Raw genomic sequence first — 57,671 nt, 5'->3', positions numbered from 1 at the left:
ATTTGGTGGTGTAAAAGGCCGTACCGAATTACCTGATTATGTTGAACGATATTTAGCGGGTGAATTCAAATTAAGTGATTTTATTACCCATACAATGCCATTAGAAGATATAAACGAATCGTTTGATTTAATGCATAAAGGCGAGAGTATCCGCACGGTTATTCATTTTGGCAAATAATTTAGCGCCAGCTTTAGCCGGTTAAAAATTTTAGTAACAACGAGCAAGATGAATAAGGAATACACATGACAACTGAACAGTTGATCGAAAATGTTAGTGCAAATAAGGTATTTGCTGGCTGGCACAAACAATATCGCCATCAATCACATGCCTTAAATTGCGCCATGCAGTTTGCCATTTACTTACCGCCGCAGGTTTCTAATGGTGAAAAAGTACCCGTTTTATATTGGTTGTCAGGGCTAACTTGTACCGATGAAAACTTTATGCAAAAAGCAGGTGCTTTTCGCATAGCCGCTGAATTAGGCATAGCCATTGTTGCACCAGATACAAGTCCGCGCGGTGAGAATGTTGCAGATGATGACAATTATGATTTAGGACAAGGCGCAGGCTTTTACGTAAATGCCACACAAGCTCCCTGGAATCGTCATTTTCAAATGTATGATTACGTTGTGAATGAATTACCGGCGATCGTTGAAGCCTCTTTTCCGGTCACCAATAAACGGGCAATCAGTGGTCATTCAATGGGAGGCCACGGCGCCCTAACCATTGCTATGTTAAACCCCGAACGCTATTGTTCAATGTCAGCATTTAGTCCTATTTGCAACCCAATTAACGCACCTTGGGGGAAAAAAGCCTTTACCGCTTACTTAGGCAAAGACCAATCAACTTGGAAAAAACATGATGCGAGTGAATTAATGCGACAAGCCACTCGCTTTGTGCCAGCAAAAGTTGATCAAGGGGCTGCCGATGATTTTTTAACCGAACAACTTAAACCAGAAACGTTAGAGGCTGCGGCAATCGTCAACAATTATCCGCTAGAATTAGTGCTGCATGACGGTTACGACCACAGTTACTACTTTATCGCTTCGATGATAGAAGAACATCTACGTTTTCACGCTGCATACCTACAAAAATAAGCTAAAGCCGCCGTTTAGTTCAAAATTAACGGCGGTTGAAATGCCTTATTTTCGTTTAGTTTCACGCATTACTTCATTCATCAAAGCGAATAAATCGTCGCTAGTACTGTTAAGTGTATTTACGAATCGATTTAGTTTTCTTTATCTTTTAACTCAGAATTTTTTAACCACTTTTTCTTTAGCCATTTCCAACCATAAACGAATGGTAGAAACAGAATAAACCAGAACTTTTTAGCAAAAATAACTGCCGCAGCGAGTACTCCCGCTTTTGCTGCAGCTTTGCCAGTGGCAAGCTTATAAACTAATGCACCAACACCAGCAGCCGCTATGCCATCTTGCCCTGGAATATAATCTGCGTAGCGAAAGCCTTCACTATAATAATAATTTTCAAGTATTGGCTTAAGTGCAACTTCAGAGCTAGTAAATTGATCGGGTGAGCCTATCCACAATATTTCTGTATATCCTTCGCGCCCAAGCTTTAATGCTTTAGCATTAATAAAACCATTATTCTCTGAATCATGACCCGAAATAGCCCAATATACCGTGTTATTTTCCTTGTCTAAAAAAGGCTCTTGCGCCCATGCGTCAACAAAAATATCTAAATACCCATCACCACGCAGTTTATTAGTTTCAATAGTGCCTTCTTTAATCTCCTCTAACATCTGATCTTTATCAATATTATCAGCCCAATCATCTTGAGTTAAATAGCCAATTTTATTGATGGTATAGATCACTTGAGAATCAGCTTCTGGGCCTTGTATTCTAAGAATTGCTGCATCAGGTTGATAGTTTTTGTGTCCTTGCGTAATAAACATATATTTACTAGCTTCCTCTCCAATAACTAAAAAGTCATTTTCAGTGGTGGTCACTGTCGCTTGATCATTAGCTATTGAATAGGATCTAGGTTCTTGCTGCCAGTTAAGGGCTTGTAGTTTGGCAATGATCTCTTCTTGATTAGCGCTTGCCTGCACTACGTAAATAGAAAGTAAAAATGTAAGTATTTTCATAACAATCCTTTGTTTATGTTATTTGTTTATAATATTGAACGAAGCGAATATAGCCAACGGTAAATTTTGTCCTTGTTTAATTTTTTGTTATGTTTTGATTACCCCATTCGCTTAACTTCAGATGAAATTTTAACTTTAACGGGTATTTTATTAAGGTTAGTTTCAGAAGGCTTATACTGTTGCTTTGGCATTTTATCTAGCAGTTTTTGAGTCATCCACCCATCAGGAATAGAGTTGATTAGTTCTTTACTAACTTCAGTACCGTTGGAGTCAATAGTAATAAAGTAAGACGCTTTTCCTGCTCCTTTTGGCAACCAGTCAGGGCGACCAGATAACATTATGACTTTGGAAGAGTCATATTTCCAATATTGACTTAATTCAGAGGAATCGATCTCTACAGTTTCTCCAATAAAGGTTGGGCCTTTCGTGGCGCTACATCCAACTAACCAAACCGTAAGTAAAATTACTAATAAAATAAATTTATCCATAAAACTCATCCTTGACTCAATATTGATTTTGAAACATAACGCTTCAATAAGCGGTACATAACAGTTGATTAAAATAAACGACGCAGGAGTAAAAGCCAACTTGTTATAAAGCTATTGATACGTACTACCGTTATGCTTTAACCAGCCGCCAACATGACGACCTTTGGGATCATGATGAGTCCAATGAACTACACCGCCTTTTTTATTCCATTCATATTCACCGTAAAATTGAACCTGATCGCCTTTAGATATTGAATTTATTCTAGGGGCAAGATCAATGTTATGGGTAATTAGAACCGTTTGCCCAGAAGACAACTTTAAAATGAATTTTTGGTGACGTGAGCCTTTATTGTCATCGTTAAGTATGCGAACGACTATACCACTTCCTTTAACTTGCACATCGCTTTGATGATTTTCATATGCTGATTTTATTGAAGCTGCTTGAACTAGACTTATCGATTGTAATAGAACGAAGACTACAAATATTGATGTAAATAATTTACGCATATGCCAAACCTTCCGTAGCTTTATAACGCCGCCAACACAGGCCGAGCGGTAGCGAGGTCCAGCCCAATGAGCCTTTTTGCATCGAGCGATTGTGCTTGGCCTTGTTATGCATTTTTATTTATGAGCAATAGGCTTATCTGTAAAGAGATAATCTTTCAGCTCTTTATCAAAACGAGGATCTTTCCTTCTAATCCATTCAAGCACCATTGCTGCATGTTCTTTCTCTTCATCACGATTATGAGCAAGGATTGCTTTTAACTCCTCGTCTTTACACGCATCTACTCGTTGATTGTACCAATCTACTGCTTCGAGCTCTTCCATCAATGATGTGATAGCTCTATGCATATCTCTTGTTTCATTTGAGAGTTCTTCTATCGGCTCGTGATAACCTTCATTTGACATATTTAATCCTCTTTTGATGGATGATTGAATTTGCATAACAGTATATTATGTAGGCGTCTCAATAATACTCGCCTATCTCCATATTTCTAAGCTAACAGAAATTCATAAGAATTCAATTTGTTAATTGAAAAGTCCACAAATTAATTGCCTGATGAAGGATATTACTGAGGCTTCTTAATTTTAAACCAAAATTTTCAACTCATTTGTGACGCGGGTTCAAGCTCATTGCAGCCGTAAAAATAGTCGTTTAGCTTTCCTTGATTCTAATTTTTAATTATTAGGGGCTATGTAAGCGATACCTGTCTTTATGTCAGCTATACTTGACACCTATTAACTGTAATGTAATACTTACCTTACATTATGTCATGAACTGGTGACATGGTTAGATAGTTGATTAACGATAGCAAGGTAAAGACCGGAGATTAAAATGAGTAATGAATTAGATAAAAAAGAAAAGATGTTCCTAATTAAATTTATGATACATATAGCAATGTTTCTTGCAGTTTTAGGATTGTCAGTGGTATTAAATGAGACTAACGATTTGTCTATATACAGCACAGGATTTCTCGCTATGACTCCTGTGGTGCCAGTGATATTTTTATTACGATTGGTCATAAATCATTATCGGTCATTGGATGAGTATATCCAGAGCGTAATGGGTGAAAGTTTGCTTTGGGCTGTAGGTGTTGTTGGCTGTGTGGCAATGGCTTATGGGTTGCTGGCAGAAATGGTTGAGGTGCCAAGCTTTAGCCCCGCCTTTATGTTACCAGCAATCGCTGTTATCTTTGGTATAGCACAGATTATTCTGCTAGAAGGCGATAGTCATGAAGAATAGGCTAAGGGTACTTCGCGCAGAAAAAGGCTGGTCTCAAGCAGACCTTGCGGAAAAACTAGGAGTGTCGCGTCAAGCAATCAATGCAATTGAAACGGGCAAGCACGACCCCTCTTTAACTCTTGCTTTTGCCCTTGCGGATGCTTTTGGACAACGCATTGAAGAATTGTTTTTGCCCAAAGGGTAAATATTAAACAATATGCCTTCTTTTGGCGAACTGTCGTCGTTATTCTGTGCGAATAATGCATGTCTGCTTTGTCGGAGAACTTGTCGTTAGATAAGCCAAGGCTAATGTCAGCAATCGTATCAAAGTGAATGTTAGGTGGGCTGATTCTCATTCAGTGATTGGTAATATCACGCATTATGCGAGGTCACACAACCCAATACCACACACTTATTATTATTAAATTGAGTAAATTTAAAAAAATTAGAGTAAAGGCTTTACTTTTATAGAGCAGTTGCTCTATACTACGTTTGTTCCTAGCGAACGCCTGTTGTAATAATTTGATATTCTAGCTTTCCCCAAAGCTACACAGCCGAAGATTTTATCTTCGGCTTTTTTTTTGCCCAAAATTCCTCTTCATAATTAACAAGCGTTAAACGATTAAATAGATTGTAAAAAATTTATATTGTGTTGATCAAAACGAGACAAGGTTGGGAACACTTGAGCAACTTCAGCATCGGTTAAACCAAACCATTTTGCAAATTGCGCTCCGTATTCTTCACTTGAAGTGGTAGGGATCATTCGTCCATCTCCCAAATCATTTTGGCTATTTAAAGCAAGCTCTGGCATTTCACCATAAAGTTTACCGCCATTAACTGCGCCGCCCATGACTAACTGATGTCCTCCCCACCCGTGATCCGTTCCATCGCCATTACTGGTTAACGTTCTACCAAAGTCAGAAGCCGTGAATGTAGTAACAAACTCAGATAAACCAAGTTCGTTTATCGCCTCATTAAAACGATGTAAAGCAAGGCTTAAGGTATTTAATAACCTAGGGTGATCTAACAACTGGCGATCATGGGAATCCCAACCGCCAAAGCCAATGAAAAATACCTGTCGATTCATCCCTAATGCTTCTCTAGCTGCGATCAATTTGGTGGTCATCTCTAATTCTTGCGATAATGAATCTGCCTCAAAAGTCGTTGATAATATCGGTAAACTGTCTAGCGCTTGGTTTACCTGTAATGCATTGGTACGTGCTGTAGACATGATCTTTTTATAAGAATTACCTAGCACATGATTATCAAGGGCGATAAGTTGGTCAAATAACGCTATTCGCTGACTGTTCCAATTATGTTGGGGATTTAACGCTTCAAACATTGGTGCGCCATCAGCAGTCATCGAATAGGGTTGTACAATATTGCCCGTTTGCATGACATTATTGCCTGCCAATGAAATATTCATCGACAAACTATTGGATGAAGTGTCAGTGAGTAAGTCGGCCATTCGGCCTGCCCAACCTGATAATTCATTAATATTGGAACCAGCAGTTTCCCATAATTTTTGTTGATCGTTATGTGAAAATAATTGTGGAGGTAATAACGCGCTGCCATTTTCTATATTTGCTTTGCTCGTCGGCTCAACTAAAGGACCAACATTATTAATAAATGCCAAACGACCTTGGTGAAATAATTCACTGATCGGACTCATATAATCGGGAACACCCAATGCATAAGGTAATAACGAGCTAGTGGAAAGCGGAATTAAGCTTTCTTGGGCAATCGCGAGGTTTTGTCTTACGCCAGCATAGGTTTGATAGTCACTATTTTCAGTGGGAATTAACATGTTATACGAGTCATTACCGCCATATAAAAATATGCACACTAAGGCTTTATACCCTTCTAGTGGCGTAGCTTTAGCTGATGCATTAATCATAGCTAATTGTTGCCCAACTGCTGAGTAACTTGATAATCCAATCCCTGAAGCGAGTATCGATTTTAAAAAATGACGTTTATTCATGGTCTGTTTCCTTGTCGTTATCGCTGAATGGCATATTGTGGCGCAGACATTATAAGAAAAACGATATTTGCAATTTTGCTTTCAATATCTTGTTGATCATTTTCTTCAAATGCATTCACTAATAACGTGATAGCTTGCTCATTTAACGCTCCCGCTGTTAACACAATGTTTAAATGTTCGAGTAAAGCTTGGGCACCTTCTTGCTCTGCAAGGGTAACTTCAGGGGTAAAATCTAAATAAAGTTCGTCTTCTTCAGAAATATCAGTATTTTCAATATCGCCAGAAAAATGCCGCCATAAACCATACCAAGCAAAAAAATTAATGGTATTGGTCATGGTTGATTCTGTGGCAATTTGAAGTTCAGGCGCAACCAAACCGTAACTTGAATTTAATTCGATAGGACTATAATCGGGTCGGTAAAAATTAAACACCGACGGTGAGGCTAATGGGGCTTGACCGAAAAAATAATCTGGCCAACTAAAATCAATGCGATCACTTAGATACGTTAGATCGAAGGCACGCCACATATGTGTTGCACGAATAATGGGCTCTCGCACTTTTCCAAAGGTTTGCTCGGCTGTTTCGTGTCCGGATCTCGCTTCTTCGTCTAATAATATCGCTTTTACGACCGCGGCTAAATCACCTCGTTCGCCATAGCCGTTATCAATAAATACACTCGCGATTCTTGCGACATAAGCTGGCGTTGGGTTACTGGTGATCAGTTTTTGAATTAATTGTTTAGCAATAAAAGGGGGAACATTACTATGATTTGCTAGGGCATCAAGGGCATCAGACAAGTCTTTTTCCGGTGTTTGATTGGCAGGTAGCAACACGCCAGAAAATAATGGCTTTGCTTCTGTGTCATGAAAGCTAGTGACTGCATCCATGGGGTCAATTAAATTAAAATTTTGCCACCATCGATACCAAGTGCTTTCTGTGGTGCCGTTAAAATTCCAACCCGTAAAAACATGTGCAAAGCCTTTAATTACCGCTTGATCATAAGTAGGAATAGGCTGGCCTGAATTATCAAGTTTTTCGCTACCGTCGATATTCAGTTCAACTAAACCCACTGAAAATAATTGCATTACCTCTCGAGCATAGTTTTCATCCGGGCGTATATTACGTTCAATGTCAGGCTTTTCATTACCTAACATACTTAAATACACGCCCATTGCAGGAGACAAAGTGATTTCTTCAAGTAAATGCCGATACGAACTAAAAGCATTTTTTACTAAGATATCGTAATAATTCGCCAATGCTTGTGGTGAATCAAACAGCACACCATTGTATTCTGAAACAACAAATATTTCGCTTAATGCAAAGGCTACGCGTTGTCGTAATTGATCTTCTCCGTATAAGGTATTTTGCCACCATGCAGAAATACGATAGGTTCGCCAAAAATCTTCATTTTCAATAAATGGCTCAACTAAAGGGTAATGTAAGCTAGGGGTTAAGCTAAGTTGCTCATCAAGCCATGCTTCATCTCCACGAGCTATTAAGTACTCAATATCTTTTATTGTGGCACCAAAAGTAGCTTGATTAAGTAAGCGTGCTGCTTGAATTTTTTGCTGGTATGGATCAACAGGCTCAGGCGTTGGCGGGTTTGTCGTGGTCGGTGGATTATCGGCAACAGGAGGTGTTGTCGTTGTATTGTTTGCAGAGTCTCCGCCACAAGCAACTAACAAAACAATTGAAAACAATAATATGGATGATCTCACCATCACGAAATCCAGTTAAAGAAGTGCAACCCGTTCAATTTTTAGCCTAGGCAGCCTTATAGGCTAAGTCAAATAGATTGGCGATAATCTTATCTGTTTATCCATTTTTCAATAAATAAACCGCTTCACAGCAATACCATCCAAAAAAGTTAGCACCGTTAGACCAAACGAATAAAATCGCTCATCACTAGTGTCGTTATAATATTTCGCACTAATAAAGACAAAAAAACACAACAAACGAATGCAAATGATATTAGTTATCATTTGCATTACTTGTTTTCTTTCGCTAAAATCTCCTTCTCTTTTACACGTTCTCAAAAATAGAAAAATCAACGACATGAAAATAGACACTCAAAAAAATAGATTAGCCTTAGGTGCACAAGCTGTTGCAGCGGCACTCGCTATTGGCAGTACGTCAATTCATGCAGCGGAAAATACCGATGCTTGTGAAAAAAACTCAACGGCTAGCTGTCATCCAAAAAAAATTAATCAATCAGACGAAGCAATAGAACGCATTGCTGTGCACGGCGTTAAAAGTTCGGTTTATTTACACGAATCGTCAGGAGACATACGTCGAGTAGCTGACTTAGTGGATACCCCACAAGTAATTACCGTTTTAACGCAAGACCAAATTTTAGAAGCCGGTAAAACTGACCTGAAAGATATTTTGGCTGCTCAAGCAGGTGTTACGTTAGGTACAGGTGAAAATGGTAACGCTTTTGGCGACCGTTATATTATTCGTGGGCACGAAGCTCGTAGTGATATATTTGTTGACGGTTTACGCGATCCCGGTATGACAACGCGTGAAAGTTTTGCTACTGAACGTGTTGAAATAACCAAAGGGCCAAGCTCAACATTCGCAGGTCGCGGCTCATCAGGTGGTGCAGTAAATAGTGTCACTAAAAAAGCATCGGTTGCCTATAATTTAGGGCGTGTTGAAGCAGGTTTAGGTACTGATGAGTTTTCTCGTATTACGGTCGATTATAATTTACCGCTTTCAGATATATCTGCGATCCGTATCAATGCATTAAAATCAGATAAAGACAAACCAGGCCGCGAAGGCATATCAAGTGAAAGAACTGGTTTACAAGTATCTGGCGTGTATTTGCCGACTTCAAAGTTATCGTTTACTGTCGATGGCTATTTCTTAGATGCTACCGACGTGCCTGATTTAGGTAGTTATTTCGATAGCGCTACTCGTAAACCTGTTGCTGATATTCCTGTTTATGCTCAAGAGTCTGACTTTTTATCTTCTGAAGTTAAAACCCTGACATTACGCACTGAATATGAAGTGAATGATTATGTCACTTTATATAATGCAACTCGTATTGGTGAAACAGAAAATGGCTATATAACTACCGGCGCAAGAGGTACTGTAAGAGCAGACTCAGATCCTGATGCACCGGGTGCTGCGACAGTCAGTTTAAGTACTCATCAAGGTAACCAAAATGTTGATTATAAGAGCAGTCAATTTAATTTATTTTTAAATACTGATTTATTGGGCTTTGAAAACAACTTTGTATTTGGTCTTGAGTTTACCGATGAAAATGTAGAAAACGGTGTTTACGATATTACCTACAACAACCCAACAAACTGTGTAACTTCAGGCCGAAGAGGTGATACTAATAGCTACTGTATTATCGACGCTTCAGGAGGCACCGTTGATAATATTAGTCAATTAATGGGTAGAACTTTTGTTGATGACTATGATGACGCTTCAATGAATATTGAAACGATTTCTGCATATATGATGGACACTGTGCATTTAACTGAGCAACTCGATCTTTATTATGGCATTCGAGTAGATAACTTTGATTATAGTAACGACACAATAAGAGGTGGCACAGTAACGGCATATGAATATTCTGACACTATGTATAATGGTAATATAGGTATAATTTATGACTTGTCAGACAATGTTAATATCTACGCTAACTACAGCACAGCAACTAACATCAATGGTGGTGAATCTGACTTAGGTGCTAGCTGCGGTTATGGTGGTGTATGTGGTACCGCAACTCAAGTACCTGATTCCGATCCTGAGCGTGTTGAAAACTTAGAGTTAGGCACGAAGTTTATGGCGTTCGATGATAAGTTCATGTTTACAGCCTCTATTTTCCAAATTACCAAAAGTGATGTAATGGAAAGTGTTGGTGAAGATGACTACGCCGCACTTGGCACACTAAATACGGGCGAAAACAAAGTTAAAGGTATTGAGGTGGGTTTTGTTGGTGATATTACAGACGCATTAAGTGTGCAATTTTCTGCCACATCAATGGATGCTGAAGTTATTGATTCAATTAACGAAAATAACATAGGCTTAACCTTAAGTAACTTTGCAGAAGACAGTGTCTATTTCCAAGTTAGATATGAAATTAATGACGCGTTAGTTATTGGTGGAGATTATGCTTATCAAAGTGAAATGTACGCTGGCCAGCCAGATACAGCCGCGGGTTATGACAGTGAAAATAATCGTTACAGTATTGTGGTGCCTGATTACCAAGTCGTGAATTTATTTGCGAATTATTATGCAACAGATGCATTAACTTTTAGATTAAACATTGGTAACGCATTTGACGAAACCTATTACACTGCCGCTTATCGCAGTGGTGCATTTATGTATTTAGGTAATGCTAATAATACTAAGCTTACAGCAACTTACGAGTTTTAATGACTCATAAAAATAGGGTATAGCAATGATTGTTATCGAAAAAATATTATCAGAAGAAGAAGTGACCTATTATCGTCAACAGCTTTCCAATGCGCCTTGGGGTGATGGTAGTGAAACGGCAATGGGCATGGCTGCTTCGGTAAAAAATAACAATCAAGCCGATGCAAATAATGAAAACGTCAACCAATTAGCGAACCAATTACTGGCTCGAATTGGTGAAACGCCAAAAATTGTTTCGGCGGCTTTACCCGACAAAATTTTTCCTCCCTGTTTTAATCGTTATAGTGAAACAGAGGAGTATGGTTATCATGTCGACTCCGCGATTATGCGTATTCCAAATTCCGCGCAAGTGTTACGAAGCGATTTGTCGATGACAACTTTTTTAAGTGATCCTGAATCATATGACGGCGGTGAGTTAATCATTTCAACGGAATTTGGCCAACAACAAATCAAGTTACCAGCAGGATATGCTGTGCTTTACCCGTCAAGTAGTTTGCATAAGGTAACCGCCGTTACCCGTGGCCAAAGAATGGCAGCGATCACTTGGATGCAAAGCATGATTTCAGAAACGAGTATTCGACAAAACTTATATCAGTTAGATCAAACGATTCAAAATTTAATTAAAGAAAACAACACATCACGAGCAGAACTAGATAATTTACATAACGTTTACCATAACCTAATCCGTCAATTTGCAAAGTTGTAATGTCATAATCAAGGTGTATGATCGGACTTTAACTGAATAAAGTGATACCTCACTTTTGTTTTGATAACTGTTTAACTTTACCGAACCTATGAATACCTATTTTGACATCTTCAAACAATTCTTACTGCTAGGCGTTATCAGTTTTGGCGGACCTGCTGCTCATATTGGTTATTTTCACCATAAATTTGTGCATAAATTACAGTGGATTTCACAAGAAAAATACGGCCAAATCGTAGCACTGAGCCAATTTTTACCCGGTCCGGGGTCAAGTCAAGTTGGTTTTGCCTTGGGCTATCACAAAGCAGGCATTGTTGGCGCTTTTATCGCTTTCATAGCTTTCACACTTCCTTCAGTTATATTAATGATAGCGCTTGCTCAGTTAAGTAACCAACTCACTGATAACAGTTATTTTTATGGTATTACTCATGGTTTAAAATTACTTGCTGTTGTTGTAGTCACTGATGCCGTAGTGACCATGTTTCGCAGTTTTTGCCGATCGAAATTGACCAAAAGCTTAGCGGTATTCACTGCGATTACATTATTGGTATTTTCAAATTTATTGATGCAATTGGCCGTGTTAGTGATAGCAGGCGTGATTGGCATAAAATATTTAACCCATTCAGCGTTAGAAAGCCATTCGGTAAAATCAACATTTTCTTGGTGGCCATTCGTTCTCTTTATAGCGCTATTAATCCTGTTGAGCGCCTTAGCTTCACAATCAGTTCATTGGCAACTTGCGGCTGATTTTTATCAAGCTGGCAGTATGGTTTTTGGCGGCGGACATGTGGTTTTACCCTTATTACAAAATTTATTGGACGGACAGCTTACAACCGATACTTTTTTAACAGGATACGCTGCCGCACAAGCTGTACCAGGCCCAATGTTTACTTTAGCGACTTTTCTGGGGTTTCATCTATCACCTGACGCGCCTTATACCGGAGCCATTATTGCTACCTTTAGCATTTTCTTACCAGGGTTTTTATTAATGTTAACCCTGTTAAAGCATTGGCAGAATTTAGCGCAATCGCCTAAATTGATGGGGGCGATGCAAGGCATTAATGCCGCCGTAGTTGGTCTATTGGCAAGCGCGCTGTATTTTCCTGTCTTTACGTCATCAGTTCTCAATGCGCTTGACATGGCCGTTGTAGTATTGGGTTTTTATTGTTTAAAACAATTAAAGGTGCCAATTGTCGGGCTCGTTATTGGCTTTAGTTTGCTAGGGTTATTATTAAATTTAGCTTAGCTGAATTACTGATTATAAATATTGCCGGTATTTATGGCGAGGTAAGGCTAAATAATGCTTACACTTACCTCGATCTACTTATTCGCTCGCCGGCGTTGATAACCAATCACAAATGATTTTGTTAGCTTGCTCGGCCCCTGTTCTTTTCAATGACGAGAATGCCTGCACTTTAATATCAGCATTTAAAGGTGCTAGATTTTTCTTCACTTTCAAAACTTCGGCGCTGGCTTTACCTTGCGATAATTTATCTGATTTAGTTAATAACGCCAAAACAGGCAAATTGCTTTCGGCCGCCCATTCAATTAAGTTTCGGTCTAAATCTTTTAACGGATGACGAATATCCATTAACACAACCAGTCCTTTTAAACTGTCACGTTTTTCTAGATATTCACCTAGTGCTTTTTGCCACTTCTTTTTCATTTCTAAGGGCACTTTTGCAAAACCATAACCCGGTAAATCGACCAGTCGTTGCGTGTCGCTTACTTCAAAAACGTTAATTAATTGTGTACGACCGGGTGTTTTACTGGTGCGTGCTAAACTTTTTTGATTCGTTAAGGTATTTAATGCACTAGATTTACCTGCATTTGAACGGCCAGCAAAGGCTACTTCAATGCCTGTGTCTTCAGGGAGTCGGCGGATATCGGGCGCACTAATAGTAAAAGTAGCTTTAGAAAGGTGGACAGCAGCGTTAGACAAAATAACTTCCAGAACAAAATATTTAAAAAGTAATTATATCTCTTTTTATAAAATAATAATTAAAACCTTGCATTTTTTAATGTTTTTTTTCTTCATTCGCTTAATTATTATCAGCTTTCGTGTAAAATGCCGCGGTAAATTTACTCATTTAAGCAATGCTTGGCTACAATTAATCAAGTCATTAACACAGAGAGTCCCTTATGAAAAAAGTCTTTTTCTCAATTATCATCGGATTAAGTATGTTAGCGCATGCTAATGCGTTTGAAGGCGATGCCAAAGCCGGTAAAACTAAAGCAGCCACATGTGCGGGTTGTCATGGTACTAATGGTATTGGAATTATGGGTTCTTATCCGAATATTGCAGGACAACATGCGGATTACATCGTTAAACAATTGAAAGCATTTAAGGCAGGGACGGATCGAAGTGATCCTGTCATGTCGCCAATGGCTGCCGCGTTATCTGAGCAAGACATGGCAGACGTTGCTGCTTATTTTGCCAGTTTCGGTCGCGATGGCTCTGCACCAGCTGGCGCAGAAACAGCTGCAACAGATAATGACGCGGCAGCAACGCCCGCACAAGTAACAAGAGCACCCGCAAAGGCAGCATACGTTGCAAATGCAGCCTCAGGAAAGGCCTTGTATGAACATGGCGATACTACTCGAGGAATAACAGCCTGTATCGACTGTCATGGTAAAGAAGGCAATAGCCAAGTATTAATTAACCCTAATTTATCTGCACAACATCCTGAATATATTGAAAAGCAATTAAAAGCGTTTAAAGCAGAAACTCGTCATAATGCCTCTATGAACCAAATTTCAGGTAACTTATCTGACGAAGATATTGCTAATTTAGGCGCTTACTTTAAAGACCCTGCTGCCGTGGGCGAAGTAAAAGCTTCAGCCGCCAAAGTGGTCGTAAAGTCATTTACTGGCGATGTAGCTGAAGGAAAAATAAAATCGGCGACTTGTGCTGCCTGTCATGGTGCTGACGGTAATGCATTGGTGGCTATGTACCCATCTTTAGCGGGACAGAGTGAAGCCTACTTAGTAAAACAAATTACTGACTTTAAAACAGGTACTCGTCAAGATCCGGTTATGGCGGGTATGGTTGCCGCGTTATCAGCCGATGACATTCAAAATATTTCAGCTTATTTTGCTTCACAAACGTTAAACCCAGCCATTGCTGAATCAAACGAGCGAGGCAAAAGTTTATACCTAAGCGGTAATGCCAAAGCCGGTATCACAGCATGTGTTGCTTGTCATTCAATCAGTGGTAAAGGCATGGACAAAGCGGGTTTTCCTGCGGTTGCCGGTCAAAGTGCAACGTACTTAAAGTCTCAACTTGAGAAATTCCGCACGAAAGCACGTACCAACGATACAAACAGTATGATGCAAAATATTGCCTTAAAGTTAACTAAGAAAGATATTGAAGCTGTGGCAAACTATATGGCTTCATTAAAATAATTTTATTTTCAGCTTTAGCGCGATTGATGTTAGTAATGTAATTAACTAATTCGTGCTTCTTCGATAAAAAGCAGCGTAATGGCTGCTTTTTTATTGAGTTAAATTCATCATTTTATTGGCGAATGTCTTCCAATCTCTTACACTAAAATTAATCTCCATTATAAATACACGTTTTTTGAGTACTTTAAACAATAAAAATGAACTAATTGCTTGTAAACATTGTGACTCTTTGGCATCTGTACCGATACTAAACTCGGGTGAATCGGCTTTATGCCCTTGCTGTGGACGAACACTTTACTCTCGAAAAGTAGACTCGGTTAATCGAACATTAGCAGTATCACTAGCAGGATTAATGTTATTGGTGCCTGCCTTCACTACGCCTATTATTGGCGTTAGTGTTGCGGGTAAATATAACGATGCCACCTTAATTGATTGCATTATGTTAATGATCAATGCAGATTTTTATATTATCGCTTTTTGTGTTTTTCTGTTTGCAATCGCGATTCCTAGTATCAGAATTTTTTCAGCTTTTTATCTTTCATACAAAATAAAATGTAAGCAACTAGGTCCGTCATTACTGACTTTTTATCGCTCGTATCATCTTTTTGATAGTTGGACTATGGTGCATGTGTTTTTTCTTGGCGTGATAGTTTCTATGTATAAACTCATTACTCTAGATGAATTAAGTGTTGGTAGCGGCTTGATCAGCTTATTGTTATTACTCTTTTGTTCAACCTTAATTAGTATCACTTTAGATCAACGACTAATTTGGGATTTATTGGAGGAAGAACTTGAATCACAAAGCTAAAGCCTTAGGACTTGGCAGTTGCCCTTGTTGCCAAAAAATCAACAAAATGACCGCGAAAAGGCAGCGCTGTATTCGGTGTCATCAAGTATTTAGTCAACGTAAAGAATTTAGCGTGCAATACACATTGGCTTGGACTCTCGCCGCTATCGTCATGTTTATTCCAGCAAATGTTTACCCTATGATGGTATTTTATACGTTAGGTAAACCAGAACAGTCGACCATTATCGAAGGTATAGCTTCATTTATACAACAAGGACTATATCCTATTGCTTTTATTATTTTTCTTGCTAGTTTTATCATACCGTTAGGCAAAATAATTGGCTTACTGATTTTACTTTATAATACAAAAAACTATTCAAAAATCTCAAAAAGAAAACAAACACAGATGTACCATTTAATTGCCTCATTAGGTCCGTGGTCTATGCTTGACGTGTTTGTTGTTGTGGTAATGGCAGCTGTCGTAAATTTTGGTTTTTTTACCTCTATTGAAGCAGGGGTAGGTATTACATACTTTACCTTAATGGTTATTTTCACTATTTTTGCCGCTGAAAGCTTCGACCCTAGGTTATTGTGGGATATAGAAAGAAGGAAAAACCATGACAGATAAGCAAGTCGACACACACCCGGCTGCCTATATAACAAGAAAAAAAGGCATCTCTGCCATTTGGATTGTGCCTATTATCGCGTTAATTTTTGGCGCATGGTTAATTATTAAAACGGTGTCGGAACGGGGCACATTTATTACGGTTCAATTTGACAATGCCAGCGGAATTGTCGTTGGCAAAACCGAAGTGCGTTATAAAGGTTTACCGACAGGTATCGTTACTGGGCTTGAAGTCTCTGAAGATTTAAAAAGTGTCATTGTTGAAATTGAAATGGTGGCCAGTGCTAAACACATGTTAACCGACAAAACGCTATTTTGGGCGGTAGCGGCGGATATTTCCTTTCAAGGAATTTCTGGGTTGGAAACTATTTTATCTGGTAATTACATTAATATTCAGCCGGATTTTGAAGGGAAAGGAGAAGCCCAAAAGCAGTTTATTGCACTCAGTGAGCCACCAAGGCTCAGTGATACGACACCAGGTTTACATATTAATTTACAAGCCGATAAACTTGGCTCTATTGGACGAAATTCACCGGTTAGTTATAAGCAGATTAGCGTTGGTCATGTTTCTGGCTATCATTTTGATAATCAAACGAACAAAGTAAATATAAGCGTTTTTATTGAACCAGAGTACGCACATTTAGTGAAAGAAAATTCACGCTTTTGGAATGCCAGTGGCTTTGAGGTGTCTGGTTCAATCACTTCTGGGATGCAAGTTAAAACAGAATCTTTAGCGTCGATAGTGGCAGGTGGAATTGCATTTTCTGATGCAAAATTCGTTACACCGTTACCCCAAGCCAAAAATGGCCAGAACTACCCTTTATTTTCAAGTTTTCAAACCGCAGAAATGGGTCATGAAATCATATTAACCCTGCCGTGGGATGCGAATATAGAACAAGACGCTAGTATTGTTTATCAAGGATTAACCCTTGGTTATATCGAGTCTTTCTCTACGATAGATCCACAGACACGAACCATTACTGCTTTAGCAAAAATTAATCCCAGAGCAACGCCCTATTTAACGGATCAAACCCAGTTTTATGTGGTCTCGCCCAAATTAAGCTTAGATGGCAATAGCCCTATAAATGGCTTTATTAAAGGCGCTCATATTGGTTTACAACCGTCTTTGAAAGGTCAGCCTCAACATCAATTTATAGTGTTAAATAAAAAACCACCCTATAGCTACGATGAACCAGGGCTGCATTTGGTATTACAAGCCAGTCATATCAATTCGTTGTCAGTCGGCACGGGTATTTTTTATAATCAGCAAAAAGTTGGTTCAGTACAGGCGATTGAAAATAAAGCAGGTAATACATTTGATGTACATATTTATATTCAAGAAAAGTTTCAATCTCTGATCAATAGCAAAAGTCATTTTTGGCATATTAGTGGCGTAAAAGTAAAAGGCGGCATCCAGCAATTTGAAGTACAAGCCAACTCACTTCAATCTATTTTAACCGGAGGAATCGCATTTGACATGCCGGACACTTCCGAGAATATTGCTGTGCATAACGGTGACAAATTTACGTTATTTAATAACCAAGAAACCGCAACGCAACGCGCTACTTTTCAATTGAAAACACACTCAGCAAAAGGCTTAACTACCCAAACCCGAATAATGTATAAAGGTGAAGTTGTTGGTTCCATTCATCAAATACAACGCCAAAAAAATCAAGTTACGTTAACAGCAGGTTTATTTTCAGAGTTTGACTTTTTATTAAAAGAACAATCTCAGTTTTGGTTAGTTAAGTCAGAGCTTTCGCTGAGTGGCTTAAGTGATACCAATGCTTTATTTGGTGGAAACTATATTAATGTCAATGCGGGTTTAGGGGAAAACAGTCAAACTTTTGAATTAGCCCTTACACCTCCAATAAAGCATATAAGCGCTACAGGGTTGCAACTGGCTTTACATACACAGAATGGCTCAGCGGTTCATCCTGGTAGCCCGATCAGTTATCGTGGAATGTATATTGGTGAAATCGACCATGTTTCTTTTGCTCCAAATGCAAAAGGCTTGATAATAAACATCACTATCGATGAACAATATCGGCATTTAATTTCACCTTTTAGCCGTTTTTACAACGCTAGTGGCTTAACAGTAACAGGTGGGTTGACTAATTTTACCGTTAAAACTGAATCTGCTGATACGCTAATACGTGGTGGCATTAGTCTTTATAATCCAGCAATCATCCCAGAAGATGATCGTGTACAAGAAGGTGCAAGCTTTACTTTATTTGATCATGTTCAACACGCAGAGATGGCAAGCACTGCGATTAAAATACATTTTAATGATGCAGCAGGCTTAACGGAAAATTTAGCCATAAAATACCAAGGACAAGACATAGGTTTGGTTACTCGTGTTGAACTAGACCAAAAAAATTATGGCGCTACTGCCTATGCACTGTTAAATGATAAAGGTAAAAAGTTTGCTAGAGAAGGCAGCCAGTTTTGGTTAGCCAATACCGCAATTAATTTATCTGGAGAAAATGATGTTAATGCCATTTTAGAAGGATATTATATTAGTGTACTACCCGGAGATGGTAAGCAATCACAAACCTTTCAAGCACCTGATTTTGAACCTATAGTGACTCAATTACCTTATGGTTTAAACCTCAAATTAACCGCCAACGCTCTTGGTTCAATTCGTGTTGGCAATCCTATTTTGTATCGACAAGTAAAAGTAGGCAAAGTCATTGGAGTTGGGTTATCTTCGACGGCAGATAAAGTGAATGTTTATATTAATATTGCACAACGATATCGTACACTTGTTACTACGCAAAGTAAGTTTTGGAATACCAGCGGAGTGAAAATAGATGCTGGATTATTTTCGGGCGTAAATATTGACTCTGAATCTGTTGAAACATTATTAACTGGGGGCATTGCATTCGCGACTCCAGAATCAACAAGCGATAAAAATAACTTACCCATTATGCAACACCATGAATTTACACTTCATAATAAACGACAAAAACATTGGCTCAATTGGGCCCCAAAAATATTATTAAAATAGCGTCAAAAATATAATAAAAAAAAGAGATCACATGGAATCGACAACGAACACTGGGTATGAAACCCCCATTCACTTAAGCCCTGTTGAACATAACAACCGTATTCAAGTCATGGATTTATTGAGGGGTTTTGCCATCATAGGTATTTTATTTATGAATATCGAATGGTTCAACCGACCCATTAATTATTTTTTAAGCTTTGACTTGCAGCTAACGGGTTTAGATTGGGCGGCAAGTTGGCTAGTAAAAGTCTTTATAGAAGGCAAATTCTATCGAATATTTTCCCTGTTATTTGGCATGGGGTTTGCCGTGATGCTGTTAAAAGCACAGGCAGCCAATAAGCCGTTTGGCGCTTGGTTTAGTAGACGAATGTTAGTGTTATTTACCCTTGGCATCTGTCATTTGATTTTTTTATGGAATGGCGACATTCTTCATGATTATGCTGTTGGCGGCATGTTATTGCTAGGCGTAGTGTTTTTACTTCGCACAAAACGTTTTGCCAAACGTAACCACCCTAACACGTATTTAAAAATAGCATTATGGATCATGGCCGTGCCATTGTTTATCGCCATCGCCGTTTCGCTATTTTTTGGTATCACTCGCACTCATCAAATCATGACGCAAGATTGGCGTGAACAAACAACGGTTATAGAACAATCGGAAGTTCAACTGGAATCCATCAAGGAACAAGCAAAAAGACACGCGTTATCAGCCCCAGAGTTAGACACGTCAACACCAATTGAGGAAAACTCAAAGACAGAACAACAAGAGCCTAATTATGAAGATTTAACACCGGAAGAAAAAATCGCTCATCAAATAGAGAGTCGTGTTGACCATAAATTAGAGATGGAACAAAAGCATAATGCTGAAACCGAGGCATATACTCAATCGAAGTATACCGTTGCCACGCAATTTCGAATAAAACAAGCGATGTTTTCGTTAAAAATCACCCCCGTGATGGCGATATTTATCTGTTTACCTTTATTTTTAATTGGTTATTGGTTAGTCGCTAGTGAGCGGATAACTAAACCTGAGTCTCATCAGAATTTCTTTAATATTTTATGTTGGGGCGGTTTGATTATTGGCGTTATTGTCAATATCTCTGGTACATATATAGTGCTTCATCCTGCAACTCAAGGCGCGATAGAATTAGAAGTGATCGGCGAGATCCTTCAATATTACGGACAATTGATTTTATCCCTTGGCTACTTAGCTTTAATGGTGAAGTTATCGCAGAAAAGACAATTTCTTAAATATTTTTCTTGGCTGTCTCCGTTAGGCAAAATGGCACTAACGAATTATATTACTCACTCAATAATTCTGACCAGTATTTTTTATGGTTATGCCGGAGGCATGTTTGGACAAATTGCCCGTGCCGAGCAAATGCTTATTGTTGTCGCGATTATTTTCGGCCAAGTGCTGTTCAGTAAATTATGGTTAAATTATTTTAAGTTTGGCCCTTTAGAGTGGATATGGCGTTCGTTAACGTACTTAACTTGGCAACCGCTTCGACGTTCAAAAGTCTAAATCAAAACCTTGCTCACTTTTCAATATCGGTGGGGAAGCATTAACAACCCTTCCTTACACTGTTAGTATTTTGTTGATTAATTTTAACAGTGTAATAAACTCAACATTCATTGTATATTGTATAATATACATTTTTTATCATGAGAAGAATAATGAAAACTATCGCTACAATGATGATTAATTGGAGCTTAATTGCTTTGTTTACCATTTCAACTTCGTTAGCTGCCGAGGTGGTTAATGACAATCCTTCGGTCAATCGGCAAGATATCTTAAGAGGATCAATTACCCCTGAACGTGCATGGTGGGACGTAAGTCATTACCATTTAGACATTCGTGTCGAGCCTAAAACCAAAACCATTTCAGGGACAAACACCGTAAAATATCGAGTTTTAGCGGAACAACAACGTTTGCAAATTGAATTACAAGCCCCCATGAAGCTTGATAAAGTTATGCAATCAGGAAAAAACCTCGCTGTTCAACAAGACGGCTACAGCTATTTCATTTCAGTCACCGAGCAACACGATATTGGCTCAGAACATCAACTTACCTTATATTTTTCAGGTAAGCCGCAAGTTGCTATCCGAGCTCCTTGGGATGGTGGCATTACTTGGAGTAAAGATGAGAAGGGTACCGACTTTATCGCTTCAAGCAACCAAGGTATCGGCGCAAGTATTTGGTGGCCAAATAAAGATCATGCTTATGATGAACCCGACAATGGCGTCACAATTAGTGTCGAAGTTCCCGAGCATTTAGTCAATGTTTCTAACGGTCGATTAATCAAAACAGATCATAATAAACAAGCAAAAACAAAAACCTATCACTGGAAAGTGGTCAACCCTATCAACAATTATGGTATCAATATTAATATTGGTGACTATGTTCATTTTGGCGAAAAGTACCAAGGTGAAAAAGGCCAGCTTGATATGGATTATTGGGTATTACGACACAATTTAGCCAAAGCAAAAAAACAATTTAAAGAAGCAAAACGAACCATTGAAGCCTTCGAATATTGGTTTGGACCTTATCCTTTTTATGAAGATAGCTTTAAGTTGGTTGAAGCACCTTATTTAGGTATGGAACACCAAAGCTCAGTGACTTATGGCAACGGTTATCAAAATGGCTACTTAGGGCGTGATCGCAGTAGCACTGGAGCAGGAATGTTATTTGACTTTATTATTGTTCATGAAGCTGGCCATGAATGGTTCGCCAATAATATTACCCATAATGATATTGCAGATTTGTGGATTCATGAAAGCTTCACTAATTATTCTGAAAGTTTATTTTTGGAATATCATTTTGGACCAGAAACTGCGTCTCAATATACCCGAGGGCAACGACTGAACATTGCGAATCAAACGCCAATAATCGGCCAATATAATGTTCATCAACGAGGCTCAAGTGATATGTATGATAAAGGTGGCAACATGCTACATATGATACGTCAAATCATCGATGACGACGATATCTGGCGTAGTATTCTTCGGGGCTTAAATAAAGATTTTTATCATCAAACGGTTAACAGCAAGGATATTGAACAATATATTAACCAAAAATCCGCAAAAGATTTTTCAAAAGTCTTTGATCAATATTTACGCGATACCCGCATACCAACATTTGAATATTTTATTAAAGATAACCAGATGAAATTACGCTGGGGCAATGCCATTGAAGGATTTGATATGCCCGTGAAAGTGAAAATTAACGCTAAAACACATTGGTTATCACCAACGACGCAATGGACGACAGTAACGTTAAAAGAAAGCAACCCAAGCTTAGTCGTCGACGCTAACTTTTATGTTAATAGTCAAAATATTTTAGGTTCACCCACTCAAAAGTAGCGGTTAATTTAACGGGTATTCGATAAAGAGAATCATGATATGTTAATGAGATGATTTTCTTTGTTGAATATTTGTTAACCCGTAATAAATTACGCTTTAAAGCACGACACGCGGGTGAATTTTATTGTAAAAGTTGGTCACTTGTTTACTATAAGTAAAACTAAAAAAATACTGCAGACAACGCTATAGCAATGGCTCACAAGATAAATCACAAACAAATGGCTTTTTTCATGCTTTTGCAGGGATTAGCGATATTTGTTGCAAGTGCTCACCCACAGAAAAAAGTACCGGCTAAATTAAGCTTACCTGTCATTGCAGATATCTGTTTAACCTCGCCTTTTGCGTGTTTACAACACGTGGATGAAGCCCTGTTGTCAGCTCCGCAAAATAGTCGAATATATTTTGAAATTTTACAATACAAGATGGAAGCTCTGTTCAACTTGCAAAAAGTAGATGAACTTTATCAAGAAACTGAAAAATGGTTGGATAAGCCTACTCTTCCACTTCCTTTCCAAGTCACCAATGCCATTTATTTTGCTAAAATGGCGTGGTATAAAGGTGAAAAAGAAGCCGCCAAAAAAAGTTACTTTTTAGCAAAGTCGTTATTAGCACAAATGAATGAAGTTTATCCGTCACCATTAAGACTAGTACAGTTTGCTAATTTGCAACTTCAATTGAATGAACATCAAGAAGCGTATGACTTATTATTGAGTTTAGCAAGCAAATACCCGAACAGCCCAGACACACGTTTTATGGTTGAGCTACATGGTAATTTAGGGCATGCTGCAAACCGATTGGGCAAGTATAAAAGTGCTCTAAGACATTGGCAAGAAACAAAAAAATGGGCTTATCTATTTGGTAATGAACAACAAATTGCGGTGGTTTTATTTAATTTAGCCGAAGTTCAACTTAAATTGCTGCAAGTTGATCAAGCTGAAAAAAGTTTTATTGCCGCCATCGCTAATTCAGTAAAAGCAGGAGATCATGTTAAAGCAAATCAAGCTAGATTTCTCCTTCTGCAAACGCAATTAAAATTACGAAAAGTATGTGCCAACAATCCAGTGATGAATGCCTTAGATACTACGTACTTACCTGATAATCCTAAATATAATGTAACACGCTTATCAGCAAAATTAAGCACCTGTTAACCAATGTTTTTATGTGGTTTAAACTTAGCAACGATTAAATCGTTGCTATAAATAGCATTCTCAAGGACACTAGTCTTAGATTTTTTGTTACTTGTTATACCTCCTCATGATAAACATTATTTCTGCGCAATCATTTAAGGCAATCCCTTGGAAAAATGGTAAAGGAATTACCACTGAACTCGCGATTAATCCAACAGGCACCTTAGACAATTTTCAATGGCGATTAAGTATCGCTACGGTTGCTGAAGATGGAATATTTTCCGACTTTTCAGGGTATATGCGAAATTTAGTGTTAATTGAAGGTGACAGCCTTTCATTAACACATAACGAAAATAAAACCGACACGTTGACTAAGCTATTAGATTTTGCAACGTTTGATGGCGGCTTTAAAACGTTAGGGACTCTACAAAATGGCGCAATCAAAGACTTTAATATCATTACATCAAAATCAGCGTGTAACACTAGAGTAGAGACGTATCCCCGTCCTACACACCAAACAATTAGCTTTAATGGCCTAGTGTTTGCTTTTAGTCTAACTAGCGACATTAGTATTCAAAAAAATCGTACTGATCAACAAAGAGTACACCAAGGCGATTTACTGCAACTAAATCATCCCGATAAGATGACTTTATCCGGTACAGACTTGATCTTAGTCTTTATTAAAATCATCAATGAGTAAGTTAGACAACCAACGCAAATTTAACGGTATTCAACGGAAAAACTCTGACAGTAATAAGTTTATACCCTATGCTTGTTATATCTAAAAATAAGCCAAGAACTTAAAAACAAAGGGTTATAAATGATCATGAAAAAATTCATTCAATTCACTCTCCTTATGACTTGTCTTACTTCTTTTGCTTTCGCTGACAATATGCGTAAGTTGGAAGTAGACACAAAAAACCAAACAAAACACACAACCAAGATTAATGGTAAAAAAATTAGCTACACCGCCACTACTGGCACCCAACCAGTATGGGATGATGAAGGTCATCCAACCGCCAGTTTATTTTATACATACTATCAACGAAGTGATGTAAAAGATGACAGTTCAAGGCCATTATTAATTTCGTTTAATGGTGGTCCAGGCTCTGCTTCGGTTTGGATGCACGTGGCTTATACCGGCCCTAGAATTTTGAATGTGGATGACGAAGGTTACCCATTACAGCCCTATGGTGTAAAAACAAACCCTTATTCTGTATTAGATGTCGCTGATATTGTCTTTGTAAACCCAGTGAATACTGGTTATTCACGTGTATTACCCGATAAAGACGGCAAAATGCCATCAAAAGAACAGCAAAAGAAAATGTTTTTCGGGGTAAATGCTGACATAAAATATTTAGCTGATTGGATCACCACCTTTGTTTCTCGTCATGATCGCTGGCGTTCACCTAAGTATTTAATTGGTGAAAGTTACGGGACCACGCGTGTTTCAGGTTTAGCGCTAGAATTGCAATCACGCCAATGGATGTATGTAAATGGTGTGATATTAGTTTCACCGACCGATATCGGTATTAAACGTGAAGGCCCAGTTAAAGCAGCAAATCGCTTACCTTATTTTGCCGCAGCAGCCTGGTACCATAAAGCGTTAAACAGCAACTTACAAAGTAAGCCTTTATTAGAGCTATTGCCGGAAGTTGAAGCTTTTACGATTAATCAATACCTACCGGCCCTTGCTAAAGGCGCATTTATTAGTGAGCTAGAAAAGCAAACGATTGCCGATCAAGTTGCGCAATATTCAGGTCTATCTAAGCAAGAAGTTTTACGTAGTAATTTAGACATCAGTAATGCCTATTTTTGGAAAGAATTATTACGCGATCGTGAACAAACAATTGGCCGTTTAGATTCGCGATATTTAGGTATCGACAAAAAAGCCGTCGGCGCTAGACCTGACTATAATGCAGAATTAACGTCTTGGTTACACAGCTTTACGCCAGCAATAAATTACTATTTACGTGAAGAGCTTAACTATAAAACAGATATCAAATACAACATGTTTGGTAATGTTCATCCATGGGATCGTTCTAAAAATAATACGGGTGAAAACCTTCGTTTAGCTATGGCGTCAAACCCTTATTTAAACGTTATGATCCAATCCGGTTATTTTGATGGCGCAACTAATTATTTTGATGCGAAATATACCATGTGGCAGCTAGATCCAAGTGGAAAAATGAAAGACCGCTTATCATTTAAAGGTTATGAAAGTGGTCACATGATGTATCTACGTCATGAAGATTTAAAAACGTCAAATAATGACATTCGTGCATTTATGAAAAATACTTTACCGGGCAAATCTAAAGCCGCTAAGTATTAAATACCCTGAGCTCATTGGTAAAGCCTTCCTATCAAGGCTTTACCTTTTTTATCAATAAGTTATATTTATAAAACCGTATAGACCTTCCCTGTAACTTAGTTATAAATTCTTTACAAGTGTTCAGTCTCTATCTAGTATTAATTTAAATACTAATTAATGAGATGGAAAAACATGGCAGAGTCATTAGAAACGAGCATTTTAATCGTCGATGACAGCACCATAAACACGCGTATCATTGCTAAAATGATCAGTGAATTGAACCATCAAGTGCTCGTTGCTAACAGTGGCCCAGAAGCCTTAAAGTTACTCACCACATTTAAACCAAGTTTGATTTTACTCGATATTAAAATGCCAAACATGGATGGTTTTGAATGCTGTAAACGTATTAAAAATTCAAGCAGCAGAGCAGACATACCGATTATTTTTATTTCAAGTTCAGACTGCCCACACGATCAAGCAACAGCGAAAAAATTGGGTGGCGCATGTTATTTAACAAAACCAGTTGATGCAAATAAGTTATTAAAAGAAATAGAATTTCATTTGCCTTGGGCATAAAACGGCGTGTAAAAAAGGGTTAATCCACTGGTGATTAACCCTGCAAACTATTTTCTAAGTTGTTCGAGACTTTAAACCGATAATCTCTAGCAATACTCGTTATTTAAATATCATAATTAACCACTTGATAACCTAGCGCTTCTAGCTGCGGTTTTAATGTTTTGGCATCTCCCACTACCACCATAAACATATCCGCAATATTTAAGTGTTTTTTCGCTAACCCGTTGATTTCTTCTTTTGTGATAGTCTCTACGATATTCGCGCGTTGTTTAACAAAATCGGCGGTTAAATCATGCTCTAAAATTTGCGCCAAAAAGCCTAATTTAGCGCGTGGCGTTTCATATTTTAAGGCATCTTTTTGATTAATAGCATTTCGCATAAAGCTTAACTCTTCATCGGTAATGCCGTTGTCATGATATGCCTGTATTTCTTTTACAAATTCCACGATAGATTTATCCGTAGCATCGGCACGCACTTCCGCTGAAGCCGTGTAGTTACCCGAAAATTTATCAGCACTAAAATAGGAACGAGCTCCGTAGGTATAGCCTTTATCTTCACGCAGGTTTAAATTTATTCGACTATTAAACGCGCCGCCTAAGGCAAAATTCATCAAGTAAGATTTATAATACTCTCCGGTAATGTCTTGCGTAATTGAGCGTTTACCGATGCGAATAGCTGATTGTGCCGCTGCATCCTTATTAACCAAATAAATAACGCCTGTTTGGGTATCAGGTTCAGCTAACACCAGTGATAGCTTTTCGCCTTTTCCTTGCCAAGCACTAAATACATCAAGCGATTTTGATAAGGCTTTTTCTTGCAAGTCTGATACAACAATAAGCTGGCTATCAAATGGTTTTACCTGCTGTTGGTAAAAGGCTTTTATATCATCCAGAGAAATGCTTTTAATGCTCTCTTCGCTACCTTGACTAGATATAGAGGCGATATTGTCAGCTTGTAACAATTGACGATAAGCTGTTGATGCTAAATAGCCTGCATCTTTTTTATTATTAATAATTCCTTGAATAGCATTACTTTTATTACGGGCAAATTCAGACTCGATAAACGCTGGCTTTAATAGTTTTTCATTTACTAAAAGCAAAGTGGCGTCTAAATTTTTAGTTAACGTACTCACGTTAACATTCAGGTATTGATTGCCAGCTGAAATACTTACTGAACTACCAAGTTTTTGTAAGGCATTACTCATTTCTTCGGCACTACGTTCCGTCGTCGACTCATTCAACGCACTTGCGAGCAATGAAACAACCCCGGCTTTTTCTTTATCCGAATAGTAATGACCAGCAGGTATTTTCAATAATAATGTAGTAGTAGGCGTTTCAATGCTTTGTGTACCTAAGACTTTAATGCCATTGGCCAGTGTTTTTTGCCACATTTTTGGTACTTCAACCGCTTTATTCGCCCCAGATGTTGGAATTACACTACGATCAAAGTTGTCTTTTGCTTTACGAATGACAAGCTCTTCAGAAGATGTCTTAGATAATACGCCTGCACTTCTTAATGGCGGGGTAAAATTATCTTCTGCTGCAATTAATTCCGTTTTACCTTTTGGAATAACGCTCATAATGACACCGTGTTGACCTTTGATGTATTGTTTAAACACTCGCATCACATCGGCTTTAGTGACACTTGCGTAACGCGCAATATCTTGAGCAATATAATTTGGATTACCTTTAAAGGTTTCGTTAGAAGCTAATGTACTGACTTTACCTGCTACACTCTGTAGGCCAAAGACATAGCTTGCTTCCATACTTGCTTTAACTTTCGTTAAATCATCATCTTCAACACCACGTTCTTCAAACTCTACTAGGGTATCTCGGATCACTTTTTCAATATCAGCAAGCGTCTTTCCCGATGCCGGATGAGGTAAAGCAAATAAATTAAAGGTACAGGCTAATTCTGCACAAGGGTGACTTACAGAAGCTTGAACAGCCAATTGATTTTTAACTAAATTCTTATAAAACAAAGAAGTTTTGCCTCCTCCTAAAATACTAGAAAGAACATCCAATGGCGCTTCATCTTCGTGACGAATAGACACGGTTGGATAAGACATATATATCAGAGGTAAGTGAACATTATCTTCCATCGAAATATAGCGATCTTCTGCTACTGTCACGGTCGGTTTTTCAGGCATTGCAACCTCAGGACCACGCGGAATCGTGCCGAAATACTTATTCACTAAGCTTAGCGCTTCTTGCTCATCAATATCGCCACCTATGGTTAACGTCGCATTGTTTGGGCCATACCATTTTAAGAAAAAGGCTTTTAAGTCATTTACGTTTACGCGATTAAGGTCTTCCATATAGCCTATCACTGGCCATGAATATGGATGACCAGCAGGGTAAAGTGCTTCAGAGACACGTTCATTCAATCGTCCGTATGGGCGATTATCAACCCGTTGACCTCGTTCATTCTTTACGGTTTCACGTTGTACTTCAAATTTCTCTTGTGTCACCGCATCAACTAAAAAACCCATTCTATCGGCTTCAAGCCATAGCATTTTTTCAAACTGATTTGCCGGTACGGTTTGGAAATAATTAGTTCTATCGCTGTTCGTCGTACCATTCATGGTACCGCCAGCTTCCGTGACTAATTTAAAATGTTGTTCATCTTCAACATTTTCGGAGCCTTGAAACATCATGTGTTCAAAAAAGTGAGCAAATCCCGACTTTCCTATTTCTTCTCGTCCTGAGCCAACGTGATAAGTCATGTCAACATGCACTAATGGATCGGAATTATCTTGATGCAAAATTACCGTCAAGCCATTGTCTAAGGTATATTTTTTATATGGAATAACCGTTTTACCTGACTGTGCTTTGACTTCTTCAATAAATTTAACACCTGACGGCAATAAATTTTCTTGGATAGGCGTGCTCGCTTGTTCACAAGCGCCTAAACAAGCAATGACTAAAGCAATGCTCCACTTTTTCAACAGACTTCTCCTTTTAATTTTTTATTCAATTTTATGTTATTTAGTATTAAAACCAATATCATTAATGTTCACTTCAACTATTTCACCATATTTAGTCAATTTATCTCGTATAGCATCTGCTTGGCCAATAACAACAAATTGTAGGTTTTCCTGTGGAAAATATTGCTGAATCAGTTGCTTGCTCTTTTCAGTAGTTAGCGAGTCAACTTGTTGTTCAAAGGTATTAATAAAGCTTTCATCAAACTGATAGCCATACATATTTACCAGTAACGAGGCAAGCTCACTAGAGGTTTCAAATTGCGGTGGAAATTGACCTTTTACGTACGCTTTTGCTGAGTTTAAAGTATCATTATCAATACCTTTTTCCCACAACCTAGCATAAGTTTGCAATGCTAAATCAATGGCATCAACCGTAGTATCAGTTTTAGTAAAAGTTGATATCGCAAAGCTACCGTCTTGACTGTATGAATTAAAACGACTTCTAGCGCCATAGGTTAAACCTGCATTCACCCGTAATTCATCGTTGAGCCATGAAGTAAATCGAGCGCCTAAAATAGTGTTTATCACTGAAATACCAACCCGATCCGAATTGCTTTGCGCAATCCCTTTGCCGCCTATTAAAAACGTCGATTGGCGAGCGTCAGGTTTATTTACCAACAATACTTTTGACTGCGATGCCTTTGCCACTTTGGCAATTTGGGTGGCTGTAATTTGTTGAGTATTTTTCCAACTTGCAAACAAAGACTTCAGTTGTTTTTTCATTTGCTGACGGTCAAAGTCACCCACAACAATCACGGCACTATTACTCGGCTGATACCATTGTTGATAATGTTGTTTTAACTGTTCCAATGTCAGTTTTTCAATAGATTGGCTATCGCCTTGTACGACAGAGCCATAGCCTTGTTCACCAAAAACAAGTTGGTTGAAATAGTGATTAATCACCGCACCAGGGCGTTCTTTACTTTGCTGTAAGTTTAAAATATGTCGTTGCTTTAATTTTTCAAACTCACTTTTATCGAAACGAGGAGCGGTGACCAGATCGCGTACTATAGGTAAGATTTTTTGTTGATCTTTGCTTGCAAGGGAAGCACCAAGAGTGACAAATTCTAAATTTGCACTACTAAAAATGTCAGCACCGACAAAATCGATCGTTTCATCTAGTTCACTTTTATTTAACGATTGTGTGCCCAAAGTAAGATTTCTGGCGGTAAAGTAATTTAAGCCCGCGCGTTTTCCATCTTCAATGGCTCCTACTTTTACCACAACACTAATATCAATTAATGGAACTTCTTTCTGCTCCATTAAATAAATCACTAAGCCATTGTTTAATTTTAATTTCTCATAGGTGGGTAAAGTATACTTTGCCAGACTAACTGCACTAAAAACCGTAATACTCAGCAAGAATAAATAATTAAAGATCCACATCATTGCTGTCCTCTTGTGAAGATAATACACCAACTGTTCTATTGGCTTTTTTCAAATATGTTTTAGCCACTCTTTGTACGTCTGCTAACGTGACTTTGCTATATTCTTGTGGAGCAGTGAATAGCTTTTTATAATCACCAAAATAAATTTCATAGCTACCAATGGTATTAGCTTTACCGTTAATGGTTGCCATTTGACGATAAAAATTCACCAGCTTAGTGTTTTTAACTTTTTGTAACTCTTGCTCGGAAATACCTGCTTTAATTATGCTATTTATTTCAGCAATAATACTTTTTTCTAATTGTTGTGCACTCACATCTTTTGCTGCTACGGCATAAATATAAAATAGGTTAGGGTCAATCGACTCAGGTTGATAACTAAAAACTGAACTGGCAACTTGCTGTTCATTCACCAATGCTTTTTGCAAACGAGCACTATCACCTGTTGTTAAAATATCATTTAAAATTTCGAGCGCGTAAAAGTCTTGATGTTGAGTTTCAGGGACATGATAAGCCATTAAGATATTGGGTGTTGTGACCGATTTTTTTTGTAAATAAACCCGTCTTTCACCTTTTTGCTCGGGCTCTACAGTATGGACTTTTCTAGGCGCTGGTTGAGCAGGAATAGGCTCAAAGTATTGTTTTGCTAATCGCTTTACTTGTTCAACCGTTACATCACCAGAAATAACAACTACGGCGTTGTTTGGTGCATAATAAGTTTTATGGTATTGCTTTAAATCTGCTAGGCTCCAATTATCGATGTCTGATTGATGACCAATAACAGACCAACTATAAGGGTGAGCGCGAAAAGCAGCATTTTTAACTTCAACAGAAATACTACGATAATTCGAATTTTCAAGGCCTGTACTACGTTCCGAAGTTACCACACCACGTTCACTTTCTACCATTTTTGCATCTATGGCTAAATTGGCGATGCGATCAGCTTCTAAATCAAAAATAGTTTCAATGGCAGACACAGGAAACCAATTCGTATATACCGTTAAGTTTTCTGTTGTGTAAGCATTATTGCTTCCACCGGCAGCCTCCATAGTACGATCAAATAATTTAGGACCATATTTTTTAGCGCCGTTAAACATCATATGTTCAAAAAAGTGTGACAAGCCTGTAATACCAGGGTATTCATTTCTCGAACCCACTTTCCAAAACAAATACATATTGGCATTAGGAATAGAATGATCTTCTAATACCATAATTTTCATTCCATTGTTTAAGGTAAATGTTTTGACATCCTCAGCTTGGGTTACTGCTTGTATTGGCTGACTAAAGCACAGCACAATCAAAGCAATAATCGTCAATAACGACTTCATATAATACTCCGTATTACGTTCTTGAAAGGTAGTTGATAAGTATGCATTTATTCTCATCATGTTTATAACAAAAATTTAACATAAATTAACAATCGGCGCTTACCTATTCTGCTGGAATGTTTAAAATACACGGTGAATGGTGATTTAATCAGTGAAGCTGATGTTTAACTTGGGATATTTTAGAAAGTTATCAAGCGAGGCGGCAAAGAGATTGCCGCGAAAATAACAAATCAATAGACGATAGAGAGTTTCAGCCGCTTAAGTCATTTCACGTGAAAAGCCTTAAAGTACAAAGAACAATCAGCACATTAAGTCAGTTATTTATTTTGATGAACCACGCTTTGCTATGTTTACTGAGTGTCTTCGTGTATCCAACGCGCAACTTGTTTGGCAAAGTAAGTAAGAATTCCGTCTGCACCAGCTCGTTTAAACGCTAATAATCCTTCCATGACACAAGGTTTTTCTGCCAACCAACCGTTTTGAATAGCAGCCATATGCATCGCATATTCACCACTGACTTGATAAGCATACGTAGGCACTTGAAAATTATCTTTTACCCGACGGACAATATCTAAATAGGGCATTCCAGGTTTCACCATAACCATATCAGCCCCTTCAGCAATATCTTGCGCTATTTCATGTAATGCTTCATTACTATTTGCAGGGTCCATTTGATATGAGTGCTTATTACCACCTTTAATATTTCCAGCAGAGCCAACCGCATCTCTAAATGGGCCATAATAATTAGAAGCGTACTTTGCTGAATACGCTAAGATGCGAGTATTCACAAAGCCGTGTGCCTCTAATGCTTTTCGAATAGCACCAACTCGACCGTCCATCATATCTGAAGGAGCCACAATATCAGCGCCTGCCTGAGCATGAGAAACGGCTTGCTTAACTAACACATCTTTAGTGATATCATTTAAAACATACCCTTCATCAACACCGTTTAATCCATTGTCGCTTGTGCCCAAAATCCCATCTTGACCATGTGTCGTAAACGGATCTAAAGCAACATCAGTAATGACGCCTAATGTAGGGAATTTTGCTTTTATTGCCCGCACGGTTCTTTGTGCTAAGCCATCAGGATTATAAGCTTCTTCCGCCATTAACGATTTTTTATCACTAGGAGTAACTGGAAAAATAGCGATAGCAGGGATGCCTAAATCGACCAGCTCTTGTGCTTCTTCAAGAAGTAGGTCAATACTTTTTCGTTCGACACCAGGCATTGATTGTATTGTTTCTCGCTGATTTTCTCCTTCAAGCACAAACACCGGATAAATCAGGTCATTTACCGTTAATTGATGCTCTGCCATTAGACGCCTTGAAAAATCATCACGACGCATTCTACGCATACGACGCGCCGGGAACTGACCAAACTCATTATTCATCATTTTCTCCTGATTGCGAGCGAGAGGTTGTCGCAACAATTTCTTTTACTTGCACTTGATTACGGCCATCAGCTTTCGCTTGATATAAAGCTTTGTCGGCACCGTCAAATATATCGATTGGGGCAATATTTTTTTGCTGTTGATAAGTACAAACACCACAGCTAATCGTTAAGTTTATCGACTGACTATCAAACTCAAATGGTGTCGAAAACACTAGTTCTCTTAATTCTTGCGCAAAAGCTACGGCGCCATCCGTGTTAGTTTCGGGTAAAATAAGACAAAACTCTTCCCCACCATATCGACAACCAATATCACTACTACGACGCAAAACTTGCTTAATTAATTGACCCAATTTTATCAGGCATTTATCTCCGACGGAATGTCCATAGTTGTCATTGATTGGTTTAAAATGGTCAATATCAACCACTACAAGACTCAGTGGGGTTAAATTACGTCGACTTCGCCTAAATTCAGCTAATATTTTTTGATCATAGAAACGACGGTTATATAAACCAGTTAATTCATCTAGCGTATTTTTTTCTTTGAGTTCTCGATTCACTTCTTCGAGCTCTTGTAAGGCAATATTTAACTCAAGAGTGTGCTCTTGAACACGAGACTCTAATAATTCTTGGTCTGCTTCTTGTTGCACTAACAGTTTTTGATAGGCAGCTTGATACTGTTCAGATTCGGCGACAGCTTCTGCCTTTGCGGCGGTCATTTCTGCTCTTGATAATGCTGCCTGCCGATTTAATACATACAAAAACATCAGTGCTAATAACCAATAACATGCACTGAAAATTTCACCATTAAACGCGTGCCAGCCAAATAAAATGATATTGCTTTTAACACTGATAAGATAAATAGCAGAAAGTGCAGTGAAGTAGGGCACTAGGTCATGCTTTTGTTTTACTAAGATATAATTTACCGTTAGCAAAATAAATAAGGTTAAAAATAAGGCGATATGAGTCAACAAATAAACGCGTGCTATTGGTGCAAATGTGGTTAATACGCACAGTAAAACCACTAAGATATTTAAATACTTTACCGGATAATTTTTTAAATTTAGCGTTAAAAAGAGCTGTAAAAACATAAATAAAAAAGGGATGGAAAACAATAATAACAGCGTCAATATCGTGAAATTGCCACTCATTTCAATGGAAGAAAAAAAGTGCACCTTCTGTATGGCAGAGAGAGAGAGAGATGTCAGTAAAAAATAGCCCGACAAATAACCATAGGTTTTAGATTTATTCACACAAAAAATACTAAATAACACGATGGCAAGTGTGAAAATTCCGCCCAAAGCGATACTATTAATAAAATATTGCGCTAAAGTATTCATTGTATTTGCCACGCAAAAGCGTGTTGAGCATTTTGATAAGTACTGTGCATAATTTCTGAAGCAGAGTATGGTGTTAACTCGGCTAATGCAGCGACCACATAAGGTAAATAACTGGGTTCATTTCGACTGCTTTTCGGCTTAGGACGAATACTTCGAGGCGTAAGATATGGCGCATCAGTTTCAATCAACAAACGTTCAAGTGGAATATATTTCACAATCTCTCTTAGTGTCTGACCTCGGCGTTCATCACATAGCCACCCTGTTATGCCAATATACATATCAGCATCTAAACATTGTTTTAGTTGTGATAAGTCTCCAGTAAAACAATGGGTCACCATTGCAGGAATTTTACCTATATATGGTTTTAGGATTTCAAACCATGGCTGAAAGGCGTCTCGTTGATGTAAAAAAAGCGGTAGGTTAATTTCACTTGCAAGCATCACTTGTTGCGCAAAAACATTTTGTTGGTTTTTTGGTGTTGAAAAGTTGCGGTTAAAGTCTAACCCGCATTCGCCTATTGCCTTAACATAATGAAGTTTAGCTAACTCACGCAATTGCTCAATAAAGTTATCTTCAACTTGATCGGCATCATGAGGATGAACGCCAGCGGTACAAGCTAAAAATGGTGAATATTCATGACAAAAAGACAAAGCTTTTTTACTTTCAGTAACATTTGTCCCAGTGACTAAAAGCCCGTTGATATTCACTAATTTAGCTCGTTCAATTACCGCGGACCTGTCTTTGTCAAAGCGTGCGCTAGTTAGGTTAACACCTATATCTATCAAAATAAGTTCACTATTTTCTGCGTTTAACTTTAATTCTTCTTTTTTGCTTCTCTGTTTTTAAATAAATAACCCCAAGCATCCCTTTAGATAATTTCACACGATCCCCAGGTAAAACCTTTAAGTAATTATCATCGGTCTGATACCACACTTGTCCATTTTCAAACGTGATAACGAGTTTATTGTGCAGCACTTTTTTTACAGACTTCACCGTAAAAAATACTTCGTCGATACTTTCTTTCGGTTTCTTTAAATGCTCTCCACCAAAGTCATCAACTTTGTTTGGTTTTTGTGGTTGTTTTACAACCATAGGTTTAGTTTGGCTAGGACGTGCTGCAACAAGATCAGACGAATGCTTTTTCGGTTCAGTTACTCTCACCGCAACTGGTGGCTTTGTTGTACGGCTACTTTTTAATGATTTAGCCAAATTGTCATAACAAACTAACCTTTTGAGGCTATCTTTAATACCAGAACATTTTTGTATATCTGTTATAGGATCAGCCTGCACATGACTGATAGCCAAGCAAACAATAAAAATAGTAACCAGTTTATTTAGATTCATTTTCGACTTCCTCCGAGTGCTCTTCATCTTCACTCTCTTTATAATAAATGGCTGAAATAAGCACACCAACTTCAAACAATAACAGCATAGGTACCGCTAATAATGTTTGCGAAATAATATCTGGTGGCGTCAACAACATACCAATAACAAAAGCTCCCACAACTACATATGGTCTTTTCAGTCGTAAACTTTGTGGTGTGGTAAAACCAGTCCAGCATAGTAAAATAATCACGATTGGGATTTCAAATGCCACGCCAAAAGCAAAAAATAACTTTAAGACAAAATCGAGGTAGCTACTAATATCCGTAGCAATATTCACCCCTTCCGGAGCAACTGAGGTAAAGAAAGCAAAAACGATTGGAAAAACCACATAATAAGCAAATGAAATTCCGCCATAAAACAGAAAACTGCTGCCAAACATCAAGGGACCAACTAATCTTTTTTCATTGCGATACAAACCCGGAGCAATAAATGACCAAACTTGATACAAGATATATGGCATAGCAATAAATATTGCTAAAACAATGGTTAATTTGAACGGTGCAAAGAACGACGAGGCAACATCCGTTGCAATCATTTGTCCACCTTCAGGCATAGTGGCAATAAGTGGCTTTGATACATACTCATATATATCATTGGCAAAATAAATCATCGAACAAAACACGATTAAAACAGCTAACACTGCTTTTAGTAATCGAGATCGCAACTCTAACAGATGATCAAATAATGTGTATTGCTTTGTGGATGAGCTCATTAATTTTCGTTTTCTTTATTGCTGCTAGACTCAGTTTTATTCTCATTAACCGTGTCTTTTTTATAAGGATGATTCACGGATTCTGCGGCTTCTTGTAACGTTTTTAAAGACTCAGCCACTTCAGGCGACAAATTTTGTAAATTCGCATCTTCCGCTTTTTTTAAATTTGCATGAAGTTCCTGAATACGTAGCTCTTCCGTTAATTCTGTTTTGACATTGTTACTAAAACTTTTTACGCCACTGATCCAACCGCGCACCGTACGAATTGCCACAGGCAATCGCTCTGGTCCTAAAACCACTAAACCAATAATAGAAATTAGCAACAATTCCCAAAAACCAATATCAAACATCAGTTATACTTTTTCTTTTTCTTTTTCTTTATCTTTAGCTTCCGCTTCAACTTTCGCTTCGCTATTAGAGCTATCCGCTAAGGCCTCATTCTTTTCTGACGTATTTTCGTCATCTGTTACTGACTTTTTAAAGCCTTTAACTGCTGTACCAAGGTCTGAGCCTAAGTTTCGTAATTTTTTAGTACCGAATAATAAAACCACAATGACGGCAATTATCACTAATTGCCAAATACTTATACCACCCATAAAAAAAACTCCTATAATTCAAGTGAATCCATTATAAAGTTAATTGAAAAAAAAGCACCATTTAGCCAAGTAAAATATGAGGTAAAACAAACTTTGCAACAAAAGTTACTTTTTAATTTTTCTAATTTCGGTATTTCATTGATAGTTGCTTGCTTTATGGTAAGCAATACTTACGCACAAGCGCACGAACAAGCGAGCACATCTGATACCAAGATTTCAAAACAACAAAAGGTGAAGAGTCACTCATTACAAACAACCACCAACAGTTCCCACAGCAATGAAGATTACCTTTGGATGGAAAGTTTACATCAATCCATTTCTAATTCTGTTTATCAATCAGCTGTTTGGTTTGATAAATTTTTTCTTGATGAGAACACAGAACAATCAACCCCTAGAACAAATGCCCGAATACGTTTCGGTTGGGAGCCTAAAGCTCGAGACTGGAGTGAAATAGACACACGATTTCGTATCAAAGTGAAATTGCCCCATTTTAAAGACAAGATCGATTTAATTTTATCGGATGATGACGAGCTTGATCAAAGTAACCTGCCATTAGACTCTCCTAAAACACATCAAGAAGGTAACGAAGAAAGTTTTGCTGCCGCAGTAAGATTTACCCATAAAAAAAATAAAAATCGTTTACTCGAGTCCCGGATCGGAGTTTCCGGTGGTGATATCTTTGTTAAAGCACGCCATAAACGACGTTACACTTGGGATAACACCCATAGTTTTAGGTTTGAACCGTCTTTATATTATTTTATTGATGATGGGTTAGGTGCCAAGCTTTTACTTGAATACGATTACCAACTTAATCCGCAATCGCAATTAAGGGTTAATTATAGCATTCGAGGCTCAGAAGCTTTTAGTGGTATCCGATGGAAACATAGTTTTTATAAATTAACTCAATTAGAACAAAATGCTGCAACTATCCTTGGGTTAAAAGTTGAAGGTGAACGTAATGGCGAAAATGGCTTTCTAATTGATAACTATACTTTAAGTTATCGTTATCGCTTTAACGCAATAAAAAGCTGGTTATATTTTGAAGTTGAACCTTTTTTGGAGTGGTCTGAACAAGAAAATTATACCACCACACCAGGATTAGCTTTAAGGGTTGAAGGCTTTTTTTATAAAGGATAACTAGGTTATTATCCCTCTATGCTCTCGCTTTCGGTAGGTCTTGATTGATTTCTGGCGATTTAGCTATCTTTTCTGGGCGACTGATATGATAACCTTGGCCAAATTCACAGCCCACTTTTTGCAGCTTATCTAACATATCTTGTGATTCTATCCCTTCTGCCACTAATCGATAGCCAAACTTACTACCTAATTCATGGAGCGCTTTCACTAAAGATATATTGTCATTATTGGAGTTTAATGAGCGAATAAAACTGCGATCTAACTTAATAAATTCAAAAGGATAACTATGTAAAAAGTTCAATGATGATAAACCGGCCCCATAATCATCTAAGGCTAGTTTCACACCAAACTCTTTTAATTTTCTTAATCCTTTTAGCGCTAGTTCTGCATGTTGGCTAAATGCTGACTCATTAAACTCTAAGATTAACCGTTCAGGTTCAACCGTATTGACTTTAATTAAGTCGATTAAGTGCGCAAGTTGATTTGCTTGTGTCAGATGTCTACCAGATAAATTAATGCCTATAAATGCATGTTGGTAGTCTTCACTCGTTTGCCAACTCTTAAGCTGTAAACAAACTTCTTCGATTACCCAAGTTTCAATATCAAGAATCATCCCTGTTTCTTCCGCCATAAACAGAAATTCACTCGGCGTTAATAAGCCTTTTGACGGATGTTGCCAACGTAATAAGGCTTCAAAGCCAATTGTGTTTGAAAATTCAAGATCAGAAATTTGTTGATAATGTAACTCAAATTGCTTTTCTTTTATCGCGATACGTAATTCTTGTTCAAGTGTCATACTGGCAATAAGTTGCTCACGCATGCTTTCATCAAAGAAAACATAACGACCACGTCCCAAACTTTTAGCTTGATACATAGCAGCGTCAGCATCACGCAAAATCTCATTAGAATCATTATATTGCTGACCACATAAGGCAATCCCTATGCTGGCATTTGAGTACAAGGTATGACCGTCTAATTCAAACGGTTTTTCAATAGCGCTAATGATTCGAGAGGCTACTTCTTCTACATCGTCTTGAGACTGCAATGAATCTAATAAAATAACAAATTCATCGCCACCTAATCTGGCTAATATGTCGTTATCCCTAACACAGTCGCTTAAGCGAGCGGCAATTTCAATTAAAAATTCGTCACCGGCATGATGCCCTAAAGTGTCATTGATTACTTTGAATCGATCTAAATCGATAAACAATACCGCAGAGCGATTTTTTGGATGACGTTTTAAATGACTTAACGCATAAGCTAATCGATCTGAGAACATGGCCCGATTGGGTAATTTTGTTAACGCATCATGATTCGCTTCAAAATATAATTGCTTTTCAGCTTTTTGTCGTTCTTCAATTTGCATACGTAAATTAAGGTTCGTTGCCTGTAACTCTTGTGTACGCTGATTGACTATTTTTTCTAATTGTTCATGACTTTGCTGCACCGCTTCCTGAGCTTTTTTCCTAATAATTGCCGACGCAATATGTTGGCTAACAAATCGAATTAATTCTAAATCACAATATTGATACGCATGCTCGTCTTGATAATGTTGAATGGCTAATACACCAATAATTTTACCATTTTCAATAAGTGGTGCGCCTAACCACGCCTTAGGTAATTGCTTAGTGGGGTAATTTAAAGAGAATTTTTGCTTAGTAACTTTGCCTTGCGCCGATAATATATAAACATTCTCATCAACAATTAATAACGGTAAGCCGGTTTTAATCGCCAACTCAGTTAATCCATTGGCAAATTTTCTTGGCTGGGGGCTGGAGACTTTTTCATCTTGATAATAAGGAAAAGATAACTCTGTATCATCATCAGAGATTAATGCAATATATAAGTTTTTTGCTGGTAAAAAGCTATTCACCTCACCATGCAATATTTCATAAAAACTATTGATATCTTTACTTGATGAGGAAAGCTCAGATATCGCCAATAAAGCTTTATGCATTTTAACGGCTTTTTGGCGTTCAGCAATTTCTTGTTGTAATTTTACATTGGTTGCAGTTAGTTTTTGTGTTCGTTGACGAATGTTTTTTTCAAGTAACTCTCGACTACGTACCCGATCAATCGCTGTGACTAAATGTTCGGCAATAAATTCTAATAATTGGCAATCTCGGTCATCAAAAAATAACTTTTTATCGTAACTCTGTAGTGCGATTACGCCAATCGTTTGATATCCACGCTTTAATGGTACACCTAACCAATCAACACAGGGTGAACCATGAAAGGCTATTTTTTCAGTACGTACCAGTGCCATTCTTTCTGCTGAACTGCAATGAAAAGATTCACTCTCTTCAAACACTAATCCGGTAAGTGTATGTTGCCAGTGGTTAATGTCAAAGTGCGCGAGTAACTGTTCTTCTTTCGAATTATGGCTATAAGCAAGGGAAAGTTGGCGAGATCTATTTAACAAAACAATATGAAAGCTATCAGTCACTAAAAGCATTTTAATCACTGATTCAAGAGCACGATAAAAAGATGCCATATCCGTCACTGTACTTGCCAGTTCAGACAATTGCAGTAATCCCGATTGCATCGTTTTAATTTGACGATATTTTTTTAGTAACGATTTTAGCTTAGGTAGTTGGCGCGCAGCTTGAATATCGTTTTTCGCCTTTACTTCCATTAAGGCTAACCCATTTAATTATTATTAGTATTTTTATTGAGCGATTAGTCTACCAAAATATGATTACTTTGCTAGTGTAAATTTGGTCTAATAATACGCTATTTTATTTTTTCTATAAAAAAGCCGACATATTTGTCGGCTTTTATCGATACATTTAATAGTTTAAGCGGCCATGCCAGCTTTTAACTTATTTAACGCATTTTTTTCTAATTGGCGTACACGTTCTGCAGATATTTCATATTTATCGGCTAACTCTTGCAATGTGCTTTTTTCGTCATTTAACCAACGTGTTTTCACGATATCTTGACTACGATCATCAAGGGTAATTAATGCGTTCATTAACCGTTTGTTCGCATGATCTTCCCAGTTTTGATCTTCTACTTCAGTCGCTAGATCAGATTGTTTATCTTCTAAATACTGAGCAGGAGAAAAATTACCCGACCCTATGGCACTATCATCATCGTCAGAAGACAATTCAAACGCTTGATCTTGGCTAGTCATACGAGATTCCATCTCTAACACATCTTTTTCGCTTACACCGAGTGTTTCTGCGACATTAGAGATTTCATCGTTACTAAACCAACCTAAACGCTTTTTATTTTTTCGTAAATTAAAAAATAATTTACGTTGCGCTTTGGTCGTTGCAACTTTAACAATACGCCAGTTTTTCAAAACAAATTCATGAATTTCAGCTTTAATCCAATGAACAGCAAATGAAACAAGTCGTACACCGACTTCAGGATTAAAGCGTTTAACGGCTTTCATCAAGCCGACATTACCTTCTTGAATTAAATCAGCTTGCGGTAAGCCATAACCTGCATAACCTTTAGCGACATGGATAACAAAGCGTAAATGCGACATAATTAATTCTTGCGCCGCTTGTAGATCATTTTCTGCATATAAACGAGTTGCAAGATCATGTTCACGCTCAGCTGTTAGCATAGGAATGCTATAAGCAGATTGCATATATGATTCAATACTGCCGCTTTGTGGAACCGTTAGCGCCATACTTTGAATATTATCACTCATTTATTTAAACCCTTTTCTTTGCCTAGCTCGCGATAATAACACGAAGCTTTTCTCTGATCGAGTATTTACTATAATCAACATAACGTACTAGACAGGACGATACAATAAATGCTTTCATAGATATGAAAATAATTTGTGTGTATTTGTTAAATAAAATAGATTTTTAAAGTAATTACAAGATGTTGACTACTAAATTACATATTTATTAAATTTTAATGTATTGAGGTGTTATTTTGTATTCTTACATAGCTAGACAGCCTATTTTAGATATTAACAAGAATGTTATCGCTTATGAGCTATTATTCCGTGATGGCAAAAGCAATAGTTTCCCAAATATTGATCCCAATTTAGCCACATCAAATATTCTTACTAATAGCCATTTAACCTTAGGGGTAGAACAAGTTACAGGTGACTTACCTGCCTATATTAATTTTCATGCCATTACCCTTATACGCCGCTTTCCAAACTTTCTCGATCCCAAAAAAGTTGTCATTGAAATTTTAGAAGACCTTGAAATTTCTAACAAACTTGTCGAAGCAGTAAAGCTACTTAAAGAAAAGGGTTACACCTTAGCATTAGATGACTTTGATTTTGATCCGAAATGGGATGTTTTATTTCCCTATATCGACATTATTAAAGTAGACGTTTTAGCTTTTTCTTTGTTAGAAATAAGCAAATTTATTCGTAAACTTCCTGATACTAACGTGACTTTACTTGCGGAAAAAGTTGAAACGTTAGAACAATATGAAAAACTAAAAATGTTAGGGTTTACTTTGTTTCAAGGGTATTTTTTTGCCAAACCAGAAATGCTAAAACAACGAAAAATTACTACCACGAAACAAAATATATTAGACCTTATCGGTCAAGCGAGCAAAGCTGAATTAGATAATGAAGTGATCGGGGATATTTTCAGCTTGGATCCAGGCTTAACCTATAAATTACTGCGTTTTATCAATAGCCCTACCTATGGCAATAATCAAGAAATCACCTCTTTAAGACACGCTCTTATTTATATCGGTGAACTTGAATTAAAGAAATTTATCACCTTGTTAGCTTTATCCGATTTAAATGCTGGGAAGTGTGATGAAATCATGCGCTTGTCATTAATTCGGGCAAAATTTTGTGAACTTATTTCGCAAACTAAGTTAGATGAGGAAAACCCACCCAAGGCTTTTCTCACCGGAATACTTTCTTTAATTGATGGCGTTTTAGACCATGATTTGGAATATGTATTAAATGCCTTGCCTATTCACCCAGAGATTAAGTCAGCATTACGCAATGAAGACAATTACTTAAATGATTATTTAACGTTAGCTAAACTGATTGAAAAAGGATGTTGGCAAGAATGTGAAGCACTAACAAACAAAATAGATTTAACAACAGACTATTGTTTTGAAACTTACCAAGAGTCGCTTGCGTGGGCAGATGGTATGTTATCTGATCAATAAACTAGATTCTCAAGTTAATCTGCCGTTGGCTCTATGGCTCGAATATGTTTTCTAACGGAAATATAACTGCCTGTTAACCCGAGTAATACCGCAAAAGAAATTAAAATAAACATTTCAAAAGCATCTAGCCCAATTAATTGAAAATCACTTTGGTATAAATCCGTAAGATTGAGCAATGCGCCTGTAAAGTATTGCGCTAAAACCGCGACACATATAACCGCGACAACACCACCTAGCACACCATACCAAACGCCTGAGTATAAAAAAGGGCGTTGAATAAAGCTATCGGTTGCGCCAACAAGTTTCATCACGGCAATGGCGTCTTTTTGATTTAAAATAGCCAAACGTATGGTGTTACCAATAATTAAAACCACCGATAAACACAGTAATATCGCAATACCGGTAACAATATCTTCAATGAGTTGGGTAATTGCTTCTAATCTCGTTAACCATTCTAAATCTAACTTACCTTGCTCCACTTCTCGTTCATTTGATAACTTTTGAAGGAGTTCTCGTGCCGCTTGAGTTTTACTGGCGCGTTGAGTTGGCGTCACCAGGATAGTGGCAGGTAAAGGGTTGGATGATAAATACTCAAGTGCATCACCAAAACCTGATAATTCTTTAAATTCTTTTAATGCACTGTCTGCTGAAATATATTTCACTTCCGCCACTTCAGGATATAAATTGATACGCTGGACAAGGTTTTTTGCCGCTTTATCATCAACCGATAGCTTTAAAAATAAACTAATTTCTGAAGCAGAATCCCACTGCTGTGAAATAGCTTTGGCATTTTTTACAAACAAGTGCAACGTCGCAGGTAAGGTTAAACTTATCCCGAGAACCAAGACTGTCATTACCGAAGTGAAAGGTGTACGCCATAAATCACCTAAACTACCAATACTTTGTTGTAAATGACGAATAAATCGAGCAGCAATTTTCGCAATGATATTAGGTTTATCAGATTGATGTTGTGAAAAATTACCCGCAGTAAACTTCGTCACTTTATTCTCCTCTTAAACCTTCAAGCAAACCATCATTAATCATAGAACCTTGTTTGAGCGTTAAAGTGCGATATTTTAATCGAGCAATTAGCCCTAAATCATGAGTAGCAATCAAGACTGCTACACCCATGTCGTTGAATTCTTCGAATAATTTTATGATATCAAGAGAGAGTTTAGGGTCGAGATTCCCCGTAGGTTCATCTGCTAATAAAATAGGAGGCTTGTTGACCAAAGCACGCGCAATACCGACTCGCTGTTGTTCGCCACCAGAAAGCATATTTGGAAAACAACGCGATTTAGCCGATAAATGGACTTTATCTAAAGCTGCATCCACTCGTTTCTTGGTTTCTTTATGACTGTAACCTTCAATAATTAACGGTAACGCAACGTTATCAAACACAGTACGGTCCATCAGCAAGTTATGGTTTTGAAAAATCATTCCAATGCCACGTCTTACATAAGGAATTTGTTGATAAGTCACCGTCGATAAATCGACGTCATTAATGATAACCTGACCGCTAGTAGGTTTTTCCATCAAACTCATCAATTTTAATAACGTACTTTTACCCGCGCCAGAATGTCCCGTTAAAAATGCCATTTCTCCAGCAGCTAGACTAAAGCTGACATTATTTAGCGCGATAAAGCCACCAGGATAAGTTTTATTGACGTGATTAAAACGGATCATTAATTAAGTTCTTATGTTTTATTGCCTAAAGGGGCAGCTTGCGCATTATTATCAACAAATAATGCATCGATAAAATCTGTGCCATTAAATGGTCTTAAGTCATCAATACCTTCACCAACCCCTAAATAACGAATGGGCATTTTGTATTTATCTGCTACGGCAAAAACGACACCGCCTTTCGCGGTTCCATCCAATTTTGTTAACGTTAATCCCGTTAAGCCAACCGCTTCATCAAATAATTGTGTCTGACTTAAGGCGTTTTGCCCTGTTCCGGCATCTATGGTTAACATAACTTCATGTGGTGCATGCTCATCTAATTTCTTCATCACTCGTACTACTTTTTTGAGCTCTTCCATCAGATGATTTTTATTTTGTAAGCGTCCAGCGGTATCCGCTATTAATACATCAGCTTTTCGTGCTTTGGCGGCACTAATGGCATCAAAAATCACTGAGGCACTATCAGCACCAGTATGTTGGGCAATAACTGGAATATCATTTCGCTCTCCCCATACTTGCAATTGTTCTACCGCAGCGGCTCTGAAAGTATCTCCAGCAGCTAACATCACAGACTTGCCTTGTGCTTGAAATTGTTTGGCTAATTTACCTATCGTGGTTGTTTTACCAACGCCATTTACCCCAACCATTAGAATAACAAAAGGGCCTTCGCCTTCAGGAATTTCAAGTGGTTGACTCACCGGCTCGATGATTTTTTGTAATTCAACTTTTAAAAGCTCATATAACGATTCAGCATCTTTTAACTGTCGACGAGAAGCCGAGTCAGTTAACGAGTTAATAATTTTAGTTGTGGTTTCAACACCAACATCGGCAAGTAACAAATGCGTTTCTAATTCTTCGAAAAGCTCATCATCAATTTTTTTACCTCGAAATAAATCAAAGACTCCACCGCCTAAATTTTGTCGGGTTTTAGATAAACCTTGCTTTAATCGTGCAAAGAAGCCAGTTTTGGGCTCTGGCTCTGGCTCTGGCTCTGGCTCTGGCTCTGGCTCTGGCTCTGGCTCTGGCTCTGGCTCTGGCTCTGGCTCTGGCTCTGGCTCTGGCTCTGGCTCTGGCAGGCTATCTTCAACCTTTGGACATGATGCATCAACGGCATCCTGTTGTTTTTCAATAGTTTCTAATTGATCTTCAGAATTATTTTCAACGGAGTCTTGCTCATGTTCTTGGCTTGTTTCTTCAACCAACGCTTCGGTCGATTCTTCTTTTTGACCACCAAGGCCTAACCAAGAAAACATACCTTTCTTTTTCGACATACGATTATTTCTTTCTCTGCATTATGAATAGTTGTAGTCATAACGCGTTAAACAAGGATAAAATTGGATAATAACACCTAAACTGCTGACAAAAAACTAAAGTAGCTCAACTTATGCGCAAAACAAGAAATCATGCTTCAAAAGGCTCTCAAAAAGCCAAAGCTACCGGTAATATTCGCATAATTGCGGGCAAGCATCGTGGAAGAAAACTTCCTGTGCTAATGTCAGAGGGTTTACGACCAACAACGGATAGAGTAAAAGAAACAGTTTTTAACTGGTTAATGCCTTACATCCAACAAAGTCATTGTTTAGATTGTTTTGCTGGGGCAGGAAATTTAGGGTTTGAAGCCCTATCTAGAGGGGCAAGGCAAGTCACTTTAATCGAACTTGACAAAAATGCCGCGAAACAATTGCAACAGAATAAAGCCTTACTGAATGCCGATAATATCGACATTCATCAAACCAATGTTTTAAATTATTTAGAAGCTAAACCAAGGGCAAAATTTGACATTATTTTTATCGACCCGCCCTTTAGGAAAGGGTTAGCCGAACAAGTTATCAACCGACTTAATGATCATTGGTTAGCCAAGGATGCTTTAATTTATATTGAAATGGAAAGTGAAAACAATCAGGTTTTAATACCAGTACATTGGACATTACTAAAAGAAAAAACTGCTGGACAAGTGAGTTATCGTTTATACCGCAATGATGAAGAGTAACTGAAAACAATGAGTTAGCATTTCATAATCGGCTAACTCATTGCAACTAAATTTATGGTAACGGCGTTAGTTTCAAATCATGAAAATCAAAGCTAAAATCAGTGAACTTAGATACAGCTTTCATGGTCGCAAAATTGATTGACCCATCTTCACGCAAATTAAAGTTAACGAAGGCATCGGCTTCTAACGTTCTATCCTGCCAATGAACAATAAAAGTATTATGCTGATAATGCGTTAAAGTACCGGTTAATTGAGCTGTTTTACTAAATTGCATATGAAGCTGTTTACCATCAAAAGTAATATCTATATTGCCATACCAATTATCTTGATAGGTTTGCGCGTATTCTGCGAGTGGTAACGATGGCTTTGAGTCTTTGGCTATTTTTTTCGACTCTTGCGCCAAGCGAGCTTTTTCTTTCGCGGTACGTTTTTCTTGAATAGCTTGGTAGTGTTTTACCCAATCTGTATCACTGATGTTTAAATAGCGGTGTAAAATGGTATTGGCAATCGCATTAAAAGCATAGCCCGATTGCTGATTAGTTAGAATCACCAAGGCTAGGTTCTCTTCAGGTACCATGACGACTTTTGAAATCATCCCTAAAATACCACCGGTATGTTGCACGAGTTTAACCCCATGATAATCTTTGAGATCCCAGCCTAAGCCATAAGCAGAAAAATGAGTTTTGTCATTTTTCATCGCACTTTCAGAAACCGTTTTTAAAGTATGCGCTTGCCACATTTTTCGACTTTGCTGCGGACTAAATAATCGGGCTTCTTTACCATTTATTTGATACACACCACGATTTAACTGGGCTTTTAACCATAGCGACATATCATTTACACTAGAAGCAACCGACGCCGCTGAATGAAATTTTTCTAAAAAGTTACCACCAACTACGTTAATCTCTCCATTTAAAGGTACGTGCGCACGAGCAACATTTGCGTTGGTTTTTTCTATTAGCGAAAATTTAGACCTAGTAGTTGTCATACTAAGCGGAGTGAAAATATTTTGTTGTATATTTTCTTCCCAAGATCGCCCCGTAACACGTGCGATAATTTCACCCGCGATGATATACATTAAGTTATCGTAGGCATATTCACTGCGAAAACTCGACACCTCAGGCAGATATTTAATCCCTTTAATAATATCGTCTATGGTATGGGTTGTTTCTGGCCAAATCATTAAATCACCGGCACCTAACCCTAAACCACTATTGTGTGATAATAAATCTACAAGGGTAAATTCGCGCGTAACATAAGCGTTGGGCATTTGAAATTCGGGAATAATATCAATGACTTTAGTTTTCCAAGATAATTTACCTTGATCAACTAATTGTGCAATTAACGCTGAAGTCATGGCCTTAGTATTAGAAGCGATTCCAAATAATGTATCACTGTTTACTTTTGTAGGTTTACCATGCTCGATAACTCCAAATCCTTGGTTCATGACAACCTTATCGTCTTTGATAATGGCGACAGCAACTCCAGGCACCTGAAACACTGCCATTGCTTGAGAGATAACGTCCTTTATCCGATGATTATGTTGCACGTTTGATTGTGCATTACTCGTAAATGGCCAGATAACAAATACAACAGCAATCGATAATAATTTGATGAATTTCAAAATTATTCCTCTTTTATTTTTTTTAAAAGAAAATAACCAAATTTTATTTAAAAAACCAGTAATTCTTTCAATATTAAAATGAGATAAGGAAACTTTATATCCTCGTCAACAATGACTCAACCTTTCAAAAAAGTTATGAGGAGATCAGCTAAATTTTACAACGATTGATTTTAAAGTGTATTGAATCATTAACTCACTACCTATCATTAAAAAGGACTTATTGAATTTCAATACCTAAGTTTGATAAGCCTTGTTCAGACACGATATTTTTTAATGCTTTGATAGTCGCTTTATTTTCTGGGGAATTTTTCACAAAATCAAAAAGCTCATTTTGAGTCGCCACTTCCCATTCCATCAACGGGTGAGCTTGAATATCTTGTTGCGATATTTCTTCAGCTTCAGCAGAGTTCTGCTCATCCAGTGCTTGTGCTAAACAAAGCTCCACATAAAAATGAACACTGTTTTGCGACAAACGTGAAATATTGTCAAAACCTTCACCTTCATTAGTTTGCATTGCTTGCAATAAAGACATGACAGCCATAGTTACATCTAATGCAGGATAAACCCCAAAAAAATCGAATGCTTGTGGATCTGGTACCTGTTCTTCAAGCTTTAATAATTGCGCATCGTAGTTGATTTTAACTTTTTGACTTTTATCTAATCGTTGCCAGATAAGGTCGAGCTGATTACGTATTAACTGATAGTTTCCAAAGCCAGAGTTTTCCGCGAACATTTTGTAGTTGGGCAACATACGTTCAATTAACGTTGCACCAAAAGCAATGTTTTGCCATTGCGATAATTTTGTAAAAGGAAGGTGAATGGGCACAAATATTTCCTATTCTGAAAGAACTGCCTCGATTATAACCAGTCGTGAAAAATAAAGTTATTTTTTTGCCAATTCTTTTTGTGCATATTCAAATCGTAACCGGTATTCAGTTAGTTTCGTTTCTAGCTCTGCAACTTGTTGTTCAAGCTTCTGAGATAGCTCGGTATTCTCGTCTCGTAGATATTTGATAGTATCGCGTGCTTTATTGTACTCAACTTCTTGTTTATCTCTTTTTTCTATTTGCGCGAGATGACGCTGCTGATTTTGTTCGATATTTATTGTTGCTTGCTCGAGATCTTTCGTTAAGTTTTCAGTCATCACTCGATAATGTTCAATCTCTTGCTTCGCTTGCTCATTCGAAGCGGTTAAAGTGTCACAATTTTCCTGAAGTTGTGCCAATGCTTGAGTATTTTTGCTGAGTTGTTCGTCATTAACCATAATTCGCTGAGCCATTTCAGCAAGCTGCTCTTCAGCTTTTTGCTGTCGTTGATTATTGGCACTTTCTTGTTCTGCTAATTGTTGTTTTTGTTGCTCGACAGTTTTTTGCAATTGATGGTGATTTTGCTGCAATTCGTCATGTTCCACTTGTAATGCTGAAAAACTTTGTTGTTGTTCATTAAAATGACTTTCACTGGTACTGAGAGCTGTCGTCGCTGTTGCAAGTTGTTCATTAAGTTTATCGCAAGCTTCCTGTAATTTATGCTGCTCTGATTGCAAGGAAAGGTAACTCTGTTCTTGTTCTATAAGATTACTTTCACTAGTTTTAAGTGAGGCAATTGCGGTTTCAAGCTGGTCAGAAAGTTTCTCATTATCTTTTTGTAATGCATTAATTTGAGCATTTTTTTCAGCGGTTTGTTTATCGCTTTTACTTTTAGCTTCACTGAGATCTTGAAGTTTCTGATCAAACATTTGTTGCTTGCTCGCAAGAGTATTTTCTAACTCCTGAAGCTGTGCTGTTTGTTGGTCAACATTTTGCTGTAAGGACTGATTGTGTTCTTCGAGCTCTGACAGTTGTGTATGAAGCTTATCAATTAACGCTTGGCTCTGTTGCTGATCCGCTGTCGCTTGGTCAACTTGTTGCTTAAAGGCTAATTCTCGTTGTTGATATTCCGTTAAGGCAAGCTTATTACTTGAACTGTTTTGCGTTTGTTCCGCTTTAATGTGTGCTAGTTCAGCTAGAGTAATATTCAGTTGATTTTGCAAGTCAGAAATTTGTTGATTCTGAACATCTAATGTCGCCGATTTCGCTTGTGCATTTTTTTGCGATGTTTTTTCTGATTCACGCAACGCGGTCAATTCTGTCAGTTGTGCTTGTGTAACATCTTCTGATTGAATAATTTGCTCTTGTTGCTGTTTATTTGTTGCGGTTAATTGTTTAACTTTTTCCAAAAGATTGGCGTTTTCAGCCATTTTTTCTTGTAACGCCGATTCTGTATCCGTTAGTTTGACTTCATTAAACTCAGCATTATTAGTAATGATTTGCTGTTGCTCTTGAACAGTGTTTTCTAATAACTTTGACTTTTCTTGAAATTCTTTTGTGTTGTTATTCAGAGTGGTTTCTAAGGCTGAATTTTTGCTTTTTTCTGAGTTAAGCTGTTCTACAATAGCTTGATATTGAGGGTGTTTTGCGATGACTTCGTCGGTAATTTCATTAATTTGTTGCTGACTGAGAAAAAAGTTAGTAACTTTTTCTTCTATTTGAACATAAATTTCACCGGCAAGAGATTGAATTTTATCATCTAATTCTTTAGGGATTTTGTTCTTTTCAACCATTCAAGCCTCAGAAAAGTTAATTGCTTTCACTAAAACTAGCATAGCTTAACACAATAAAAAAGGGAGCGATTAAGCTCCCTTTTTAGCAAACATTTTCAATGAAGGCTTATTTTGCTTCTTCAGCTTTAACTACACTGTATTGAATACCGCTAACTTTCACCGGATTTTCACTAGCATTGCGAAGTTGAGCCAAACGATTTACTTGGCCTGCAGACGCTAACATGGCATGAATTGGCATAAATAAACCCGACTTATAGAACTCTAACGCTTTTTCATCACTTAAACCGTGAAGTTTTTCTTCGTTGATACCGAAAATACCAACCAGTTTTTTCTTCTCTTCATTATTGAAAGCAATATTAAGTTCTAATTCTTGTAATAAATCATTTTCTAATAAGATTTTAACAAAATTTTCATTCGCAACTTCATTGTCATACAAACGACCTAATTGCTCCTGAATTCCTTTGAAGTATTCTGTGTCATTACCATCTGCATCGAATAATGCCTGATCTGTATCTTCACCGACAAAAGGGCTATCTAAATCAATACAAGCTGTTAAGGTTTTTTCTTTTTCAGGATCTAATCCTAATGAAAATGGCACCATTGAAATAGAGTGTGGAATATAAATGGCCTGCCATTTTTTCTCTTCGTGATATAAGTTTTCACCGGCTTCTAACCCTAACATCACTACGGTACGGTAACGCTCAGAATCAGGATCTTTGATTAAAACAATAGGATAACTAGTGGAAGCTTGAGGGAATTCACGCACGTTAATTGGCGCAATATGTTGATTGGCAACATGTGATAAATCACGTTGGTTGGCAACTTTTAAATTTTGATGTTGCTCTTTTTTAATGGCTACTATATTCATATTTTAATTCACTCTAACTTTTTTGAAATTTTTTCTGTCTATATTTAGGACTATTGAACTAATTATTTTTAACAGATCTTATAATGTGAAATAAGTTATGGAGACGATGGTTAATGCTTTCAATAGTGAATAATTAAAAATATAATAAATATTGATCAAAATTTACTAATTCATGAAAACAAACCAGCGAATAAACCTGATAACGTGGTGAATTAAAATGACTTTTACATTTAACTCAGTTCAAAAAAATAAGATAGGTTTATCATCAGTGATTATGACTTCATTGAGTTTTTTGTGCTTTTTTTATGCAATCTCGGCGTTTAGCCAAGCAAGAATTAAAGTGATAAATGGTCATAACGCTGAAGGGTTCGCACGCACACAAATTAAAAATGAAACCACCAAAGAACTGGCCTGTTGGGTTGCGATTGATGGTTTTAAGGCAAAATTTCGATTACCGCCGGCCGCAACTTCACGCTGGTTTACGGCCAATGATACGCGCTACAGCTATGCTAATTTCAGTAGTTGGTGCGACAATATTGAATTTCACCCTCAATATAAAAATTACCCTAATGGCGGTCAAGTCTTTGGTTAATTTAACCATTTAAAGAGATAGATCATTATAAAGCCACCCGTTAATAAGAAAATAAAACCAAAAACAACGGCAAAATCTTTCATCGGTGACTCTATTTCACGAACATCTATGAGTTCATAATAACGGCGCTGTTGACCATATTCTTCAACAAACCCTTCACCTCGATAACTTCGAGTTAATAATAAACTTTCATCTAAACGAGCAATGTTATCAGCAATACGCTTTTTGCTTTTCTCCCAGTCTTCTGCGAGCTCTCTTAGTGGTGACATTTGATAATGTTGATTAATTTCGCCTTCGTTAATTAACCCCATTGATTTGTATTGATATATTGAGTGAGGAAAAATGGTCGATGAGTTTCCTATAATGACAAAAGCAACACCCAAAACAATCAGCATGGCTGCCAAAATATAGCTACGACGCATCTTTAATTTTTTAGCAGCTCTTTGAGACTCAATTTTCACGGCAATTTCGGGTAAATGTTGCAAATTTTCTTGTAAATACGACATGCTCAAACTATCAATTAAAGTGAATACATCAATCTCAAACGCGCCCGCTATTTTTGATATCACGTCAAACGAAGGAGAGCCTTTCTCATTTTCTAATTTGGATAAATAAGATTGTTCAATGTGCGCTTTTTCTGCTAATTCTGGTTGCGTTAAACCAGCATCCTGACGGAGTTGTTTTATTTTTTCACCAAGTTTCATTGTTTGTTCCTTTTGCTTGAATCAATTGAATTTCAAGCGAATTCTTATTCATCATATCAGGAATATAAAGATGAATATGCTGAGATACTCATGAATATTTTATAACATTCAGCGTGTGAGTTCTTCACGCTGCCAAACTACACTAAAAACATAGATAAATTAAAAGCCTAACAATAGCCGATAAAAATGTAATCGCTTTCAAAATGTTTTTGTTATCTGCTGACATCAAGTTTGATTCAAGCTACTATCTATAGAGAATCACTATTTGCTTTGAGCACGTTATGGATCGTCTTCTCTTTAATACCTTTGATTTGGCACTACTTATCACCATTTATCAGTGCACTCTTTTTGCTCTATTTTTAATCTTACTCAAGAAAGGTAAAAGACAAAGTAATATTTTATTGGCATTATTTTTACTCTCTTATGCTGCCATCCCTCTTGATACATTAATTAATTTTGGTGCTGCGTTTAGACAATTCGCCATGGATTTTTCGCCCAATATTTTTTATATCTTCGGAATGGCCTATTGGATTGAAGCGGTGTTACTACTATTTTTTGTCCGGTCTTTAATCTATAAAAACTTTTCCTTACAACCCAAAGACATATTATATTTCTTACCTTTTCTTATTTTTGCAGCCCATGATATTCACGATTGGCATTTGCTTGACTCACAAACAAAGTTTTTGATTTTAGAGGGTTATCAATTAGCCAACGAGCCTGCTTATACGCGTTATATCAATTTATTTAGAGAATGCTTTAGAACATTTTGTGGTGTGCTTTGTATAGTAGAACTTCATCGTTATCAAAAACACATTAAAAACGAGTTTGCTGATATTGAAGCAATAGATTTAACCTGGCTCAAAATATTAGTGATTGGCTTTTTAGTCATTAGGGTGCAAGCGATAATCACGACATTAGGCTTTATGACCTCGATTGATTTACACATCAATATTAATTATGCCTTAATCGGCCAAATATCTAATTTTATGGTGATGTTTTTGATCAGCTTTTTAATGTTTTATAGCTTAGGCTTCTCAAGTGTATTCAAAGGTATTGAAAACAAAGAAAAAGTAATAGAAAAAGATCCGATTGATTTAGCTCAAGTGGCAAAAATAGAAACGTTTATGCGTGAAAAAAAGCCTTATTTAAATCATTTGTTAAATTTAGAAAACTTATCAATGCAGTTACAAATGCCTGCCAGAAACTTATCGCAAATTATTAACCGTCATTTCAAACAAAACTTTTTTGAATTTATCAATCGATATCGTATTGAAGAGAGTAAGTATTTATTACAGCAAGAAGAAAATAGAAAAGTCACTATGCTCGACATTATGGATCAGGCGGGTTTTAATTCTAAGGCAACGTTTAATACTTTTTTCAAAAAAAGTGTCGGATTAACACCGACACAATATCGAAAAGAGCAGCTAAAGTGATTCATCAAAAATAATGTTAAAACCGCCATAAATTAATCGCTTACCATCAAATGGCATCGGATTTTCTTCTGGATTCATCCGAGGGTCTTCCATCATTGCTTGCCAACCAGCATCACGAACTTCTTTTGAAGGCCAAATAACCGATGAAAACACCACCGTCTCGTCAGCTTGGCACTTAACCGACATAGGGAAAGACGTGACTTCACCTTCAGGAACATCATCTCCCCAACCTTCGGTTATTTTTAGCGCTCCGTGATCTTTAAATACCTTAGCGGTTAATTTTGCGTGGGTTAAATACTGATCTTTATTTTTAGTCGGTACTGCTGCGACAAAACCATCCATATAAGCCATTTTCAATCTCCTCAATTGTTACATTCGCATTTATGTTTAGCGGGATAGCTAAAGTTGCTTTCAGTATTGTTGTTAAATACTTTTATCACAAGTTTAGTCGGCTAATTCGAGTGTTACGTCTGCAAAACTGATGGCTAACTCCGTATAATATTCAGGCAATTCTTCAATATAGTTATCAAGTAGATAGCTTCTGAGTGTTTTTTCATTGCTTGTTTCAGCAGTGATCAACAAACCCATCACTTTGACTGATTTTATTTCATCTCTTGAAATCGGGTGTTCTTGCCAGTTTTTTTGCCGATAAAAATCAAAGTCTGATAACAAAATATCTATGGTTTTCGCTTGTTTAAGCTTAGCTGAACTCACCATAGATGACTTGATCACCAGTTGATAATTAGCCAAGACAGTTGCAATGTTTTGATCCTCGTGATGCGCACCAAAAAATTTAATATTAATCACGCCATGTTCAGAGAGCAGCGCTTTAAGCCACTGTTCATCAATTAAACCAGCATCAATGTATTTGCTATAAGCCTTTTTAACTTGCGCTAAGGTTGGAATAAACGATGCTTGTTTATCGAGGGAAAGCCTAAATGAAAACGCTTTGATTTGACCAAAGGTTAACTCAGGTTGTGAAAAAACGATTTTCAAGCCATTGCTATGTTGTTGATGCCAATTCGCCAATTTCTTAATTAACGTTATATGAATTTTTTCAGTTGTTGCTGTGTTTTCTATAAAAGGAGCATAGGCGGTTGCCTGACTTTTCAAGCCTTTAAATTGTTCGGGTGAAGTGGCAGGGTGATTCCAATGTTGAATTTGTTGCGATTGAATTTTTACAACTTCACTGGCATTAACTCCTTTGAAAAACATGCCAATAAGCGCAAAAAACGTGATGACTTTAACCATAATTTACCTTAATTATTTCATTCACGATAAACATACCTTGCTTAACCGCTAAAATCGTTCAACTTTACAATCAAGAGTAGACCTGAACGACTACAATCTACAATGCTATGTTTTTATTAGATAAAATACGATAGCTGATATTAGTTCAAACTCTATTATTTGAGCTTTTTCAGACGAATTTACGTCGTTCACTGGTTATCATGGCAACACAAAAAAATAACATATAGCGAAATTATGATTATCACATGTAAGTCTGTATCAAACGTGGTTATTCGAACATTATTTTGGCTTGTATTTGCCAATACTTTAGTTACGTTTAGCGTTAACGCCAGTCAATCTCCGGTAAAAATTCATGGTCAATTAGCCGTGCAACAAGGAAAAATTGTTGATCAAAACAACCAGGTAGTTTCTTTAGCAGGACCCAGTTTATTTTGGTCGACTAAAGATAAAGAAGGTGAGCCGTTTTATCATCCGCAAACGGTTAAAACAGTAGCCAATGACTGGAACGCCACCATTATTCGAGCGGCAATGTCGGCACAAGGTGATGGCAGTTATTTAACTCATCCGGATCGCCTTCGTCAAAAAGTATCAACCGTTGTTGATGCTGCCATTGCCGAAAATATATACGTGATTGTTGATTGGCACTCTCATCATGCCGAAGATAATATTGAACAAGCTATCGATTTTTTTGAAAAAATAGCGACAAAATATCATCAGTATCCCAATGTTATCTATGAAATTTATAACGAACCTTTAAATAATACCGATTGGTCATCAGTCATAAAACCATATGCCGAACAGGTGATTAAAGCCATTAGAGCAATTGATAACAACAATTTAATTCTCGTCGGTACACAAACCTGGTCGCAAGATGTCGATAAAGCCGCACAAGATCCCATACTTGGTTTCGACAATATTGCCTACACCTTACATTTTTATGCCGGCACACATAAAGATGATTTGCG

General features: G+C 37.5%; 52 protein-coding genes (2 of these 52 only partly in view). 23 read left to right on the top strand and 29 right to left on the bottom strand.

Translation table 11 applies throughout. The annotated features are described in order from the left end of the window. On the top strand, positions 1–178 hold the end of the coding sequence (locus ABXH06_RS12650; protein ID WP_353518471.1) for an S-(hydroxymethyl)glutathione dehydrogenase/class III alcohol dehydrogenase. The gene continues 953 nt to the left of window position 1, outside the view; only the last 178 of its 1,131 coding nucleotides appear in the window; its start codon lies beyond the left edge, outside the window; its stop codon occupies positions 176–178. 65 nt (positions 179–243) lie between these two features. Then, on the top strand, positions 244–1,095 hold the full coding sequence (gene fghA / locus ABXH06_RS12645) for an S-formylglutathione hydrolase (RefSeq protein WP_353518470.1): 852 nt from the start codon (positions 244–246) through the stop codon (positions 1,093–1,095). A gap of 131 nt (positions 1,096–1,226) precedes the next feature. Here fghA and ABXH06_RS12640 read toward each other — a convergent pair whose 3' ends face one another. The 4 genes from ABXH06_RS12640 to ABXH06_RS12625 form a co-directional block, all read right to left on the bottom strand. Further along, positions 1,227–2,102, bottom strand: a complete 876-nt coding sequence (locus tag ABXH06_RS12640; RefSeq protein WP_353518469.1) for a DUF2167 domain-containing protein — start codon at positions 2,100–2,102, stop codon at positions 1,227–1,229. A gap of 98 nt (positions 2,103–2,200) precedes the next feature. After that, on the bottom strand, positions 2,201–2,590 hold the full coding sequence (locus ABXH06_RS12635) for a hypothetical protein (protein WP_353518468.1): 390 nt from the start codon (positions 2,588–2,590) through the stop codon (positions 2,201–2,203). A gap of 111 nt (positions 2,591–2,701) precedes the next feature. Next, positions 2,702–3,097: a DUF3465 domain-containing protein gene (locus tag ABXH06_RS12630; RefSeq protein WP_353518467.1), complete on the bottom strand. Its 396-nt coding sequence runs from the start codon at positions 3,095–3,097 to the stop codon at positions 2,702–2,704. Between the two features lie 114 nt (positions 3,098–3,211). Next, a complete protein-coding gene (locus ABXH06_RS12625) occupies positions 3,212–3,499 on the bottom strand; it encodes an encapsulin-associated ferritin-like protein (RefSeq protein ID WP_353518466.1) in 288 nt (95 codons plus the stop codon). 427 nt (positions 3,500–3,926) lie between these two features. Between ABXH06_RS12625 and ABXH06_RS12620 the strand changes: the two genes are divergently transcribed. Both ABXH06_RS12620 and ABXH06_RS12615 read left to right on the top strand, forming a co-directional pair. After that, entirely contained in the window at positions 3,927–4,334 is a 408-nt protein-coding gene (locus ABXH06_RS12620) for a hypothetical protein (protein ID WP_353518465.1), read from the top strand. Further along, positions 4,324–4,518, top strand: a complete 195-nt coding sequence (locus tag ABXH06_RS12615) for a helix-turn-helix transcriptional regulator (RefSeq protein ID WP_353518464.1) — start codon at positions 4,324–4,326, stop codon at positions 4,516–4,518. The genes ABXH06_RS12620 and ABXH06_RS12615 overlap by 11 nt, the downstream gene beginning before the upstream one ends. Before the next feature lie 417 nt (positions 4,519–4,935). Here ABXH06_RS12615 and ABXH06_RS12610 read toward each other — a convergent pair whose 3' ends face one another. Beyond that, a complete protein-coding gene (locus ABXH06_RS12610) occupies positions 4,936–6,294 on the bottom strand; it encodes a DUF1501 domain-containing protein (protein ID WP_353518463.1) in 1,359 nt (452 codons plus the stop codon). 17 nt (positions 6,295–6,311) lie between these two features. Next, positions 6,312–8,015: a DUF1800 domain-containing protein gene (locus ABXH06_RS12605; protein ID WP_353518462.1), complete on the bottom strand. Its 1,704-nt coding sequence runs from the start codon at positions 8,013–8,015 to the stop codon at positions 6,312–6,314. Positions 8,016–8,349: 334 nt separating this feature from the next. Between ABXH06_RS12605 and ABXH06_RS12600 the strand changes: the two genes are divergently transcribed. The 3 genes from ABXH06_RS12600 (at position 8,350) to chrA (ending at position 12,632) form a co-directional block, all read left to right on the top strand. Then, entirely contained in the window at positions 8,350–10,683 is a 2,334-nt protein-coding gene (locus ABXH06_RS12600) for a TonB-dependent receptor (protein WP_353518461.1), read from the top strand. Between the two features lie 25 nt (positions 10,684–10,708). Further along, on the top strand, positions 10,709–11,389 hold the full coding sequence (locus tag ABXH06_RS12595) for a Fe2+-dependent dioxygenase (protein ID WP_353518460.1): 681 nt from the start codon (positions 10,709–10,711) through the stop codon (positions 11,387–11,389). A gap of 88 nt (positions 11,390–11,477) precedes the next feature. Beyond that, positions 11,478–12,632 (top strand): chromate efflux transporter, encoded by a 1,155-nt coding sequence (gene chrA / locus ABXH06_RS12590; protein ID WP_353518459.1) that lies wholly within the window; start codon positions 11,478–11,480, stop codon positions 12,630–12,632. A 78-nt stretch (positions 12,633–12,710) separates the two neighbouring features. On the opposite strand, the gene yihA is transcribed toward chrA, so the two are convergent. After that, entirely contained in the window at positions 12,711–13,328 is a 618-nt protein-coding gene (yihA, locus tag ABXH06_RS12585; RefSeq protein ID WP_353518458.1) for a ribosome biogenesis GTP-binding protein YihA/YsxC, read from the bottom strand. 200 nt (positions 13,329–13,528) lie between these two features. On the opposite strand from yihA, the gene ABXH06_RS12580 reads away from it, so the two are divergent. The 10 genes from ABXH06_RS12580 (at position 13,529) to ABXH06_RS12535 (ending at position 26,590) form a co-directional block, all read left to right on the top strand. Beyond that, positions 13,529–14,791 (top strand): c-type cytochrome, encoded by a 1,263-nt coding sequence (locus tag ABXH06_RS12580; RefSeq protein WP_353518457.1) that lies wholly within the window; start codon positions 13,529–13,531, stop codon positions 14,789–14,791. 175 nt (positions 14,792–14,966) lie between these two features. After that, positions 14,967–15,599 carry a paraquat-inducible protein A gene (locus tag ABXH06_RS12575; protein ID WP_353518456.1) on the top strand — a complete coding sequence of 211 codons (633 nt, stop codon included), beginning with the start codon at positions 14,967–14,969 and terminating at the stop codon, positions 15,597–15,599. Continuing rightward, positions 15,583–16,206: a paraquat-inducible protein A gene (locus ABXH06_RS12570; protein WP_311582466.1), complete on the top strand. Its 624-nt coding sequence runs from the start codon at positions 15,583–15,585 to the stop codon at positions 16,204–16,206. The genes ABXH06_RS12575 and ABXH06_RS12570 overlap by 17 nt, the downstream gene beginning before the upstream one ends. After that, complete coding sequence (locus tag ABXH06_RS12565; protein ID WP_353518455.1) at positions 16,196–19,213, top strand: PqiB family protein; 3,018 nt, start codon at positions 16,196–16,198, stop codon at positions 19,211–19,213. The genes ABXH06_RS12570 and ABXH06_RS12565 overlap by 11 nt, the downstream gene beginning before the upstream one ends. A gap of 31 nt (positions 19,214–19,244) precedes the next feature. After that, positions 19,245–20,738: a DUF418 domain-containing protein gene (locus ABXH06_RS12560; RefSeq protein ID WP_353518454.1), complete on the top strand. Its 1,494-nt coding sequence runs from the start codon at positions 19,245–19,247 to the stop codon at positions 20,736–20,738. Between the two features lie 152 nt (positions 20,739–20,890). Further along, positions 20,891–22,576, top strand: coding sequence for a M1 family metallopeptidase (locus ABXH06_RS12555; RefSeq protein ID WP_353518453.1), 1,686 nt, complete (start codon positions 20,891–20,893; stop codon positions 22,574–22,576). 191 nt (positions 22,577–22,767) lie between these two features. Further along, on the top strand, positions 22,768–23,724 hold the full coding sequence (locus ABXH06_RS12550) for a tetratricopeptide repeat protein (protein ID WP_353518452.1): 957 nt from the start codon (positions 22,768–22,770) through the stop codon (positions 23,722–23,724). A gap of 106 nt (positions 23,725–23,830) precedes the next feature. Beyond that, a complete protein-coding gene (locus ABXH06_RS12545; protein ID WP_353518451.1) occupies positions 23,831–24,403 on the top strand; it encodes a HutD/Ves family protein in 573 nt (190 codons plus the stop codon). Positions 24,404–24,523: 120 nt separating this feature from the next. Beyond that, on the top strand, positions 24,524–26,035 hold the full coding sequence (locus ABXH06_RS12540) for a S10 family peptidase (RefSeq protein ID WP_353518450.1): 1,512 nt from the start codon (positions 24,524–24,526) through the stop codon (positions 26,033–26,035). Positions 26,036–26,206: 171 nt separating this feature from the next. Next, positions 26,207–26,590 (top strand): response regulator, encoded by a 384-nt coding sequence (locus tag ABXH06_RS12535; RefSeq protein ID WP_353518449.1) that lies wholly within the window; start codon positions 26,207–26,209, stop codon positions 26,588–26,590. Between the two features lie 103 nt (positions 26,591–26,693). Here the strand turns inward: ABXH06_RS12535 and ABXH06_RS12530 are convergent, their stop codons facing one another. The 10 genes from ABXH06_RS12530 to tatA form a co-directional block, all read right to left on the bottom strand. Continuing rightward, positions 26,694–29,537 (bottom strand): M16 family metallopeptidase, encoded by a 2,844-nt coding sequence (locus ABXH06_RS12530; protein ID WP_353518448.1) that lies wholly within the window; start codon positions 29,535–29,537, stop codon positions 26,694–26,696. A gap of 36 nt (positions 29,538–29,573) precedes the next feature. Next, positions 29,574–30,965 (bottom strand): M16 family metallopeptidase, encoded by a 1,392-nt coding sequence (locus ABXH06_RS12525; protein ID WP_353518447.1) that lies wholly within the window; start codon positions 30,963–30,965, stop codon positions 29,574–29,576. Further along, positions 30,949–32,289, bottom strand: a complete 1,341-nt coding sequence (locus tag ABXH06_RS12520; RefSeq protein ID WP_353518446.1) for a M16 family metallopeptidase — start codon at positions 32,287–32,289, stop codon at positions 30,949–30,951. Before ABXH06_RS12520 ends, ABXH06_RS12525 begins: the two co-directional genes overlap by 17 nt. A gap of 350 nt (positions 32,290–32,639) precedes the next feature. Then, positions 32,640–33,680, bottom strand: a complete 1,041-nt coding sequence (gene hemB, locus ABXH06_RS12515) for a porphobilinogen synthase (protein WP_353518503.1) — start codon at positions 33,678–33,680, stop codon at positions 32,640–32,642. Then, positions 33,673–35,019, bottom strand: a complete 1,347-nt coding sequence (locus ABXH06_RS12510; protein WP_353518445.1) for a GGDEF domain-containing protein — start codon at positions 35,017–35,019, stop codon at positions 33,673–33,675. Before ABXH06_RS12510 ends, hemB begins: the two co-directional genes overlap by 8 nt. Next, complete coding sequence (locus ABXH06_RS12505) at positions 35,016–35,804, bottom strand: TatD family hydrolase (RefSeq protein ID WP_353518444.1); 789 nt, start codon at positions 35,802–35,804, stop codon at positions 35,016–35,018. The genes ABXH06_RS12510 and ABXH06_RS12505 overlap by 4 nt, the downstream gene beginning before the upstream one ends. 10 nt (positions 35,805–35,814) lie before the next feature. After that, the gene (locus ABXH06_RS12500) at positions 35,815–36,363 is read right to left on the bottom strand and encodes a hypothetical protein (protein WP_353518443.1); all 549 of its coding nucleotides are present in this window, start codon (positions 36,361–36,363) and stop codon (positions 35,815–35,817) included. After that, the gene (tatC, locus tag ABXH06_RS12495) at positions 36,350–37,117 is read right to left on the bottom strand and encodes a twin-arginine translocase subunit TatC (RefSeq protein WP_311582420.1); all 768 of its coding nucleotides are present in this window, start codon (positions 37,115–37,117) and stop codon (positions 36,350–36,352) included. The genes ABXH06_RS12500 and tatC overlap by 14 nt, the downstream gene beginning before the upstream one ends. Further along, a complete protein-coding gene (gene tatB / locus ABXH06_RS12490) occupies positions 37,117–37,467 on the bottom strand; it encodes a Sec-independent protein translocase protein TatB (RefSeq protein WP_353518442.1) in 351 nt (116 codons plus the stop codon). Before tatB ends, tatC begins: the two co-directional genes overlap by 1 nt. A gap of 3 nt (positions 37,468–37,470) precedes the next feature. Then, positions 37,471–37,713, bottom strand: a complete 243-nt coding sequence (gene tatA / locus ABXH06_RS12485; RefSeq protein WP_353518441.1) for a Sec-independent protein translocase subunit TatA — start codon at positions 37,711–37,713, stop codon at positions 37,471–37,473. A gap of 93 nt (positions 37,714–37,806) precedes the next feature. Between tatA and ABXH06_RS12480 the strand changes: the two genes are divergently transcribed. Continuing rightward, positions 37,807–38,850 (top strand): hypothetical protein, encoded by a 1,044-nt coding sequence (locus ABXH06_RS12480; RefSeq protein WP_353518440.1) that lies wholly within the window; start codon positions 37,807–37,809, stop codon positions 38,848–38,850. A gap of 16 nt (positions 38,851–38,866) precedes the next feature. Here the strand turns inward: ABXH06_RS12480 and ABXH06_RS12475 are convergent, their stop codons facing one another. Next, the gene (locus ABXH06_RS12475) at positions 38,867–41,485 is read right to left on the bottom strand and encodes a bifunctional diguanylate cyclase/phosphodiesterase (RefSeq protein ID WP_353518439.1); all 2,619 of its coding nucleotides are present in this window, start codon (positions 41,483–41,485) and stop codon (positions 38,867–38,869) included. A gap of 162 nt (positions 41,486–41,647) precedes the next feature. After that, positions 41,648–42,514: an RNA polymerase sigma factor RpoH gene (gene rpoH / locus ABXH06_RS12470; protein WP_353518438.1), complete on the bottom strand. Its 867-nt coding sequence runs from the start codon at positions 42,512–42,514 to the stop codon at positions 41,648–41,650. Between the two features lie 233 nt (positions 42,515–42,747). Here rpoH and ABXH06_RS12465 point away from each other — a divergent pair, with 233 nt between their 5' ends. After that, complete coding sequence (locus tag ABXH06_RS12465) at positions 42,748–43,962, top strand: EAL and HDOD domain-containing protein (protein WP_353518437.1); 1,215 nt, start codon at positions 42,748–42,750, stop codon at positions 43,960–43,962. Positions 43,963–43,976: 14 nt separating this feature from the next. Here the strand turns inward: ABXH06_RS12465 and ftsX are convergent, their stop codons facing one another. From ftsX to ftsY, 3 genes are read right to left on the bottom strand one after another with little or no spacing between them, the layout of a single operon-like run. Then, on the bottom strand, positions 43,977–44,963 hold the full coding sequence (gene ftsX / locus ABXH06_RS12460) for a permease-like cell division protein FtsX (protein ID WP_311582395.1): 987 nt from the start codon (positions 44,961–44,963) through the stop codon (positions 43,977–43,979). Position 44,964: 1 nt separating this feature from the next. Next, positions 44,965–45,648 carry a cell division ATP-binding protein FtsE gene (gene ftsE / locus ABXH06_RS12455; protein ID WP_311582391.1) on the bottom strand — a complete coding sequence of 228 codons (684 nt, stop codon included), beginning with the start codon at positions 45,646–45,648 and terminating at the stop codon, positions 44,965–44,967. Between the two features lie 11 nt (positions 45,649–45,659). Then, positions 45,660–46,916 (bottom strand): signal recognition particle-docking protein FtsY, encoded by a 1,257-nt coding sequence (gene ftsY / locus ABXH06_RS12450; protein ID WP_353518435.1) that lies wholly within the window; start codon positions 46,914–46,916, stop codon positions 45,660–45,662. Positions 46,917–47,029: 113 nt separating this feature from the next. Between ftsY and rsmD the strand changes: the two genes are divergently transcribed. Then, on the top strand, positions 47,030–47,635 hold the full coding sequence (rsmD, locus tag ABXH06_RS12445; RefSeq protein WP_353518434.1) for a 16S rRNA (guanine(966)-N(2))-methyltransferase RsmD: 606 nt from the start codon (positions 47,030–47,032) through the stop codon (positions 47,633–47,635). A gap of 52 nt (positions 47,636–47,687) precedes the next feature. Here the strand turns inward: rsmD and ABXH06_RS12440 are convergent, their stop codons facing one another. From ABXH06_RS12440 to ABXH06_RS12425, 4 genes are all read right to left on the bottom strand, one after another. Beyond that, positions 47,688–49,259 carry a serine hydrolase gene (locus tag ABXH06_RS12440; protein ID WP_353518433.1) on the bottom strand — a complete coding sequence of 524 codons (1,572 nt, stop codon included), beginning with the start codon at positions 49,257–49,259 and terminating at the stop codon, positions 47,688–47,690. A 217-nt stretch (positions 49,260–49,476) separates the two neighbouring features. After that, positions 49,477–50,085, bottom strand: coding sequence for a YjaG family protein (locus ABXH06_RS12435; protein ID WP_353518432.1), 609 nt, complete (start codon positions 50,083–50,085; stop codon positions 49,477–49,479). Positions 50,086–50,142: 57 nt separating this feature from the next. Next, a complete protein-coding gene (locus ABXH06_RS12430; RefSeq protein ID WP_353518431.1) occupies positions 50,143–51,858 on the bottom strand; it encodes a hypothetical protein in 1,716 nt (571 codons plus the stop codon). A 106-nt stretch (positions 51,859–51,964) separates the two neighbouring features. Next, positions 51,965–52,726: a SapC family protein gene (locus ABXH06_RS12425; RefSeq protein ID WP_353518430.1), complete on the bottom strand. Its 762-nt coding sequence runs from the start codon at positions 52,724–52,726 to the stop codon at positions 51,965–51,967. A 217-nt stretch (positions 52,727–52,943) separates the two neighbouring features. Here ABXH06_RS12425 and ABXH06_RS12420 point away from each other — a divergent pair, with 217 nt between their 5' ends. After that, on the top strand, positions 52,944–53,318 hold the full coding sequence (locus ABXH06_RS12420; RefSeq protein ID WP_353518429.1) for a hypothetical protein: 375 nt from the start codon (positions 52,944–52,946) through the stop codon (positions 53,316–53,318). Here ABXH06_RS12420 and ABXH06_RS12415 read toward each other — a convergent pair. Then, on the bottom strand, positions 53,315–54,022 hold the full coding sequence (locus tag ABXH06_RS12415; protein ID WP_353518428.1) for a helix-turn-helix domain-containing protein: 708 nt from the start codon (positions 54,020–54,022) through the stop codon (positions 53,315–53,317). The two genes, ABXH06_RS12420 and ABXH06_RS12415, sit on opposite strands and share 4 nt — an antisense overlap. A 281-nt stretch (positions 54,023–54,303) precedes the next feature. On the opposite strand from ABXH06_RS12415, the gene ABXH06_RS12410 reads away from it, so the two are divergent. Continuing rightward, positions 54,304–55,455, top strand: coding sequence for a helix-turn-helix domain-containing protein (locus ABXH06_RS12410; protein ID WP_311582358.1), 1,152 nt, complete (start codon positions 54,304–54,306; stop codon positions 55,453–55,455). On the opposite strand, the gene ABXH06_RS12405 is transcribed toward ABXH06_RS12410, so the two are convergent. Continuing rightward, positions 55,447–55,806: a DUF1428 domain-containing protein gene (locus ABXH06_RS12405; protein ID WP_311582356.1), complete on the bottom strand. Its 360-nt coding sequence runs from the start codon at positions 55,804–55,806 to the stop codon at positions 55,447–55,449. The genes ABXH06_RS12410 and ABXH06_RS12405 overlap by 9 nt on opposite strands. A gap of 93 nt (positions 55,807–55,899) precedes the next feature. Continuing rightward, a complete protein-coding gene (locus ABXH06_RS12400; RefSeq protein ID WP_353518427.1) occupies positions 55,900–56,706 on the bottom strand; it encodes a hypothetical protein in 807 nt (268 codons plus the stop codon). A 234-nt stretch (positions 56,707–56,940) separates the two neighbouring features. On the opposite strand from ABXH06_RS12400, the gene ABXH06_RS12395 reads away from it, so the two are divergent. Next, positions 56,941–57,671: the 5' portion of a glycoside hydrolase family 5 protein gene (locus ABXH06_RS12395; RefSeq protein WP_353518426.1), read on the top strand. 310 nt of this gene lie beyond the right edge of the window; the window shows 731 of its 1,041 coding nt (coding positions 1–731); the start codon lies at positions 56,941–56,943; the stop codon falls past the right edge of the window.

Source organism: Thalassotalea sp. SU-HH00458, assembly GCF_040362795.1.
GTDB lineage: Bacteria > Pseudomonadota > Gammaproteobacteria > Enterobacterales > Alteromonadaceae > Thalassotalea_H > Thalassotalea_H castellviae.
The sequence above is the reverse complement of the archived record's forward strand: the minus strand, read 5'-3'. Positions and strand labels throughout refer to the sequence as shown.

Coding starts and splice junctions, on each gene's coding strand:
- tatC (WP_311582420.1), bottom strand. CDS start 37,117: ATGAGCTCATCCACAAAGCAATACACATTATTTGATCATCTGTTAGAG.
- ABXH06_RS12520 (WP_353518446.1), bottom strand. CDS start 32,289: ATGAAGTCGTTATTGACGATTATTGCTTTGATTGTGCTGTGCTTTAGT.
- ABXH06_RS12635 (WP_353518468.1), bottom strand. CDS start 2,590: ATGGATAAATTTATTTTATTAGTAATTTTACTTACGGTTTGGTTAGTT.
- ABXH06_RS12560 (WP_353518454.1), top strand. CDS start 19,245: ATGGAATCGACAACGAACACTGGGTATGAAACCCCCATTCACTTAAGC.
- ABXH06_RS12550 (WP_353518452.1), top strand. CDS start 22,768: ATGGCTCACAAGATAAATCACAAACAAATGGCTTTTTTCATGCTTTTG.
- chrA (WP_353518459.1), top strand. CDS start 11,478: ATGAATACCTATTTTGACATCTTCAAACAATTCTTACTGCTAGGCGTT.
- rpoH (WP_353518438.1), bottom strand. CDS start 42,514: ATGAGTGATAATATTCAAAGTATGGCGCTAACGGTTCCACAAAGCGGC.
- ABXH06_RS12400 (WP_353518427.1), bottom strand. CDS start 56,706: ATGGTTAAAGTCATCACGTTTTTTGCGCTTATTGGCATGTTTTTCAAA.
- ABXH06_RS12600 (WP_353518461.1), top strand. CDS start 8,350: ATGAAAATAGACACTCAAAAAAATAGATTAGCCTTAGGTGCACAAGCT.
- ftsE (WP_311582391.1), bottom strand. CDS start 45,648: ATGATCCGTTTTAATCACGTCAATAAAACTTATCCTGGTGGCTTTATC.
- ABXH06_RS12610 (WP_353518463.1), bottom strand. CDS start 6,294: ATGAATAAACGTCATTTTTTAAAATCGATACTCGCTTCAGGGATTGGA.
- ABXH06_RS12605 (WP_353518462.1), bottom strand. CDS start 8,015: ATGGTGAGATCATCCATATTATTGTTTTCAATTGTTTTGTTAGTTGCT.
- ABXH06_RS12510 (WP_353518445.1), bottom strand. CDS start 35,019: ATGAATACTTTAGCGCAATATTTTATTAATAGTATCGCTTTGGGCGGA.
- tatA (WP_353518441.1), bottom strand. CDS start 37,713: ATGGGTGGTATAAGTATTTGGCAATTAGTGATAATTGCCGTCATTGTG.
- ABXH06_RS12415 (WP_353518428.1), bottom strand. CDS start 54,022: ATGAAACTTGGTGAAAAAATAAAACAACTCCGTCAGGATGCTGGTTTA.
- ABXH06_RS12630 (WP_353518467.1), bottom strand. CDS start 3,097: ATGCGTAAATTATTTACATCAATATTTGTAGTCTTCGTTCTATTACAA.
- ABXH06_RS12525 (WP_353518447.1), bottom strand. CDS start 30,965: ATGATGTGGATCTTTAATTATTTATTCTTGCTGAGTATTACGGTTTTT.
- ABXH06_RS12420 (WP_353518429.1), top strand. CDS start 52,944: ATGACTTTTACATTTAACTCAGTTCAAAAAAATAAGATAGGTTTATCA.
- ABXH06_RS12430 (WP_353518431.1), bottom strand. CDS start 51,858: ATGGTTGAAAAGAACAAAATCCCTAAAGAATTAGATGATAAAATTCAA.
- hemB (WP_353518503.1), bottom strand. CDS start 33,680: ATGAATAATGAGTTTGGTCAGTTCCCGGCGCGTCGTATGCGTAGAATG.
- ABXH06_RS12615 (WP_353518464.1), top strand. CDS start 4,324: ATGAAGAATAGGCTAAGGGTACTTCGCGCAGAAAAAGGCTGGTCTCAA.
- ABXH06_RS12500 (WP_353518443.1), bottom strand. CDS start 36,363: ATGAATCTAAATAAACTGGTTACTATTTTTATTGTTTGCTTGGCTATC.
- ABXH06_RS12640 (WP_353518469.1), bottom strand. CDS start 2,102: ATGAAAATACTTACATTTTTACTTTCTATTTACGTAGTGCAGGCAAGC.
- ABXH06_RS12410 (WP_311582358.1), top strand. CDS start 54,304: ATGGATCGTCTTCTCTTTAATACCTTTGATTTGGCACTACTTATCACC.
- ABXH06_RS12540 (WP_353518450.1), top strand. CDS start 24,524: ATGATCATGAAAAAATTCATTCAATTCACTCTCCTTATGACTTGTCTT.
- ABXH06_RS12565 (WP_353518455.1), top strand. CDS start 16,196: ATGACAGATAAGCAAGTCGACACACACCCGGCTGCCTATATAACAAGA.
- ABXH06_RS12535 (WP_353518449.1), top strand. CDS start 26,207: ATGGCAGAGTCATTAGAAACGAGCATTTTAATCGTCGATGACAGCACC.
- ABXH06_RS12595 (WP_353518460.1), top strand. CDS start 10,709: ATGATTGTTATCGAAAAAATATTATCAGAAGAAGAAGTGACCTATTAT.
- fghA (WP_353518470.1), top strand. CDS start 244: ATGACAACTGAACAGTTGATCGAAAATGTTAGTGCAAATAAGGTATTT.
- ABXH06_RS12580 (WP_353518457.1), top strand. CDS start 13,529: ATGAAAAAAGTCTTTTTCTCAATTATCATCGGATTAAGTATGTTAGCG.
- ABXH06_RS12425 (WP_353518430.1), bottom strand. CDS start 52,726: ATGAATATAGTAGCCATTAAAAAAGAGCAACATCAAAATTTAAAAGTT.
- ABXH06_RS12405 (WP_311582356.1), bottom strand. CDS start 55,806: ATGGCTTATATGGATGGTTTTGTCGCAGCAGTACCGACTAAAAATAAA.
- tatB (WP_353518442.1), bottom strand. CDS start 37,467: ATGTTTGATATTGGTTTTTGGGAATTGTTGCTAATTTCTATTATTGGT.
- ABXH06_RS12475 (WP_353518439.1), bottom strand. CDS start 41,485: ATGGAAGTAAAGGCGAAAAACGATATTCAAGCTGCGCGCCAACTACCT.
- ABXH06_RS12625 (WP_353518466.1), bottom strand. CDS start 3,499: ATGTCAAATGAAGGTTATCACGAGCCGATAGAAGAACTCTCAAATGAA.
- ABXH06_RS12545 (WP_353518451.1), top strand. CDS start 23,831: ATGATAAACATTATTTCTGCGCAATCATTTAAGGCAATCCCTTGGAAA.
- ftsY (WP_353518435.1), bottom strand. CDS start 46,916: ATGTCGAAAAAGAAAGGTATGTTTTCTTGGTTAGGCCTTGGTGGTCAA.
- rsmD (WP_353518434.1), top strand. CDS start 47,030: ATGCGCAAAACAAGAAATCATGCTTCAAAAGGCTCTCAAAAAGCCAAA.
- ABXH06_RS12555 (WP_353518453.1), top strand. CDS start 20,891: ATGAAAACTATCGCTACAATGATGATTAATTGGAGCTTAATTGCTTTG.
- ABXH06_RS12620 (WP_353518465.1), top strand. CDS start 3,927: ATGAGTAATGAATTAGATAAAAAAGAAAAGATGTTCCTAATTAAATTT.